47 protein-coding genes and 1 rRNA gene (1 of these 48 only partly in view) are annotated in these 44,817 nt (G+C 44.6%); 29 read left to right on the forward strand and 19 right to left on the reverse strand.

The window, feature by feature from the left end; all coding sequences use genetic code 11:
* On the reverse strand, positions 1-308 hold the start of the coding sequence (locus tag MUY27_RS03525; protein ID WP_245128591.1) for an NADP-dependent isocitrate dehydrogenase. The gene continues 922 nt to the left of window position 1, outside the view; only the first 308 of its 1,230 coding nucleotides appear in the window; the start codon lies at positions 306-308; its stop codon lies beyond the left edge, outside the window.
* Positions 309-520: 212 nt separating this feature from the next.
* On the opposite strand from MUY27_RS03525, the gene MUY27_RS03530 reads away from it, so the two are divergent.
* The 5 genes from MUY27_RS03530 to MUY27_RS03550 all read left to right on the forward strand — a co-directional run bounded on the left by MUY27_RS03530 (position 521) and on the right by MUY27_RS03550 (position 6,014).
* Positions 521-952, forward strand: coding sequence for a hypothetical protein (locus tag MUY27_RS03530; protein ID WP_245128592.1), 432 nt, complete (start codon positions 521-523; stop codon positions 950-952).
* A 168-nt stretch (positions 953-1,120) separates the two neighbouring features.
* The gene (gene namA, locus MUY27_RS03535; RefSeq protein WP_245128593.1) at positions 1,121-2,191 is read left to right on the forward strand and encodes an NADPH dehydrogenase NamA; all 1,071 of its coding nucleotides are present in this window, start codon (positions 1,121-1,123) and stop codon (positions 2,189-2,191) included.
* A 96-nt stretch (positions 2,192-2,287) separates the two neighbouring features.
* Positions 2,288-2,710: an OsmC family peroxiredoxin gene (locus tag MUY27_RS03540; RefSeq protein WP_245128594.1), complete on the forward strand. Its 423-nt coding sequence runs from the start codon at positions 2,288-2,290 to the stop codon at positions 2,708-2,710.
* A 62-nt stretch (positions 2,711-2,772) separates the two neighbouring features.
* Positions 2,773-3,363, forward strand: coding sequence for a DUF4230 domain-containing protein (locus MUY27_RS03545; protein WP_245128595.1), 591 nt, complete (start codon positions 2,773-2,775; stop codon positions 3,361-3,363).
* 179 nt (positions 3,364-3,542) lie between these two features.
* Positions 3,543-6,014 carry a TonB-dependent receptor domain-containing protein gene (locus MUY27_RS03550; RefSeq protein WP_245128596.1) on the forward strand — a complete coding sequence of 824 codons (2,472 nt, stop codon included), beginning with the start codon at positions 3,543-3,545 and terminating at the stop codon, positions 6,012-6,014.
* 256 nt (positions 6,015-6,270) lie between these two features.
* Here MUY27_RS03550 and MUY27_RS03555 read toward each other — a convergent pair whose 3' ends face one another.
* Positions 6,271-6,984 carry a DUF2490 domain-containing protein gene (locus MUY27_RS03555; RefSeq protein WP_245128597.1) on the reverse strand — a complete coding sequence of 238 codons (714 nt, stop codon included), beginning with the start codon at positions 6,982-6,984 and terminating at the stop codon, positions 6,271-6,273.
* A 160-nt stretch (positions 6,985-7,144) separates the two neighbouring features.
* Here MUY27_RS03555 and MUY27_RS03560 point away from each other — a divergent pair, with 160 nt between their 5' ends.
* Together MUY27_RS03560 and MUY27_RS03565 are read left to right on the forward strand one after the other, a co-directional pair.
* On the forward strand, positions 7,145-8,524 hold the full coding sequence (locus MUY27_RS03560) for a M16 family metallopeptidase (RefSeq protein ID WP_245128598.1): 1,380 nt from the start codon (positions 7,145-7,147) through the stop codon (positions 8,522-8,524).
* 11 nt (positions 8,525-8,535) lie between these two features.
* Positions 8,536-9,867 carry a M16 family metallopeptidase gene (locus tag MUY27_RS03565; RefSeq protein WP_245128599.1) on the forward strand — a complete coding sequence of 444 codons (1,332 nt, stop codon included), beginning with the start codon at positions 8,536-8,538 and terminating at the stop codon, positions 9,865-9,867.
* Between the two features lie 52 nt (positions 9,868-9,919).
* On the opposite strand, the gene MUY27_RS03570 is transcribed toward MUY27_RS03565, so the two are convergent.
* Together MUY27_RS03570 and MUY27_RS03575 are read right to left on the reverse strand one after the other, a co-directional pair.
* On the reverse strand, positions 9,920-11,041 hold the full coding sequence (locus MUY27_RS03570; protein ID WP_245128600.1) for an AI-2E family transporter: 1,122 nt from the start codon (positions 11,039-11,041) through the stop codon (positions 9,920-9,922).
* Between the two features lie 204 nt (positions 11,042-11,245).
* Positions 11,246-12,727: a glycine--tRNA ligase gene (locus MUY27_RS03575; RefSeq protein WP_245128601.1), complete on the reverse strand. Its 1,482-nt coding sequence runs from the start codon at positions 12,725-12,727 to the stop codon at positions 11,246-11,248.
* A 153-nt stretch (positions 12,728-12,880) separates the two neighbouring features.
* Between MUY27_RS03575 and MUY27_RS03580 the strand changes: the two genes are divergently transcribed.
* The 10 genes from MUY27_RS03580 to hemH all read left to right on the forward strand — a co-directional run bounded on the left by MUY27_RS03580 (position 12,881) and on the right by hemH (position 21,606).
* Positions 12,881-13,585: an ATP-binding cassette domain-containing protein gene (locus MUY27_RS03580; RefSeq protein WP_245128602.1), complete on the forward strand. Its 705-nt coding sequence runs from the start codon at positions 12,881-12,883 to the stop codon at positions 13,583-13,585.
* 41 nt (positions 13,586-13,626) lie between these two features.
* Positions 13,627-14,166 (forward strand): outer membrane beta-barrel protein, encoded by a 540-nt coding sequence (locus MUY27_RS03585; protein WP_245128603.1) that lies wholly within the window; start codon positions 13,627-13,629, stop codon positions 14,164-14,166.
* 110 nt (positions 14,167-14,276) lie between these two features.
* On the forward strand, positions 14,277-14,801 hold the full coding sequence (locus MUY27_RS03590; RefSeq protein WP_245128604.1) for a hypothetical protein: 525 nt from the start codon (positions 14,277-14,279) through the stop codon (positions 14,799-14,801).
* 82 nt (positions 14,802-14,883) lie between these two features.
* Positions 14,884-16,356 (forward strand): 1-hydroxycarotenoid 3,4-desaturase CrtD, encoded by a 1,473-nt coding sequence (gene crtD, locus MUY27_RS03595; protein ID WP_245128605.1) that lies wholly within the window; start codon positions 14,884-14,886, stop codon positions 16,354-16,356.
* Between the two features lie 153 nt (positions 16,357-16,509).
* The gene (locus MUY27_RS03600) at positions 16,510-17,130 is read left to right on the forward strand and encodes a lysophospholipid acyltransferase family protein (RefSeq protein ID WP_245128606.1); all 621 of its coding nucleotides are present in this window, start codon (positions 16,510-16,512) and stop codon (positions 17,128-17,130) included.
* A gap of 3 nt (positions 17,131-17,133) precedes the next feature.
* Entirely contained in the window at positions 17,134-18,222 is a 1,089-nt protein-coding gene (locus MUY27_RS03605; RefSeq protein WP_245128607.1) for a glycosyltransferase family 2 protein, read from the forward strand.
* On the forward strand, positions 18,201-18,854 hold the full coding sequence (locus MUY27_RS03610; protein ID WP_245128608.1) for a carotenoid biosynthesis protein: 654 nt from the start codon (positions 18,201-18,203) through the stop codon (positions 18,852-18,854). The genes MUY27_RS03605 and MUY27_RS03610 overlap by 22 nt, the downstream gene beginning before the upstream one ends.
* Positions 18,855-18,886: 32 nt before the next feature.
* Positions 18,887-19,738: a 4-hydroxy-3-methylbut-2-enyl diphosphate reductase gene (locus MUY27_RS03615; protein WP_245128609.1), complete on the forward strand. Its 852-nt coding sequence runs from the start codon at positions 18,887-18,889 to the stop codon at positions 19,736-19,738.
* Positions 19,739-19,774: 36 nt separating this feature from the next.
* Entirely contained in the window at positions 19,775-20,485 is a 711-nt protein-coding gene (locus tag MUY27_RS03620; RefSeq protein WP_245128610.1) for a fatty acid desaturase, read from the forward strand.
* A 101-nt stretch (positions 20,486-20,586) separates the two neighbouring features.
* Positions 20,587-21,606, forward strand: a complete 1,020-nt coding sequence (gene hemH / locus MUY27_RS03625) for a ferrochelatase (RefSeq protein ID WP_245128611.1) — start codon at positions 20,587-20,589, stop codon at positions 21,604-21,606.
* Between the two features lie 6 nt (positions 21,607-21,612).
* Here the strand turns inward: hemH and MUY27_RS03630 are convergent, their stop codons facing one another.
* Positions 21,613-22,830, reverse strand: coding sequence for a 3-deoxy-D-manno-octulosonic acid transferase (locus tag MUY27_RS03630; protein WP_245128612.1), 1,218 nt, complete (start codon positions 22,828-22,830; stop codon positions 21,613-21,615).
* Positions 22,831-22,964: 134 nt separating this feature from the next.
* Here MUY27_RS03630 and galE point away from each other — a divergent pair, with 134 nt between their 5' ends.
* The 3 genes from galE to MUY27_RS03645 are packed head-to-tail and all read left to right on the forward strand — an operon-like array spanning position 22,965 to position 25,801.
* Positions 22,965-23,987 (forward strand): UDP-glucose 4-epimerase GalE, encoded by a 1,023-nt coding sequence (gene galE, locus MUY27_RS03635; RefSeq protein WP_245128613.1) that lies wholly within the window; start codon positions 22,965-22,967, stop codon positions 23,985-23,987.
* Positions 23,988-24,002: 15 nt separating this feature from the next.
* On the forward strand, positions 24,003-25,055 hold the full coding sequence (gene rfbB, locus MUY27_RS03640) for a dTDP-glucose 4,6-dehydratase (RefSeq protein ID WP_245128614.1): 1,053 nt from the start codon (positions 24,003-24,005) through the stop codon (positions 25,053-25,055).
* A gap of 2 nt (positions 25,056-25,057) precedes the next feature.
* The gene (locus MUY27_RS03645) at positions 25,058-25,801 is read left to right on the forward strand and encodes a tyrosine-protein phosphatase (protein ID WP_245128615.1); all 744 of its coding nucleotides are present in this window, start codon (positions 25,058-25,060) and stop codon (positions 25,799-25,801) included.
* Here MUY27_RS03645 and MUY27_RS03650 read toward each other — a convergent pair.
* The 4 genes from MUY27_RS03650 to MUY27_RS03665 form a co-directional block, all read right to left on the reverse strand.
* The gene (locus tag MUY27_RS03650) at positions 25,779-26,276 is read right to left on the reverse strand and encodes a hypothetical protein (RefSeq protein ID WP_245128616.1); all 498 of its coding nucleotides are present in this window, start codon (positions 26,274-26,276) and stop codon (positions 25,779-25,781) included. The two genes, MUY27_RS03645 and MUY27_RS03650, sit on opposite strands and share 23 nt — an antisense overlap.
* Positions 26,269-27,510, reverse strand: a complete 1,242-nt coding sequence (locus tag MUY27_RS03655) for an ABC transporter permease (RefSeq protein ID WP_245128617.1) — start codon at positions 27,508-27,510, stop codon at positions 26,269-26,271. Before MUY27_RS03655 ends, MUY27_RS03650 begins: the two co-directional genes overlap by 8 nt.
* A gap of 19 nt (positions 27,511-27,529) precedes the next feature.
* Positions 27,530-28,672 carry a lipase family protein gene (locus MUY27_RS03660; RefSeq protein ID WP_245128618.1) on the reverse strand — a complete coding sequence of 381 codons (1,143 nt, stop codon included), beginning with the start codon at positions 28,670-28,672 and terminating at the stop codon, positions 27,530-27,532.
* Between the two features lie 103 nt (positions 28,673-28,775).
* The gene (locus MUY27_RS03665) at positions 28,776-29,129 is read right to left on the reverse strand and encodes a HesB/IscA family protein (protein WP_245128619.1); all 354 of its coding nucleotides are present in this window, start codon (positions 29,127-29,129) and stop codon (positions 28,776-28,778) included.
* 93 nt (positions 29,130-29,222) lie between these two features.
* On the opposite strand from MUY27_RS03665, the gene MUY27_RS03670 reads away from it, so the two are divergent.
* The 4 genes from MUY27_RS03670 to MUY27_RS03685 all read left to right on the forward strand — a co-directional run bounded on the left by MUY27_RS03670 (position 29,223) and on the right by MUY27_RS03685 (position 33,847).
* Positions 29,223-29,753, forward strand: a complete 531-nt coding sequence (locus MUY27_RS03670) for a DUF7935 family protein (protein WP_245128620.1) — start codon at positions 29,223-29,225, stop codon at positions 29,751-29,753.
* 3 nt (positions 29,754-29,756) lie between these two features.
* Positions 29,757-31,295, forward strand: a complete 1,539-nt coding sequence (locus MUY27_RS03675) for an acyl-CoA mutase large subunit family protein (RefSeq protein ID WP_245128621.1) — start codon at positions 29,757-29,759, stop codon at positions 31,293-31,295.
* A 400-nt stretch (positions 31,296-31,695) separates the two neighbouring features.
* Complete coding sequence (gene dnaA / locus MUY27_RS03680; RefSeq protein WP_245128622.1) at positions 31,696-33,123, forward strand: chromosomal replication initiator protein DnaA; 1,428 nt, start codon at positions 31,696-31,698, stop codon at positions 33,121-33,123.
* Positions 33,124-33,382: 259 nt separating this feature from the next.
* Positions 33,383-33,847, forward strand: a complete 465-nt coding sequence (locus tag MUY27_RS03685) for a nuclear transport factor 2 family protein (RefSeq protein WP_245128623.1) — start codon at positions 33,383-33,385, stop codon at positions 33,845-33,847.
* A 1-nt stretch (position 33,848) separates the two neighbouring features.
* Here the strand turns inward: MUY27_RS03685 and MUY27_RS03690 are convergent, their stop codons facing one another.
* From MUY27_RS03690 to MUY27_RS03715, 6 genes are all read right to left on the reverse strand, one after another.
* Positions 33,849-34,379: a Uma2 family endonuclease gene (locus tag MUY27_RS03690; protein WP_245128624.1), complete on the reverse strand. Its 531-nt coding sequence runs from the start codon at positions 34,377-34,379 to the stop codon at positions 33,849-33,851.
* 43 nt (positions 34,380-34,422) lie between these two features.
* Positions 34,423-34,971, reverse strand: a complete 549-nt coding sequence (locus MUY27_RS03695; protein WP_245128625.1) for an NUDIX hydrolase — start codon at positions 34,969-34,971, stop codon at positions 34,423-34,425.
* A gap of 135 nt (positions 34,972-35,106) precedes the next feature.
* Positions 35,107-35,904, reverse strand: coding sequence for a TPM domain-containing protein (locus MUY27_RS03700; RefSeq protein ID WP_245128626.1), 798 nt, complete (start codon positions 35,902-35,904; stop codon positions 35,107-35,109).
* Between the two features lie 11 nt (positions 35,905-35,915).
* Positions 35,916-36,350 carry a TPM domain-containing protein gene (locus tag MUY27_RS03705; RefSeq protein WP_245128627.1) on the reverse strand — a complete coding sequence of 145 codons (435 nt, stop codon included), beginning with the start codon at positions 36,348-36,350 and terminating at the stop codon, positions 35,916-35,918.
* 99 nt (positions 36,351-36,449) lie between these two features.
* The gene (locus MUY27_RS03710; RefSeq protein ID WP_245128628.1) at positions 36,450-37,028 is read right to left on the reverse strand and encodes a LemA family protein; all 579 of its coding nucleotides are present in this window, start codon (positions 37,026-37,028) and stop codon (positions 36,450-36,452) included.
* Positions 37,029-37,184: 156 nt separating this feature from the next.
* Positions 37,185-37,736, reverse strand: a complete 552-nt coding sequence (locus tag MUY27_RS03715; protein ID WP_245128629.1) for an RNA polymerase sigma factor — start codon at positions 37,734-37,736, stop codon at positions 37,185-37,187.
* Between the two features lie 191 nt (positions 37,737-37,927).
* Between MUY27_RS03715 and MUY27_RS03720 the strand changes: the two genes are divergently transcribed.
* Positions 37,928-39,478, forward strand: coding sequence for an NAD(P)/FAD-dependent oxidoreductase (locus tag MUY27_RS03720; RefSeq protein ID WP_245128630.1), 1,551 nt, complete (start codon positions 37,928-37,930; stop codon positions 39,476-39,478).
* A complete protein-coding gene (locus MUY27_RS03725) occupies positions 39,478-39,963 on the forward strand; it encodes a DinB family protein (protein WP_245128631.1) in 486 nt (161 codons plus the stop codon). Before MUY27_RS03720 ends, MUY27_RS03725 begins: the two co-directional genes overlap by 1 nt.
* On the opposite strand, the gene MUY27_RS03730 is transcribed toward MUY27_RS03725, so the two are convergent.
* The 3 genes from MUY27_RS03730 to MUY27_RS03740 are packed head-to-tail and all read right to left on the reverse strand — an operon-like array spanning position 39,960 to position 41,212.
* Positions 39,960-40,172, reverse strand: a complete 213-nt coding sequence (locus MUY27_RS03730) for a hypothetical protein (protein WP_245128632.1) — start codon at positions 40,170-40,172, stop codon at positions 39,960-39,962. The genes MUY27_RS03725 and MUY27_RS03730 overlap by 4 nt on opposite strands.
* Positions 40,173-40,204: 32 nt before the next feature.
* On the reverse strand, positions 40,205-40,636 hold the full coding sequence (locus tag MUY27_RS03735; protein ID WP_245128633.1) for a hypothetical protein: 432 nt from the start codon (positions 40,634-40,636) through the stop codon (positions 40,205-40,207).
* 18 nt (positions 40,637-40,654) lie between these two features.
* Positions 40,655-41,212 (reverse strand): RNA polymerase sigma factor, encoded by a 558-nt coding sequence (locus MUY27_RS03740; protein WP_245128634.1) that lies wholly within the window; start codon positions 41,210-41,212, stop codon positions 40,655-40,657.
* Positions 41,213-41,389: 177 nt separating this feature from the next.
* Between MUY27_RS03740 and MUY27_RS03745 the strand changes: the two genes are divergently transcribed.
* The gene (locus MUY27_RS03745) at positions 41,390-41,755 is read left to right on the forward strand and encodes a CoA-binding protein (RefSeq protein WP_245128635.1); all 366 of its coding nucleotides are present in this window, start codon (positions 41,390-41,392) and stop codon (positions 41,753-41,755) included.
* A gap of 49 nt (positions 41,756-41,804) precedes the next feature.
* A complete protein-coding gene (locus MUY27_RS03750; protein WP_245128636.1) occupies positions 41,805-42,404 on the forward strand; it encodes a hypothetical protein in 600 nt (199 codons plus the stop codon).
* 11 nt (positions 42,405-42,415) lie between these two features.
* Here MUY27_RS03750 and MUY27_RS03755 read toward each other — a convergent pair whose 3' ends face one another.
* Positions 42,416-43,795 carry a methyltransferase RsmF C-terminal domain-like protein gene (locus MUY27_RS03755; protein WP_245128637.1) on the reverse strand — a complete coding sequence of 460 codons (1,380 nt, stop codon included), beginning with the start codon at positions 43,793-43,795 and terminating at the stop codon, positions 42,416-42,418.
* A gap of 949 nt (positions 43,796-44,744) precedes the next feature.
* On the opposite strand from MUY27_RS03755, the gene MUY27_RS03760 reads away from it, so the two are divergent.
* A 16S ribosomal RNA gene (locus tag MUY27_RS03760) occupies positions 44,745-44,817 on the forward strand; the annotation flags it as partial.

The following is a 44,817-nucleotide window of genomic DNA, read 5'->3' on the forward strand; positions in this document are numbered from 1 at the left end:
AGAATGTTACGGATAGTGCCGTTTGGCGATTTCCACATTTGTTTTAGGTTAAACTCCTTCACGCGCGCTTCGTCCGGGGTGATGGTAGCACATTTAATACCTACACCATATTGTTTGATTGCATTAGCAGCGTCGATAGTAACCTGATCATTAGTTTCATCGCGGTACTCAATACCCAAATCGAAATATTTAATATCTACGTCCAGGTAAGGCAGGATCAGTTTATCTTTAATAAACTTCCAGATTATGCGGGTCATTTCATCGCCGTCCAGTTCTACTACCGGATTTTCTACTTTAATTTTTGACATCTCTTGAGACTGTTTCTGTTAGTGGCCCAAATATATAAATTTGACTTAATCAATCACATCAAAACAGAAATGTGACGAAACTCAGATCCCCCGGTTATTGTCGTCACTTCCTGTCTTTCAGATTATTTGTTAAATTGCTTTACGAACAAGGCGTAAGTGGAAAACACATTGGCCTTTCAATCGTTTTATTTCAATATTAAACCGAATACGCTATGAACGAAGATACCTTTTATCCGGAGTTTGACGATGAGAACCTGGACAGAGATAAAAAAATCAAAGAAGACCTTAACAGCGAAGCTGACGTAGAAGACCTGAAATACGATCCCGAAACTAACAGCTACGAGATTGCAGTTGAAAGCGACGATCCGGATTACGATCCGCCTCAACTGTTTGATACTGCCGCACCAAACGGTAGCGACTTTGACTCGAGCTATGACGAGGCAAACCCCTACGATACGCTGGGCGAGTATGACAAGAACCGTTCGCTCGAAACCGATGTAGATTCACTGGGTATGCATATCGATAACGGCGACATCACCGAGCTCGATCCGATTGATGAAGCACTTTCACATACGCCGGAGGACGATCGCGACGACCTTGACGAGGAAGGTTACCCTAAGAATGATAAAGACTATCTAAAATAAAATTCCAGTACCGGGACATCAGGCAGGCCTTTGAGGGCTTGCCTTTTTTATGGCCTGTAGCAGGGCGATATTTTATTAAGCAAAAGGTAAATCATCAGCCTTTTGACATTTATTTATGACAGCAAAAAAGCGCATATTTATACTACCCGCTATACCTTTGGCAGCACTATGACGAACTTATTTTCACCGATACAAATAAAAAACCTGAACCTGAAAAACAGGATTGTGGTATCGCCGATGTGCGAATATTCTGCTACTGATGGTTTTGCTAATAACTGGCACCTGGTGCATTTGGGCGCCCGGGCAATAGGCGGCGCAGCGCTGATCATTACCGAAGCAATCGCAGTATCGCCTGAAGGACGCATTTCATATTCCGATCTGGGCATCTGGAAAGACGAGCACCTGGATAAACTGAAAGAGATCATTGATTTTGTGCATGAGCAGGGGACGTTGTTTGGTTTTCAACTGGCACATGCGGGGCGCAAGGCCAGCCATGATAAACCCTGGAAGGGTGGTAAGCAGATTCCTGCTGAAGATGAAAATGGATGGCAAACCTTTGGGCCGTCGCCTGTCGCTTTTACCGAAGGTGAAGAACTGCCTGTAGAACTGGATAAGGCCGGTATCCAAAAAGTGCTGGAAGATTTCAAAGCAGCTGCGGTCCGCGCAGACAAAATCGGTGCCGATGTGCTGGAAATTCACGGGGCGCATGGTTACCTGATGCACCAGTTTTATTCACCATTAAGTAATCATCGTACGGATGAATACGGGGGCAGTTTCGAAAACCGCGTGCGCTTCTTGTTAGAGACAGTGGAAGCCGTGCAGGAAGTATGGCCAAAAGAAAAAGCCCTGTTTGTTCGTATATCGGCTACCGACTGGACAGAAGGCGGATGGACAATTGACGACTCCGTTAAACTTGCCGCTTTACTGAAAGCTAAAGGTGTAGACCTGGTGGATACTTCAACCGGCGGCAATGCCTTGGCTCGGATTCCGCTTAAACCAGGGTACCAGGTGGAATTTGCAGAACGTATCAAAAAAGAGGCGGGTATCCTGACGGGTGCCGTAGGACTGATTACCAATGCTGCGCAAGCTGAAGAAATTTTAAGTTCCGGCCAGGCAGACCTGATATTTATGGCCCGTGAATTACTGCGCGACCCGCACTTCCCGCTTCGTGCAGCACACGAACTGGGCGAAAAAATAAAATGGCCATCACAATACGAACGTGCAGAATGGCGCGACTAAGCATTAAAATTTCTTAATCTGACTGCGATGCGAAAGCCAATTTCAAAATCGTATGTTTGAACAACAATAAACTTTAATCATCTAAATACTTGAAGCATGAAACGTACAGCTAACGCCTTTTGGACAGGCACCCTTAAAGAGGGCAGAGGTGAAATAACCACCCAAAGCACCACTTTAAACAAAACTCAGTATTCATTTAAAACCCGTTTTGAATCGGGCGTTGGAACCAATCCCGAAGAATTGGTTGCAGCTGCTCACGCTGGTTGCTTTACCATGGCTGTAGGCGCCGCGCTTTCTCAACAAGGCTTAACTCCGGGCGAGTTGCATACCGAAGCTATCCTTGACCTGGATATGGTAGGTCTAAAAATCGATGGTATCCATCTGGAATTGAAGGCTTCACCAATAGAAGGTGTTTCAGAAGAGCAGTTTAAACAGGTTGCCGAAGGTGCTAAAGCAAACTGCATTATCTCAAAAGCTTTAAGCGTGCCAATTACGCTTAACGTAACTTACGGAGCATAATCCGTTAACCAGATAAATTAAAAGGAGCTGCGAACATTCGCGGCTCTTTTTGTTTTTATAGCATGGCAACCCGTTCGCGTTTCTCTTATAGCTTGATTATCTCCTTGGTGATCATCGGTTTTCTTGTGTTTTTATTCTTCTATGTTAAGCACCAGTTTACTACCGTTCGGACGGAAGTTAAAGAGGATGTAATGGTGCAAAAGATCATTACGATGGGAAAGCTGGAACTGGTGAAATACGCCATGAAGGACGTGATTGAGAAAAAGAACAAACGGACCTTGTTACCGGATGAACGGGTGCTGTTTGTTGCAGTGGGAGAGGTAACCGCTTGTATAGACCTTACCCGTGTGAAGGAACAGGATATTGCCACGAATGCAACGCATGATACTGTAACGGTAAATCTGCCGAAAGCTGAAATTTGTTATGTGCGGTTAGATCACCAGCGTTCTAAGGTGTATGAAGTGACGGGCACTATCTTCCCCGGCAACACCCGCGACATGGTGGAAGATATTTACAAATTAGCCGAAAAGCGTTTGTTAGAAAACGCCCGCGAAATGAACATCACCGGCAAAGCGCAGGAGAATGCCCAGACTATTTTGAAACCGCTGTTAGAAGGTGTATCCGGGAAAGTGGTAGTATTGAAGTTTAAGTAGCAATTAGTAATCTTACTATAGTTCTCTGTACCCCGGTTGGCGGATAGGAAGCTTCTACTTTTGAAGATTTCTTCTGGCAATGAAATTTTTCTTGCGAAGTTATTGCTAAATTAGGAACGCACCTGATGATTGTTTGCCTGAAATTGCTTTGGCTAAAATCATGAAGGGCAATAATTTTAATGAATCTGCCTTTAACAAAAAACTTCCTGAGACTATTTTACCTAACCCTGTTGTTTACCTGTCTTTTTCAGAACGGGTTTGCACAACAACAACAACAACAACAACAACAAGATCAATTTCTATTAAAAGGTATCTTAAAAAGTACGGATCGTACGGATGTCGCAGGGGCAACCGTTATCCTGAAAGACGCACATACGGCCAGGGTGTTAAAGCAAATGGCTACGCAAACAGATGGCGCCTTTTCGTTCAATCTCAATAGTAGCGATTATGTTGTCACCGTAACTTACCTGGGCTCGGTTGTTTATGTCAGCGAACTGGTTAAGCTATCCGGGAATACAGATCTTGGTATCTTAAAAATTAATACCGGTGCGGTAAGTCTTAAAGAGGTGGTGATTAAAAGCACAACTAATAAGCCCGCCATCAAGATCGAGGGTAGAAAGTTAACTTACAATGTGCAGAGCAGCATCACAGCACAGGGTAGCAATGCGTTGGAAGCGTTAAAAAAGGCGCCGGGCGTAATCGTTAGTCAGGATAATTCTATCACGCTGAATGGTGCGAGCGGAGCGATGGTAATGATCAATGGGAAACAGACCTACCTGCAGCCAGAAGATTTAGCGCAGCTATTGAAATCTATGCCATCTTCTGATCTGAAAGCCATCGAAATTATTAAGAACCCATCCGCAGAATATGACGCTGCAGGTACCGGTGGTATTATCAACCTGGTGCTTAAAAAATCAATCGCGGAGGGCTTTAACGGAAGTATCAATGTAGGCGTCGCTTATGGGCACACCTTAAAGCAAAATACCAACCTGGCCTTGAACTACCGGAAAGGCAAACTCAATCTGTTCGGAAATTACAATCATGCCTTCGGGCACTACGCGATGGACTATGATAACGACCGGACTACCAACGGCAAGATCTATCTGAATGCGAATCACGACATAGACAAAAAGCGTTACGTCGGCGCGACGGCCGGGGCTGATTATGCTATTGATTCTACGAAGACTTTAGGCATAGTGGTAAACAGCAACTTCTCAAGCGGTGGCGGTTTAATTACGCCTGTAACAAATATTTATAATCAGTCGACCGGCCAATTGATACAAATACTGCGCAGCCAAAGCAGCTATCCCGAGCAACTCGCCAACCGGTATAATTTTAATTTAAATTACCGTTACAAGGGGCAGAATAATACCGAGCTGAGTGTGGATGCAGATTACGGTATTTTTGATGCTTCCACGCAGAATTTAAGCACGAACAGCTATTATTCTCCTAATAATCAATTCCAGTCTGCCAATAACTTTCTTGTGGCCAACAGCCGGAATATTAAGCTCTACGCTTTAAAAGCAGATTACGGTTTCCGGGTTGGGAAAGGAAAGTTGGCCGTTGGGGGTAAATTCTCAAATGTAAATGCGGGGAATGTATTCGATCAGTATGATGCCAATGGTGCGGTTAATATCTTAAATATCAATTTATCAAACACCTTCAACTACCAGGAACGGGTAAGCGCGGGCTATGTTAAATATGAGGTATCGTTAAGTGATAAATTAAGTTTGGATGCAGGTGTCCGTGCAGAGAATACCCACTCTGATGGCCAACTCGAGCCGCGGCAGGGAAGCACACAGCAGGCGCAGTCAGTGGTCAGAAATTACCTTAATTTATTCCCCACCGCCGCTATTACATACAAAACGGAAAAATCCGGAACGTACAATTTAAGTTTTGCCCGCCGTATCGATCGCCCGGCGTACAACAACCTCAACCCGTTTTCGTACCCGGTTGATGAGCTGTCCTACTGGAAAGGAAATCCTTTCCTTCAGCCGCAATATTCAAATACCATCGCACTCCAGTACAGTTATAAAAAGACGGCCGTTTCTACCAGCTATACGCACACCAGTGACCTGACCGGGACTGTTTTCGAAGTTTTTGGTAACAACCTGGTTAACATGGTACCCCGGAACATCGGGACGCAAAGTAACCTGAACCTAACGGTAAGCCAGCAGTTGAAGCTGGCGGAATGGTGGAACATGAGCCTTACCGCCATGGGTTATCGTCTTCAGAATAATGTTGGTACGCCTACTTATGGCGATTACAAGTTCAGCCGGTTTGCGGGGACGATCAACGTTCAGCAAAGTTTTAACCTGCCGGGAAGTATTACTGCTGAAGCCGCTGCTGTTGTCAATTCTAAAAGCATCGTTGGTTTAAACACCTATGTAAAAGGAAATTCACAGGTGGATGTCGGTTTTCAAAGAAGTTTAATGAGCGATAAGGCTACCTTAAAATTGGCAGTTACAGACCTTTTTTGGGCAAACCGTTATAATACAGATTCGCAGCTGCCCAACCTGTTGCTTCATACCACCTATCGCGGCGAAACGCGGCAGGTGAGGCTTAATTTTACTTATAAGTTTGGTAACACGAAGGTTAAGGCAAAAGAAAGCCGTGAGTCCGGGTTGCAAAACGAGTCGCAAAGGTTGTAAGGATTAAAGAGGAGTTACAGCGAATGCGGTGATTGTAATCTCGGACGTTAGTTTTAGTGAGATCGCCACACTCCTTCGGAGTTCGCGATGACAATATTTTTAATTTTAGCTTATACTCAACAAGCGGCGCATCAGTAGATAAACTTCTCCTTTATCATTGCGAACGCAGTGTAGCAATCCGTAAAGTCGATCATTGGTGATGCTTTGTCTCCCGATCACTATCGGGATCCTCGCTAGGACCTTTCCTATCTGCTGCCTACTTACCAAACCTGGTATAAAGCGCCAACTGGATCACATGGTTCATGGTGTTGGTTTCAACCTGGTTGATGTACTGGTTCAAATATCCGGTTTCTACATCTATCATTTTGCTTAGGCGGTAGCCGACGGATAAATAAGCCCTGTTCTGGTCGAATGTGCTTTTGTTTACCTTATCCTTGTTCTGCACATTCAGAAAAACCTCGTTCTGTAATCCTAAAAATGGTCCTTTAACAAACTCTGGCTTCGGGTTGTTAAAAGGGACAACCGCACGGGCAAAATAGCGGAACCGTTGGGCAAAATAAGCCTCGCTGTTTCCTAACGATCCTACATAACGCTGTTCCAGCCGAAAGCGGTGCATCATTGGCGCTGCTTTAATTTTATGGTTGTAGATAAATTGTTCCCAGGTACGGTGTTCGGTACGGAAGGTGCTTTCCGTCGCAGTTTTTCGGTGTGTGCCTGTAAACAGGTAACCTATGGTGGCAAATTTGTTATTGGCAAAATAATAACTTACCCCTGGCCTTAGCAGCGGATGTTTAAGGTATTTAAACTCATCTGCGCTGCGCATCTGGATATCTAACACGGCACCCCAATGTTGCGAAAACTTCTGATTATGGAACCAGGCTCCCCAGCCCGAAAATTCATTCACCTGCGCAAAGCTGCTTTTAATGCAAAAAAATGCCAGTAGCAGCGCAACCCCTATTCTAAATCTCATGGTATATGTTGTAAAGTTTCGGGCGCAAGGTAATTACATCGGGGCTAAAAGCCCGAATGAAAATTCAATTAGATAAAAAACGCTTTGCCTGTAACTTATACTTACATCTTTATGTCTTATCTTTAAACATTAACTTAATTTAAGCAAAACTAAATTTTTTATGACCCGAACCTTTTTGAAATACCTCGGCGTGTGTGCTGCAGGTATCTTCGGCATGTTCTCGGCACATGCACAGCCCCGCCTACCCGAAGGGTATTTCTGGAAAAAACTACCCAACGGCCTCGAAGTGGTAGTGATTGAAAACAACAAAGTACCGTTAACCACTATCGAGATAGCTGTTAAAAATGGTGCTTATACCGAAGGGCCCGAATACAGCGGCTTATCGCACCTGTTCGAACACATGTTTTTTAAGGCTAACAAAGATTACCCTGACCAGGCTTCATTCCTGAAACGTACGCAGGAACTGGGCGCCATCTGGAACGGCACTACAGATGTGGAACGGGTGAATTACTTTTTCACTTTTGATAAAGACAGCCTGAATGCCGGTTTGAAGTTTATGAACGCCGCCATCCGTTTCCCAATCTATCGCGAAGAGGATATGAAAAAAGAACGCCCCGTAGTTGATGGGGAATTTCAACGGGCAGAAAGCAGCCCCGGGTTTCAGTTATGGTATGACGTGCAGAAACATTTGTGGGGCGACCTGATCACCCGCAAAAACCCGATTGGTATCCACGAGATCATCAACACCGCTACCCCTGAAAAGATGATGATCATTAAAGACAAGTATTACGTGCCCAACAACAGTTTGCTGACTATCTGCGGCGACGTAAAGCATGATAAAGCTTTCGCCATGGCCGAACAGATATTCGGTAGCTGGGCCAGCAGCGGCGTTAACCCGCACGAGAAATATCCTATTCCTCCGTTTAAGCCTTTAGATAAAACCGAGTATTTCGTTAAGGAATCCAGCATCGCGCAAACACCTTACATGATGTTCTCATGGCAGGGACCGGGCTTCGCTACCGACTCGGCCGCTACTGTTGCAGCCGACGTTTACAGCACTATTTTAGGTTTGAACGCTTCGAAACTACAACAGGCGCTGGTAGATAAAGGCTTGGCTACAAGCGCCTCAATCAGCTACGGAACCACCCATTATACCGGCGAGATCGAATTGTTTGTTCAGCCGAACCCTACTAAGCTGAAAGCTTGTTACGAGGAAGTAATGCGCCAGATTGCACAATTTGGTAAAGCCGATTATTATACGGACGAACAGTTGAAAGATGCCAAGGCAATCTTATTGCGTAACAAGTTCCGTTCGCAGGAAAAACCGTCGTCATTACCCAGCCAGGTAAGTTATAACTGGTGCAGTACCTCGCTGGATTACTTTACCGACATGACTGATAATTATCAAAAAGTTACTCGTGCCGATGTGGACAGATACGTTAATAAATACATTGCCGGCAAACCGATGGTAGCCGGAATGATTATTAAACCCGAACTAAGTAAACAAACTGAAGCTGCTTCTTTCTTCGCGGCTAAATAACCTGAACTGACATGAAACGAAAAATATTTATACTGCTCGCGGCAGCCTTTTTATATAATTTTAATGCTGCCTTTGCACAAAAGCCGGCTTATGAAATGACCGTCGACGGCGTAAAAGTAATTGTACAGCCAAGCGGCAACGAAATTGTTGAAATTCAAACGCTGATTAAAGGCGGCGTGCAAAACTACCCGGAAAGTAAGCAAGGGATAGAGGCCCTGGCCATGAATGCCCTTACCGAATGCGGCACGTTAAAGCATGACAAAAATACCTTCAAAAATATACTGGATAAGGTGAGCGCCTATGTGTACGGGCAAACCTTTAAAGATTATTCTGTGGTGCGGATGAACTGTATTAAAACAGACTTTTCAACCGTTTGGCCCCTGTATGTAGAAGCATTAAAAGAGCCGGCGTTTGATGCAAAAGAGTTTGCACGTGTCAAACAGGATGCAATTAATGCCGTAAAAGATGCCGACTCGCGCCCAGACGAAGCCATCAGCAATTACGCCAACAAAGTAGCATTTGCCGGTCGCGATTACGCTAAAAATCCGCAGGGAACACCAGAGATTCTACAGTCGCTTACGTTAGATGAAGTGAAAAACTACTACAAGTCTGTTTTTGTAAAATCGCATTTAACTATAGTGGTAGTGGCAGATATGGACAAGAGCGAGATTGAAACCAAAGTGCGCGGGATGCTGGCCGGTGTAAAGCAAGGTTCGCCTTACCAGTTGAAGAAATCTTTCTTCCGTGTGTATAAAAATACATTCTCTTCAGAACCACGCCAACTGGCTACCAATTACATTGTGGGTATCACCAGCGGACCGATGCCTGGCACGCCGGATTATGATGCTTTCCTGGTAGCTATGCGCATTTTTTATGATCGCCATTTTTTGGAAGTACGTACCAATAACGGGCTTTCTTATGCGCCGGGTGCCTCTTTCAATAATGGCAGTCTATCATATGCTAAGTTTACGGTATCAACCACCCAGCCGGATAAATACATCGCTGTGTTTGATAAATTGGTAGACCAGATTAAAAAGACTGGCTTCACCGCTGATGAGGTAAAGAATATGAAATCAACCTATGTTACCAGCTTTTACTACCGTTTAGAAACTAACGCGGCTCAGGCGGGATCATTTGTGAGCAATGAGGCTATCCACAGTAACTGGCGCCGTTCTTTAACACTGGCAGAAGATGTGAAGAAACTTACAGTAGCGCAGGTGAATGATGCCTTCCGCAAGTACATTGGCAATATGGTTTGGGTATACCAGGGCGATACCAAAAAAGTTAACCCGTTATTATACACCAACGGCACGTTGGGTGTAGATAACCCGGTAAGCCATTAATAATAACTGTAAATTATTCGTAAGGCCCCTCCCTGATCGGGAGGGGCCTTTCTTATTTGGCCACGATAACGGTTTCTTCTCCGCTGTCTTTATTTTTGCTTCTTCTTCGCCTCCAGATCTGGCCCATGTGCCGGGTAGGTACACGGTCGCCTAATAATTTACCCCAGGGCTTCAGGTCTTCTATGCGGTCGAAGATGATCTTCAGCACCGCAACAAAAGGCACTGATAAGAACATGCCCGAAACCCCCCAAAGCGCATTGCCCAGAAATACTACCACAATGGAAATGAGCGCGTTGATCTGTACTTTAAACGATACAAAGCGGGGGAAAATAATGTTGTTATCAATAAACTGGATCACCAGGTAGGCTACAATAATACCCAACTGCGTAGAATACCCATCTTTAGTTACCGTAGCGATCAGGATTGGCAGTGCAATCGCAATAATACCGCCGATGTAAGGTAGCATGTTCAATATCGCGCCGATCACGCCGATCAGGATGCCATATTTCACGCCAAGCAAGATCAGTGCGGTGGCGTTCAGCACCGCTACAATCACCATTTCTACCAGCAGACCTACAATATAGCTTTGCACGGCAGATTTGGTTTCTTTCAGAATTTCTGCTACCTGGGCCGAATTTTCCTCTGAAAAAACTTCATACAAAAAGCTCAAAATCAAGGTTTTGTAAAACAGGAACATAAATACGTAAACGGGTATCAAAAACACTACGCTTAATGTGCCCAGCAGTGTGCCTACCGTACGGCCAACCAGCGCCTGCCCATTACTGAGCTGTTGCTTGACGAATGATACCTGCTTTTGCGTTTCAATACCAAAGTGCGTATACACCCAGCCTTCCAGTTGGGTAACCAACTGCCCTAATTTCTCCTTTAAAACCGGTATGGAAGAACTAAACGCTGCAATTTGCGAAGACAGGAAGTACAGCAAACCGCCAACTGCGAGCAGGAAGATAAGGATCGCAATGAGGATAGAAGCTACCTTGGGTACGCCCAAACTTTGCAGCTTATTACAAAGAGGGTTAAGCAATGTAGCCAGCAAAACAGCGAAACAAAGTGGAACCAGGATATCGCCCAGTTGCTGTAAAATATAAACGGATAGTATAAGCCCGAAAAGCACAACCGTTGCCTTCAGATAAAACGGATATTCTTTAACTAACATGCGGATGGATTACTACTGATAGGAATAAAAATAAGTGAAATATGTTTGCTATGCCAATAAACAAAAAGTCCCGCCGTTGTGGGGGCAGGACTAATAACCTTTAAGTCATCCCGAACTTGTTTCGGGATCTCTGAAATGACATATTATATATGCTGAAAAACCCTTCGACAAGCTCAGGGTGACAATATCAGCTTGACATTGCAACTATCTTAACACATTCCTCCAGCTTACCAGGTCGCCGATGATCTTGTCAAGGCTATCCGCAGGGACACGCTCTTGTGCCATGGTATCGCGGTGGCGGATGGTTACCGTATTATCTTCCAAAGTCTGGTGGTCTACCGTGATACAGAAAGGTGTACCGATGGCATCCTGACGGCGGTAACGTTTACCGATCGCATCTTTCTCTTCGTATTGCAGGTTAAAGTCCACCTTTAGTTTATCCATAATCTCGCGCGCTTTTTCAGGCAGACCGTCTTTTTTGGTCAGCGGGAAAATAGCAGCTTTAACCGGCGCCAGGCAAGGGTGCAGGCGCAATACGGTACGGCTGTCCTGTTTTTCTTCGGTGCTCAGATCTTCTTCCTCAAAAGCATTGATCAGCGTCAGCAGGAACATGCGGTCTAACCCAATAGACGTTTCAATAACGTAAGGGATATAGTTACCGTAAGGTTTATTGGTATCCGGGTCAATTTCCGGGTCGAAATACTGCATTTTCTTACCAGAGTATTCCTGGTGCTGGCTTAAATCGAAATTGGTGCGGCTATGGATACCTTCCACCTCTTTAAAGCCGAATGGGAATTCAAACTCGATGTCATAAGCAGCATCGGCATAATGGGCCAGCTTGGTATGTTCGTGGTAACGGTATTTCTCTGGCGCAGTACCCAAAGCTAAGTGCCATTTTAAACGGGTTTCTTTCCATTTATCAAACCACTCGCGTTGTGTGCCCGGCCGAACAAAGAATTGCATTTCCATTTGTTCGAACTCGCGCATACGGATAATAAACTGACGGGCAATTACCTCATTACGGAAAGCTTTACCAATTTGGGCAATACCGAAAGGGATTTTCATCCGGCCAGATTTCTGCACGTTCAGGTAGTTCACAAAAATACCCTGGGCCGTTTCCGGGCGAAGGTAAATTACATCCGCATCATCCGCTACGGCGCCCATTTGGGTGCTGAACATCAGGTTAAACTGGCGTACTTCGGTCCAGTTGGCAGTACCGCTGATTGGGCAAACGATATTATTCTCGATAATCAGCTCACGCAGGCGGGCCAGGTCGTCGGCCTTTTGAGCTTCATCCAAAGCTAATTGCAACGCTTCTGCCTGGTCTGTTTTACCTTCATTATCATAGGCGGCAATCTTATCTTCAATTAACTGATCGGCGCGGTAACGTTTTTTAGAATCCTTATTGTCGATCATCGGATCGCTGAAACCATCCACGTGGCCGCTTGCTTTCCATATCTTTGGGTGCATGAAAATGGCAGAGTCAATACCAACAATGTTCTCGTTCAATTGAACCATGGCTTTCCACCAGTAAGTTTTGATGTTATTCTTTAATTCAGCCCCGTACTGACCATAATCGTACACGGCGCTTAAGCCATCATAAATCTCACTCGAAGGGAATACAAAACCATACTCTTTAGCATGGGCAATTACACTTTTAAACAGTTCGTCGGTATTTTTACTCATAACGGCGGTAAAGATAGGATTTAGTCAGGAAGTCGGGAAGACCGTAAGTCAGAAAGTCTGCCTGTCGAAAATGAGCAAACATTATTCAATAAAAGTTATTCTTCCGGACTTACTGACTTTCCGACTCACCGACTATTTGCTACTTTTGAAACCATGAGTATCCGGGTAGAAGGTTTAACCAAGGTATACGGCACGCAGAAAGCCGTAGATGGTGTCAGCTTTAGTGCAGGCAAAGGTGTGACAGGTTTTTTAGGGCCTAACGGCGCCGGTAAATCAACTACCATGAAGATACTCACCGGCTTCATTCCGCAAACTTCGGGGACAGCTTCCGTTGCTGGTTTCGATGTAACTGCCCAATCGCTAGAAGTACGTAAGCATATCGGTTACCTGCCAGAGAGCAACCCGCTTTACTTGGACATGTACGTAAAAGAGTCGCTGGCTTTTATTGCCAATATCCATGGCATCCCAAATGCGGATGCAAGGATTGCAGAAGTAATAGAACAAACCGGCCTCGGCCCAGAACAGCATAAGAAAGTCGGCCAGCTTTCAAAAGGCTACCGGCAAAGGGTGGGGCTGGCGCAGGCCATGCTGCATGATCCGGAAGTATTGATACTGGATGAGCCAACTTCCGGCCTGGATCCTAACCAATTAATCGGTATCCGCCAGTTAATAACAGACCTTGGTAAAACCAAAACCATTATCCTCTCTACCCACATTATGCAAGAGGTAGAAGCCGTTTGCAGCCAGGTAATTATTATCAACAAGGGAAAGATAGTTGCCGATGATACCCTTGAGAATTTACGTGCTGAGAATCAGGGGCAAAGCCTGGAAAGTATTTTTATTCGTTTGACGAATTAAACTATAGGTTATATTTGCCGCCAGAATTAACCAAATCTATCATGAAAAAAATCTATCTGTTAGTGATGCTATGCAGTCTGGTAGCATTAAAATCATCAGCACAAACAAAGGGACAACCCACCAGGTTAAGTGTAGGCGCAGAATTTGGCTTACCGGTTGGCAATGCATCCGGTTATTATAGCGTAGGATTAGGCGGTTCGTTGAAAGTAGACATACCAATCGCACCTAAGTTCTTTTTCACAGGCTCAGCGGGCTATACTTCTTACTTAGTAAAGAATAGCGTGAAAGAAACGTTAAAGAGCTGGGGAATTACAAATAATTCTTCTACACCCGTAGTACCGCTGAAAGTTGGTGGAAAATATTTTATTTCACCCTTATTTTATGGTGAAGCACAGGTGGGGGCAGCTATCGAGACTGATAGTGGTGGCAGTACATCGTTTGCCTGGTCGCCCGGGGTTGGCTTCCTGTTGCCTGCCGGTAATGGAGGGGTTGATCTGGGCATCCGCTATGAGGGTTGGTCCCAACATCATTCCACTTTTGGCCAATTTGGCATTCGTGTAGCTTACAGTTTCAATTTGTAAAAGCCCTTAAAAACTAATTCTAAAAGCCTGCAGCCATCCGCTACAGGCTTTTTGTCTTCATGGTACTCTCATAAATAGTAGTTAGTTTAGCTGCCCGAATATTCCTGTTTATGAAAAAACTATCCTTACTGTTTATTTTCTTTCTCGCTGTGACTGTTGTCAAAGCACAGGATCGTTCTGATGATCGCAATGCTTTTGCCATTAGTCCGGCCTTTGAACTTGGCTTACCTAATCAAAGTGTGTACAGTGTTGGCTTGGGCGGCTCGCTCAAAGTGGAGGCACCTGTTATTAAGCATTTCAGTATCACAGCAACTGGTGGTATAAGCAGCTTCCATTATAAAGATGGCCTTTCTGAAGCCCTTGGCAGAAGCCTTGGATCAAACACATTTGTGCCGCTAAAAGGCGGAGTTAAATTTTATGGAGGCCCTGGTTTTTATCTTGAGGCTGAAGCGGGCAATGTTTTTCAGACCACAAACGATAAGCGGAGCTTATTTGCCTATGCCATTGGCCCCGGCTTTGTAGTGCCGGTACATGGCGGAAAAAGCGGCGTTGACGTTGGCTTCCGCTACGAGCGATGGTCGCAGGGCGAGCTGCGGCAAACGGCCTTGCGCATCGGCTATAGGTTTGGCTGGTAAAAGCTGGTTTAATCGGGATAAAGCAAATGTTGGTGGGTACAACTAATTACCATTAAGTTTGTTGTACCTTTAATCTAATCCCATGTCAGAGCCTAAAGCCATTGTTATTGGAGCCGGTATTGCCGGTATTGCCACAGCTATACGGTTAAAGGTGAGAGGTTTTGAGGTGCAGGTATTTGAAGCGAACCATTATCCCGGGGGAAAGTTAAGCGAGTTTGAGCAAGAAGGTTACCGTTTTGATGCAGGCCCCAGCTTGTTCACGATGCCGCAGTATGTCGACGAGCTTTTTTCCTTAGCCGGAAAGAATCCCCGCGATTATTTCAACTATCAGCAACTGGATACCGTTTGCGAATACTTTTATGAAGATGGCAGGCGCTTTACCGCTTGCGCCGATCTTAAAGATTTTGTGAGGCAGGTAAAACTGCAAACCAATGATACAGAACGGGCCGCAACACGTTTTGCGGCAAATAGCCGGCGGATATATCAGATCACCAGCCATGTTTTTCTGGAGAAGTCGCTGCACAGGTTAAGTACTTATCTGAATTTTAAAACGCTATGGTCGCTACTGAAGGTGCTGCGTATAGACCCATTCAGGACGATGCACCGCGCCAACAAATGCTTTTTTAAGGATGTCCATATGACGCAATATGCCGATAGGTATGCCACATATAATGGATCAGATCCTTACCAGGCACCGGCAACCCTAAATGTGATCCCGTACCTGGAGCAGCACTTCGGCGCCTGGTTCCCAAAAGGTGGGATGTATGCCATTACTACCAGCCTGGTAAAACTGGCAGAACAAATTGGTGTAAAGTTTCATTATTCAAGCCCGGTTGACGAAGTGATATTGGACGGTAAAAAAGCTGCCGGGGTAAGGGTGCAGGGTAAATCGATAGCGGCCGATATCGTAGTCTCCAATATGGACGTTTGGTTTACTTATCACCGGTTACTAAAAAATTATCCTGATTTAAAACCGCGTAAAATATTACGACAGGAGCGGAGCAGTTCGGCACTGATATTTTATTTGGGAATAGGCAAGAAGTTTCCTGATCTCGACCTGCACAATATCTTTTTCAGTAAAGATTACAGCGCAGAGTTTAACGCCATCTGGAAGCATAAAACGATCTCTTCAGACCCCACTGTTTATGTGAATATCAGTTCAAAATATAAACCGGACGATGCGCCCGACGGACACGAGAACTGGTTTGTGATGATTAACGTGCCATCTGACGAAGGGCAGGATTGGAATAGACTGATCGCCGATGCAAGAGTCAATATCATCCGGAAGCTATCGCGTATCTTAGGCGAAGACATCGGCAGCCTGGTCACTTGTGAAAGTATCCTGGATCCGCGGAGCATCGAGCAGAAAACTTCCTCTTTCCGCGGCTCGCTTTATGGTACCAGTTCAAACAACCGCTTTGCAGCTTTCCTTCGCCATGCTAACCGTTCGTCAAAAGTGAAAAATTTGTATTTCTGCGGTGGTAGTGTGCATCCAGGAGGGGGGATACCCCTGGCATTGTTGTCTGCCAAAATTGTAAGTGACTGGATACCTTAATAGAAGCAAGAAACCAGAGACAAGAAACCAGAGGCAAGAGACCAGAAAAAAGGAAATAGGACGCAAGACTTGAGAGAAAATTTATGCTCGTTTTAAATATCTGGTTTCTGGCTTCTTGGCTCTTGCATCTTAATTATATAACTTTCCAGCGGCATGATCTATCCTAAAAAGAACCGTTTCATTTTGTGGTTTATGGAAAAATACACAGATTTCGCATTGCAGCAAACTTTCCGGCAGATCAGTTATAATCATCCCGAATTACTGCCCGGCAAATCTGTTTTACTGCTGGCCAACCACTTTAGCTATTGGGACGGCCTTTTGCTGCACCATATCAACAAGCAGGTTTTTAAAAAGAACTTCCATGTAATGATACTGGAAGAGACTGCACAGAAAGAGGTGTTTCTGAAATATGCCGGGGCCTTTACAGTTAACAAAAATTCGCGCGATGTGATAAAATCGTTAGACTATGCGGCAGCGTTATTATCCAATCCCGATAACCTGGTACTGATTTTTCCGCAAGGGGCTTTGCATTCCAACTTTGTAGATGAAGTTGCATTCGAAAAAGGGGTGTTCAAGATCATGGAACGGGCGCAGGATAGTTTTCAGCTGTTATTTGCGGTTACTTTTATCGAGTATTTCCAATACAAGAAACCTTCGGCCTTTGTAAATTTGGCTTCGGCAGCCGAAAAATTTGCCGATATTGCTGCGCTTAAAAACGCATTTCAAAAGCATTACGAAAATGCCAAACTACAGCAAAGTAAAATCGTTGTATAAGAAGTGATCATTCTGCTTTCGGTTATATTCTTTTTCATCATCCTGCGGTTTGCGGTAACCCTTTTTAATTTTATTTCGAACCCCAAATTGCGGCGGGTGGTAAAACATTACGATGATAAAGTTTCCATTCTGATCCCTGCCCGGAACGAAGCCGCCAATATTCTTAACCTCTTAGCATCTATTGCTGAGCAGGACTATCAGCACTACGAAGTGATCATCCTGGATGATGCCTCTACAGATAATACCTTTGAGATATGCCACGAGTTTGCGGAAAAGAACCCGCGTTTCCGGGTGATAAAAGGCGATCCATTACCTGCCGACTGGCTGGGTAAAAACTACGCTTGCCACCAGTTGGCTAAACAAGCTACCGGGAAATATCTGCTATTTCTGGATGCAGATGAGGAGATCGAGAACGGCTTGATCAACAGCGCTGTACACCGTGTTCAAACGCATGGGTTGGCACTGCTCAGCTTGTTTACAGACCAGGTGATGGTAACCTTTGGCGAAAAGCTGGTGGTGCCGTTAATGCACTACATCTTACTGAACCTGCTGCCGTTGAGGTTGATCTATATTTCAAAAATGCCGGCTTTTGCTGCGGCGAGTGGCCAGTTTATGTTTTTTGATGCAGCTATCTATCACCAGTTTCAATGGCACAGTATGGCGCGCAACCGCGTGGTTGAAGATGTAGAGATTATGAAACTGGTAAAGACAGCCGGTTTAAAAGGCGAAGGCTTGCTGGCTAACGGCATGATCAGCTGCCGTATGTACACTAATTATAAAGATGCGATCGATGGCTTCAGCAAAAACTTCCTGGCACCGTTCAACTATAGCATTCCCGGTTTTCTGGTTTACCTGGTACTGCTGATCGGCGGTCCGCTGATTGTTATTTCCACGCTTAACCTGCAACTGATCCTTTTTATGTGCGGCATTATCTTGCTCGGGCGGACGATGATATCATATCTTTCTCACCAGGATGATAAAATAAACATGTTCCTCCACCCCTTGCAGATGATTAGCTTAGCCATTATTGGTTTTTATGCCATTCAGCGTCATTTAACTAAAACTACTACATGGAAAGGCAGGCAGGTTTAAACGTACGGGTTGCCGCGGGCATCATTGTGTTGTTTCACTTAGTGGGGCTGGTTGGCCTGATGGTGCCCCGTTTTCAAGGTTCTTTTCTGCAACTGGTGCCTTTTCATCTGCTGCTGATGTTTGTAGTGGTGATACTGAGCCATCGCCCGATTGACGCTAAAATAATCGGCTTTGCGGCAATAGCCTTTCTGCTTGGTTTTGCGGCAGAATGGATAGGCGTACACAAAGCCTGGATCTTCGGTAATTATGCTTACGGGAAAACACTGGGTACAAAAGTGTTTGATATTCCGCTTACCATCGGTTTAAACTGGTTTGTTTTGGTTTATGCGGCCGGGGTAAGTATGCAGTATCTCGGGTTACAAAACGCATGGCTACGCATCCTGGCAGGCTCGGTATTATTGGTACTGCTGGATGTGTTGATTGAACCTGTGGCCATCTATTTTGATTACTGGCAATGGACGTACCACCATGTGCCGTTTAAGAATTACGTAGGCTGGTTTGCGATGAGTGCGTTGCTTTTATGGATATTCGAGCGGTTTAAGTTTGAAAAGCAAAGCTGGGCTGCTCCTTTGTTACTGGCGGTACAGTTCATATTCTTCGGGCTGCTGGCTAATACTGACATCGCCATGTAAAGCGTTTTATTTTTTTAACGTATTTTTGTGTTATGGGTACGTACAATCTTCAGGTGAGTATTGATCAGGATTCGGGTTTTTGCTTCGGTGTGGTTTATGCCATTGATATGGCAGAGGAAATATTGGAGCAGGATGGCTACCTGTATTGCCTTGGGGATATTGTACATAACGATGAAGAGGTAGAGCGTTTAAAGGCCAAAGGCCTACGCATTATCGACCACGAAGCGCTGAAGACTTTGCATCACGAAAAGGTATTGATCCGCGCCCATGGCGAAGCCCCTGATACTTATCGGACGGCGCTGGAAAATGACATTACCCTGATTGATGCCTCATGTCCGGTGGTATTGAAACTGCAAAACCGTATTAAAACTTCTTACGACGATAACGAGCAGATACTGATCTTTGGAAAGCATGGCCATGCAGAAGTGATCGGCTTGCAAGGGCAAACCAATGGCGATGCCCGTGTATTTATGGATATTGCCGAACTGGACGATGTAGAACTACCGTCAAAGTTTACGCTGTACAGCCAAACCACCAAAAGCACAGAGAAGTTCTACGCCATTAAAGAAGAACTGATGCGCCGAGGGTACGAGGTAAAGGCCAATGACACCATTTGCCGCCAGGTATCTAACCGCGACAAAGACCTGCACAAGTTTGTGGTGCAGTTTGATAAGATTGTGTTTGTGTCGGGTAAGAAATCCTCCAACGGTAAGGTGTTGTATGAAGTTTGCAAGAAGCATAATCCAAATACCTATTTCGTGTCATCTGAAGAAGAGTTGAATCCATCAATGTTCAATCCCGGCGATAAAGTAGGCATTGCAGGTGCAACATCCACGCCGATGTGGCTGATGCAAAAGGTGAAGGCTGCGCTGGAACAATATTAATCGGGAACATTAGCCATAGATACACGTTATTCCCATATGGCAGATCACTCAATTTTAGCTAAGTCTAACCGTGTAGTCTCTGCTTGGGGGCTTGTAGCAGCTTTGACTGTTATCGCCTGCTGGGTAACCTCTACCATATTGCTGATGCAATGGCACATCGATTTTAAGAATCCGCTGCTTTACCTGTTCATCCTGTTGCAAATGCACCTGTATACCGGCTTGTTTATTACCGCGCATGATGCCATGCACGGTACCGTTTCTTATAACCGGAAAGTGAATGATACGATTGGATACGTCACCACTTTTTTGTACGCGGCGTTCTGGTATCCCAAACTGTATAAAAAACATCACCAGCATCATCGGCATGTGCATACCGAAGAAGATCCTGACTATCATCATGGTAATTTTTTTACCTGGTATTTTACCTTCATCCGAAACTACCTTTCTATATGGCAGGTAGTTTTTATGGCCGTGCTGTTTAACGTGCTGAAGCTATGGATACCGCAGCCCAACCTTATCCTGTTCTGGGTGGTGCCATCCTTGCTGAGTACGTTGCAGCTATTTTACTTTGGCACTTATCAGCCGCACAAGGGCGAGCATGATAACGAACATCAATCACGCACACAACCTAAAAATCACATTGTTGCTTTCATCACCTGTTATTTCTTTGGTTATCATTACGAGCATCATGCTTCACCTGGTACACCTTGGTGGCGGTTGTGGCAGAAAAAGAATCAGGATTCATAAGACAAGAAGCGAGATACTTCGCCTTTTTTGCATAGTTGACAGTCGCTTGATATTCTAATTCGATAAGCCCGATAGTTTATGCTATTTTTGTGGGTTATCTTATGGCAAAAAAGGGAATTTTACTGGTTAATTTAGGTACACCAGACAGTCCGCAAACTGCAGACGTACGTAAATATTTAGATGAGTTTTTAATGGACGGAAGGGTGATTGATGTGAATCCCATTCTCCGTACGTTTTTAGTTAAAGGCATTATTGTTCCGTTCCGCAGCCCTAAATCTGCTAAACTTTATAAAGAGATCTGGTCTGACGATAATGGCTCCCCTTTATTGTATTACAGCATCGCGCAGCAAAAATTATTGCAGGAGCGTTTGGGCGATGATTACCAGGTAGAACTGGCCATGCGTTACCAAAGCCCTTCCATTGAAACAGCGTTAGAAAAGCTCAAGGCCAATCTTGTAGAAAGCATTAGGGTAATCCCGCTTTTTCCGCAATATGCTTCAGCAAGTACCGGTTCTGTGATCGAGAAGGTGATGCGTTTGGTAAAAGAATGGCAAACGATTCCGAATATCTCCTTTGTTAATTCGTTCCATAATCATCCTTTAATGATTAAGAATTTTGCCGAGAATAGCCGAAAATACGGAATAGAGAATTATGACCACATCCTGTTTAGCTTTCACGGTTTGCCACAACGCCAACTGATTAAGTGCGACCATACCGGCAACTGGTGCCTTAAACGTGAAGGGTGCTGCGATACTTTAAATGATACCAATAAATTCTGTTATTCGGCCCAATCTTTTGATACGGCGCGTTTAATAGCAGAAGAACTTGGCTTGCCAAAGGAAAGATATTCTGTTTGTTTCCAGTCGCGGTTAGGGAATGATCCCTGGGTGCAACCCTACACCAGCGAAGTAATTGCAAAATTGGCTGCAGAAGGTAAAAAGCGGTTACTGGTATTTTGTCCGGCTTTTGTAGCAGATTGTTTAGAGACGGTCTACGAAGTTTCCGAAGAATACAATACCGAATTTAAACACCTCGGCGGTGAACATGTGCAGTTGGTCGAAAGTTTAAATGACTCACCACTGTTTGTAGAGCTGTTGCAGGAGTTAGCGTTAAAGAATTAACAACGGTTAAAGCTGGATGGCGTTGATGATCTTTTCTGTAGCGCCGGTATTGCTTTCTACGTAAGTCCTGATCTTGCCGGATGCGAACTGGCGGTATTCGCCGTCGCATAAAAGTAAGTCGGCGGCACTATCTAATTCCTGCGTATTGCTGATGTTGATACCCGCCTTCAGTTCAATAATGTCCCGTGCTTCTTTAAAACGCTGGTAGTTAGGTCCGAACATCACCGGTAAGCCAAAAGCGGCCGCCTCGAGCGTATTGTGTATCCCCGCGCCAAACCCCCCGCCGATGTAGGCGACTTCGCCGTACTGATATAATGAGGACAACATGCCAATGTTATCGATAACCAGAACCCTTAGATTTGAGATTTGAGATTGGAGACTTGCGATTTGCGATAGCCGAACAGTGTTGTGCGCGGGCAACAGGTTAACTAAGTTATTGATCTTCTCTTCGCCAATCTCATGCGGGGCGAAGATGAACTTCCAATCCGGATATTTCTCTAACAAAGTCACTAAAAGTTCCTCGTCTTGCGGCCAGGTACTTCCAGCCACTAAAAGTGGCTGCCCATTTTTAAATTCTGCAATTACAGGTAACTCTTTTGGCGATTGTGCATTAGCCCAAACCCTATCGAAGCGCGTATCACCGCTTACAGAGGCGTTATCGATGCCAATTGCTTTCAGTAGCTGTACCGATTGTTCGTCCTGAACAAAAAAACGGGTGACCATTTTCAGCATTTGCCGGTGCAACCCACCGTACCATTTAAAGAACACTTGCTGCGGCCTGAAAATGCTGGACACGATGTAAAGCGGAATGTTCTTCAAGTGCAGCTCATTAAAAAAATGATACCAGTATTCGTACTTGGTAAAAACGGCTATTGCCGGGTTTATGGTTTCAATAAATTTCCTGGCGTTTACAGCAGTATCTAAAGGCAGGTAATAAACGGCATCAGCCAGAGGCGTGTTTTTCCTGATCTCGTAACCCGATGGTGAGAAGAAGGTAACAATAATTGGATGGTTTGGGTAAAGTGTTTTCATCTGCTCCAGAACAGGCCGACCCTGTTCAAATTCGCCAAGTGAAGCAAAGTGAAACCAAATACTGTTTTTAAGGTTTTTAATCTGTTGTTGCCTGCGGCCTCTGATCCATAGCTGCGCTTTGGTTTTAAAAGCAGCGGCAATGTAAATGGCCACCCAATACATACGTATGCCAATATTATATAACAACAACATAAAATGAAATCCTTATCTTCGTCGGTAAAAGTAGGGATTTTGGGCTCAAAATTCATCGTTCGTGTTACAGCGATAGCTCATGCGTGTCCTGTCTGGCAGGCGATAAACAAGTAATTACTTATCATACACTATAAATGAAAAAGATTTTAGTAACCGGGGGATTAGGCTTCATAGGTTCGCATACCGTTGTGGAATTGGTTAATGCTGGCTATGATCCCGTAATTGTGGACGACCTGTCTAATTCTAATGTGAAGATCCTGGATCAGATCACCAAAATTATCGGTGTTAAACCTGCTTTTTACCAGTTGGATCTTTGCGACGAAGCCGGTGTTTACAGCCTTGCTAAAGATGAACCGAATGTGGAGGGGATCATTCACTTTGCTGCTTTTAAAGCCGTGGGCGAATCAGTACAGTTCCCGTTAAAATATTATCGTAATAACTTTTACTCGCTCATCAACCTGTTGAATGCGTATGCCGGTAAGCCGGTAAATTTCGTATTCTCCTCAAGCTGTACCGTGTACGGCCAGCCAGAAAACCTGCCGGTTACAGAAGATGAGCCTGTTAAACCGGCGCAATCACCCTATGGTAATACCAAGCAGATAGCTGAAGAAATGCTGCGCGATCTGATTGCTTCAGGTTCAAACTATAAGATTACCTCATTAAGATATTTTAACCCCGTTGGTGCCCATGAATCTGCGTTGATCGGCGAATTGCCTATCGGTGTGCCGCAAAACCTGGTTCCGTTTATCACGCAAACGGCTATCGGCAAACGCGAGAAACTAACCGTTTTCGGTGATACTTATAACACACCTGATGGTAGCTGTATCCGCGATTATATACATGTGGTAGATTTAGCGAAAGCACACGTTGCTGCCTTAAAGTTAATGGAGAAAGAAGGCTTTAAAGGTTACGATGTGTTTAACCTGGGTACCGGTAAAGGTAACTCTGTATTAGAAGTGATCCATGCGTTTGAAGCTACCACCGGCGTTAAATTGCCTTATGTTATTGGCCCGGCCAGACCAGGAGACGTAGAGCAGGTGTGGGGCGACGTGACAAAATCTGCCGAAGTTTTAGGCTGGAAAGCCGAACTTGGCTTACCAGAAATGATGTCCTCTGCCTGGGCGTGGGAACAGTATATCAACCAAAATCCGTTATAATCCGTACAATAGTACATGAAGAAAATTATCATCACGGGCGGCGCCGGTTTCATCGGTTCTCATGTGGTTCGCCGCTTTGTTAAAAACCATCCGGAATACCAGATTATCAACCTGGATAAATTAACCTATGCAGGTAACCTGGCAAATTTAAGGGATATTGAAAACGAACCGAACTATCGTTTTATTAAAGGCGATATTGTTGATGCGGCGTTCATTCAAAACCTTTTTAATCAGGAACAACCGGATGCGGTTATTCACCTGGCGGCAGAGTCGCACGTAGACCGGTCAATCACTAATCCGCTGGAATTTGTAATGACAAACGTGATTGGTACCGTTAATTTATTAAACGCTGCCCGCAATACCTGGAAAGGCCGTTACGACGAGACACGTTTTTATCACGTGTCAACAGATGAGGTTTACGGTACTTTGGGCGAAACCGGTATGTTTACAGAAACAACCGCTTACGATCCGCATTCACCATATTCGGCTTCAAAAGCAGGGTCGGATCATTTCGTGAGAGCTTATCACGATACTTACGGGTTGAATACCGTTGTTTCTAATTGTTCTAACAACTATGGCTCGTATCATTTCCCCGAGAAACTGATCCCGCTGGCCATTCATAACATCAAGCAAAATAAACCGGTGCCGGTATACGGCAAAGGCGAAAATATCCGCGACTGGTTATGGGTTGAAGACCACGCACGTGCGATTGAGCAAATTTTCCATGAAGCTAAAACTGGCAGCACTTATAATATCGGCGGACATAACGAATGGAAAAACATTGACCTTATTCGTCTGTTATGCAAAATCATGGACGAGAAGCTGGGCCGCGAACCGGGTGAATCTGCAAAGCTGATCACCTTTGTAACGGACCGTGCGGGCCATGATTTAAGGTATGCAATTGATGCTACCAAACTAAAAGAAGAATTAGGCTGGACCCCAAGCATTACTTTTGAAGAAGGTCTGGAGAAAACTGTAGACTGGTACCTGGCTAATGAGGAATGGTTGAATGATGTTACATCGGGCCATTATCAGCAGTACTACCAGGAACAGTATGCTAACCGTTAACTATGTTCGGACTGTTTAAGAAGAAACGTACTGAAGCTGAACCAATAGAATTTAATTACGACCAGGTAATGGTCGACCTGCATTCGCATGTGCTTCCCGGAATAGACGACGGGGCCAAGAATCTGGACGAATCCATGGTGCTGGTGCAAAAAATGGCGGAGTTGGGGATAAAGAAAATTATCGCCACTCCGCATATTATGGTTGATTTTTACCGTAATGATGCTGAAAGCATTCATCTGGCTCTAGAGCAATTGAAAGCCAGGGTAAAAGAAGAAGGCCTTGATATTAAGCTGGAAGCTGCAGCTGAGTACTATTACGACGAAACCTTTGAAGAACGTGTGAAAAGTGGCGAGGTGCTTACCATTGGTCACAATTGTGTTTTGTTCGAACTTTCCTTTGTAGCTAAGCCGCAGCAGATAATTCCTATCATTCAGAAGATGAAAGATAAAGGCTATCACCCTATACTTGCCCATCCGGAGCGTTACCCTTACTATAGCCTGGAAGATTACCAGATGATCAAGGATTGGGGCTGCTGTTTGCAGATCAACACCATTTCTTTAACCGGATATTACGGTAGGCACGCAAAAGAGATTGCAGAAATGCTGATTGATAATAACCTGGTAGATTATATTTCAAGCGATATGCACCACCCTCGCCATGCCGAAGCGCTGGAAAAAGCCCTTCGTATGCCGTACCTGAAAAAACTGATCCAAAGTGGGGTGCTCAAAAATATGGAGTTGCTTTAGCGATTGTTTTTAAAGCTGCATCAACGAAATGTAGTGTACTGTTTTCGTATTTTTCACTAATATTTATTGATTCTAATTTTTTCCGTTGTTTTAAAAGTAAAACCTTTGCTTCATCTAGCATTAAAGTGTCAATGCAAGGGGTATCCCTTGCAAATAGTTCGAAGGCCTCTATACGTGCCTCATAGCCTTGTGTGTATAGCATTTCTGTTATTTTAAGAAAATATGCTGTAGTCTCTAGGCTATATAATGCAAAAACCAGCGTGCCATTATAGTTGTATAGCTTTGGATCTAGAATTTTTTCTATAAAAATTTCAATGGCAGGTTGATACCTTACTTCTGAAAGAATCAGTGCGATTTTATTACGTATAGAGTGGCTTTCTGTTACTTCAAATATTCGTAACAATTCGGCTTTATCCGTTTCGTCCAGATTTTCCGGTTTGATAAGTTCAAAAGCTTTAATTAGTTGATTACTCATACCTTAACGCTTCCACCGGGTCTAACCGCGATGCTTTTTTTGCCGGGTAATAGCCTGACAGCAGGCCAATACCTGTACACATGATCAAAGCTACACCCATCCAAAGCCATGGCACTACAAAATGACCGCTAATCTGGATAGCGATAAGGTTACCGATAGCCATACCTAAAATGATCCCTCCGGCGCAACCGATAATACAGATCACAATGGCTTCTATCAAAAACTGCTTACGGATAATAGATGGCGTAGCGCCGATGGCTTTGCGTACACCAATTTCGCGGGTACGCTCGGTTACCGATACCAGCATAATATTCATCAAACCAATGGCGGCGCCAATAAGGGTAACAATACTGATGGCGAAACCTGCCAGGGTGATTCCGGTTAACTGGCCGGATAGCTGCTGTTGGATAGAGTCACTACGGGTGATCTCAAAGTTATCATCACCGCCGATACGTATACCGCGTACATTCCTGAATAAAGCACTGGCTTCACCGATAGTAGCTTCCAAAGCGGTAGGTGTACTCACCATAACGCCAATGGTATAGGTAGGACTGGTACTGGTGGTGATTTGCTTGGCTTTAAATACCGGGATAATACAAATTTTGTCGCCACCGAAACCGGCGCTCGAGCCTTTAGGTTCACATAAACCAATTACCCGAAACTTATTTGCGCCAATCAGGATGACCTGGTTAATAGGGTTAATATCTTTAAAAAGCTTCGTGCGGATATCGTTACCGATGATTACCACGTTAGAACCGTGCTCCAGTTCAGAATTGGAGAAATTTCTGCCTGTCGCCAACTTGTAACCACGGGTAAGCAGGTAGTTTTCGTCAGCACCGACAATGGTGATGTTCGGGTTAGTTTTTACATCACCGAATTTTACGGTTGATGCACCTGATGCGACCGTACTGATGGCAATTTGCGCCGGAAGTTTAAAGGTTTGCTTAAACCGGACAGCTTCGTCGTAGCGGATAGAGCGGTACATTTTGCGGTGACCGCCATTGCCAAATTGAATGCCCGACCCCCGGTTACGAATGGTGAAGGAATTGGCGCCCATGCTGGAAAAGGCGTCGTTCGTCCATTGCTTTATGCCTTCGATAGCCGTTAAAATACCCACTAACGCCATAATCCCTATGGCGATAATAAGCGCAGTTAGCGAAGTGCGCAGCCTGTTTCCACTAATTGATTGAAGGGCAATAGCCACATTTTCTTTAAAGTTGGTTTGTACAGGCATACACTAAAGCTACAAATATTTACTGCTTAGATGATGCAGCGCTATCTTTTGTTACACCTGTTTCCGCGTTTTGTAAGTAATTGTGTTGGGTAAGCCAGTAGTAGGCGTAAAAAAGGTGGTGAACGAACACGTTCTTTGGGTCGTTTTTAAACAACTGGTTATAAGCATCATCTGGCATCAGTATAACCGGTGTGCCGCAACGTACATAGTCGTTTGTGGTTGCGTATTCAGGTTCTGCAAATTGTGGCAGTTGCTTTTTAATGTATTTATAGATGGTATGGCCCAGGTATTTCTCGCTGTTCTCCTGCGCCCTCATGCCTGGCTTTCTTATCCGGTTATATACATGTTTCAGATACAGCCGGATAAAGAATGATTGTTTAGCCAGCGCCTCATTGATGTTCGAGAATGGATTGAGCGTATTAAAATCATTAATAGTTTGTACAGAAAGCGGTGTTTGGGGCACCCAGTCGTAAGCATTGGTTATCGCGATACCCCAGCCGTTGCGGGTTAAAAATTCATAATCGTAAGCATAGTAAAGGTTCCCTGGCTTCGGCGGTGCACTGCAATAGGTTTTAAAGGTAATATCGGCGGCGATCACTTTAGTTCTTTGCAGGTAATCCAGGTGCGAACGCAGCAGATAAGCAATAGCAGCACCCTGGCTATGCCCTACAATAATGAAGCTCTTGATATGTTTTGTACGGTAGAGTTGTTGAATTTGCGGTACTATAGTTTTAGAAAGATCCGCCATGCCCAGCAACCAGCCGATATGCACCGCAGCACGCGGGTTATCTGCTAAGTGGTATTTGAAATCTGTGGTATCACTGATGTGCAGCTTGCCCTGCGCCGGAACCATAGCCGCATAAAAATTCTCCAGCCAGCTGGTAGCAGAAGAAGTAGTGCCCCTGATGCTGATCGCTGCAATATCCTGCGTTTTGTTCACCCACAAGTCCCACCGGTTTTGCAGCGGGCCCACCGGCGAGCGGTAAATGCGGGTATAATTTAAAGGCAGGGGCGTTTTATCTTTCTTTAAAGCAGTATCGGCCTGCTGCCGCGATAATCTTAATAGTTCGAGGTACTCGTTCGCATCAAAACCGGGTTTTAGTTGCGCTTCTGACGCGGTGCAGAAGAGTAGGGCTATTAATATGATGGCAAGTCGTTTCATTATCAGTATTGTAAGTATCCAAAAAAAAGAATTAACTATCCCTTTAAACAACAACAGCAGCATAGTTTCCTATACTGCTGTCTAAATATCGTGTATATTGTTCTTATACTGAAAAAGAAGTTCCGCAACCGCAGGTGCTTGCTGCGTTAGGGTTATTAAAGGTAAACCCGCGGGCATTCAGTCCGTCTTGCCAGTCAATCTGCATACCAACCAGGTAAAGGCCGTGTGCTTTATGCATAAATACTTTCACACCATCTATCCAATATTCCTGGTCGCCGTCTTTCTTCTGGTCAAAACCTAATATATAATTCATACCGGCACAACCACCGCCTTCAACACCAACACGCAGGCCAAAATCTTCGCCGATCTCTTGCTGGTCTTTCAGTTTCTTGATCTCTTTAACGGCATTCTCTGTAAAAGAAACCGGTGCAGTAATATTCTCAACAGCAGTACTCATCTTTAATTTGAATTATCTAAACAAATATAAGGTAAAATGCAGATTTTTGTCACCCGAACCATTTAAATGACCTTTGCTTAACATTTTTAATTCATGATCACATTAGGTTATATCCTTGATATTATAAAGTTTACGATAGCAGGCACCGGCGTAGTTTGGGTAGCCTTTTATTTATTGAAGCCCTACCTGGAACGGAACGAACGTATCCAGCTTTTAGAGATGAAAAAGGCCACAAGCGCGCAAACACTGCCTTTACGTCTGCAGGCTTATGAGCGGATTATTCTGTTTATTGAGCGTATCAACCCCGCCAGTATGCTGGTGCGGATCAATGCGCCTTCTTTTTCGCGGGATGAATTGCTGAACCTGATCCTGACGGAAATCCGCACGGAGTATCAGCATAATATTACGCAGCAGATCTATGTCAGCAATGAGGCGTGGGCTGTTGTCAAGCAGATTAAGGACGATACACTTGCACTGGTCACCAACGTGCTGAAAAGTATACCCGAGGAAGCTTCAGGCCTTGACGCCAGTAAACTGATGCTGGCGCATATCAGCCAGTTAGAGGATAATCCTTACGATATGGCGGTAGCGTTAATTAAACGCGATCTGGAAAAACTGTTTTAAACTATGGCAGATCAAAAGTTCACTACCTCTGGGATAGAGATCAAAACCGTATACGGTCCGGATGGCGCGGAGCTTCCCGGCGAATTTCCGTATACAAGGGGTATCCAGCCTGATATGTACCGTGGTAAACTATGGACCATGCGCCAATACGCGGGTTTTTCTACCGCAGAAGAATCTAACAAAAGATACCATTACCTGCTTAGCCAGGGTACCATGGGGCTTTCTGTGGCTTTTGACCTGCCGACGCAGATCGGGTACGATTCTGATCACCCGCTCGCAGAAGGCGAGGTAGGGAAGGTGGGGGTGGCTATCGATTCGCTCCGCGATATGGAGATCCTCTTTGATGGTATCCGTTTACAGGATATCACCACCTCCATGACCATCAATGCGACTGCAGGTACATTATTAGCCATGTACATTGCGCTGGCAAAAAAACAGGGTGCAGATCTGAAGCAGATTTCGGGAACCATCCAGAACGATATATTAAAGGAGTACGCTGCACGGGGTACCTATATTTATCCACCGGCCCCTTCCATGCGGCTGATCACCGATATTTTTGAATACTGTAGTAAAGAGGTACCGAAGTGGAATACCATTTCTATATCGGGCTATCACATTCGCGAAGCGGGCTCAACCGCAGTGCAGGAGCTTGCCTTTACCTTGGCCAACGGAAAGGCTTATCTCAAAGCCGCCATGAGCAAGGGTTTAGCTATTGATGTATTTGCCAAACGGCTTTCGTTCTTCTTCAATTGCCACAATAACTTTTTCGAAGAGATAGCCAAATTCAGGGCAGCGCGCCGGATGTGGGCACATATTACTAAGGAGTTGGGGGCAACGGATCCGTCTGCGCAGAAACTGCGGTTCCATACGCAAACCGGTGGGTCTACACTTACAGCCCAGCAGCCACTGAATAATATTGTAAGGGTAAGTAACCAGGCGCTGGCAGCCGTTTTGGGCGGTACACAATCTTTGCATACCAATGGGTACGACGAAGCACTTTCGCTCCCGACTGAAGCCGCTGCTAAGATTGCCCTGCGTACGCAGCAGATCATTGCCTTTGAAAGCGGTGTTACAGACACCGTCGATCCTTTAGCAGGCTCTTACTTCGTAGAGGCTTTGACAGACGAGTTGGAAAAGGCAGCCTGGGCTTATATTGAAAAGATAGATGCCATGGGCGGAGCGGTTAAGGCGATAGAGCAGGATTATATCCAGCAGGAGATTGCTTCATCGGCTTACAGGTATCAGACCGAGATTGAAAAAGGCGAACGGATTATTGTTGGGGTAAATAAATATACCGAAGCAGAGCAGGTAGCTACAGATGTTTTCAGGGTGGATGACAGCATCCGTACCCAGCAGATAGCTAAGCTGAAGCAGCTAAAAGAAGAGCGGGATAATGCCCTGGTAGCGGAAGCGCTGGCAGAATTAAAAGCGGCGGCACAAGGCAACAATAATGTGATGTCGTTCGTATTAAAGGCGGTTGAAAATTATGTAACCCTTGGTGAAATTGCCGATGTATTTCGTGAGGTTTTTGGAGAATATTAACTGTCAGGAAAAGTAAAATTACAGGCCGGGACAACTAAAAAATTACTGCCCAGCCGGTTAGCTGAAAAGGGTGTTTTAACTCGTTTTTTTCTTCGAAAGTTATTAACATTTTGCACTAACATTTGTTAACAAAACGTTTTATCGATGAAGATTAAGGTATTTTCATCAAAGGAAATTATTGTAATAATAATTAAAGTGCAAAAAGTGTCAAAAATTAAAAAACTGCGTTTTTACCCTTGTTAAGGCGGTTTTTATTGTTATTGATAACATAAAAACTATGTTAAGCAAATTTAAATTTTAATTTTTTTATTAGGTTTTTTTTCGAATATTCGATGTTCCGTACAGGGGCCAAAGTGAGTTTATGCTTGAGGTTAGTAATCAATATTTTACCGATAATTATATGGAAAAAACTTGTACAAGTGTTTGGAATAGTTGCCTTCAGATCATTAAAGATAACATCCCGGCCCAGAGTTTTAAAACCTGGTTCGAGCCGATTAAAGCTTTAAGGATAGAAGGAAGTGTTCTGACTATACAGGTACCAAGTTTATTCTTTTACGAGTGGCTTGAGGAACATTATGTAGGCTTGTTGCGCAAGACTATAAAAAAACAATTGGGTGATGAAGGACGTTTAGAATACAATATAGTTGTAGAACAATCGTCTTCTAGTAAGCCGTACACCACTAACATGCCGTCTAACGGTAATGGTGCAGAGGCCAAGAATCAGTCAATGCCGATACCGATCTCTATCAATAAAGATATAAAGAACCCGTTTGTAATACCGGGGCTGAAGAAACTGCACGTAGACCCGCAGTTGAACCAGAATTATACCTTTGAGAATTTTGTAGAGGGCGATTGTAACCGCCTGGCACGTTCTGCAGGCTATGCAGTTGCTGCCAAACCGGGTGGTACTTCATTTAATCCCTTAATGATCTATGGCGGTGTAGGCTTGGGCAAAACCCACCTGGCGCAGGCGATAGGTAACGAGATTAAACGTACACTGCCGGATAAGCTGGTGCTTTACGTATCTTGCGAGAAGTTTACCCAGCAGTTTGTTGATGCGCTGAAGCATAATAACATTAACGACTTTGTGAACTTTTACCAGGCGATTGATGTGCTGATTATGGATGACGTGCACAACTTTGCCGGTAAAGAGAAAACGCAGGATTTCTTCTTCCATATCTTTAACCATCTGCACCAGTCTGGCAAGCAGCTGATCATTACCTCAGACAAAGCGCCTAAAGATCTGGCCGGTTTGGAAGAGCGTTTGCTATCACGTTTCAAATGGGGTTTATCTGCCGATTTACAGATACCTGATCTGGAAACCCGCATGGCGATCCTGAAGAATAAGATCTACCAGGATGGTATCGAGATTTCGAATGATGTGATTGAGTACGTAGCACACAACATTGATAATAACGTACGCGAACTGGAAGGCGCCATGGTTTCCCTGCTTGCGCAGTCTACCCTGAACAGGAAAGAGATAGACCTGAACCTGGCAAAGCAGATGCTGAAGAACTTCGTGAAAAATTCTGCAAAGGAAATTTCGATGGAGTATATCCAGAGCCTGGTGTGCGAATACTTCGAAGTGCCGGTAGAAATGCTGAAATCGCAAACCCGCAAACGCGAAATTGTTCAGGCGCGTCAGATATCTATGTACCTGGCAAAGGCACACACAAAGAGCTCGCTGAAAACCATTGGTCATTTCTTTGGCGGCCGCGACCACTCTACCGTGATCTATGCCTGCCAAACCGTAGAAGACCTGATCGATACGGATAAGAAGTTTAAAGGCTACGTTGCCGATATCCAGAAAAAACTGAAAATGTCTTAATTGATTATAAATCCAACCGAAGCCTTGCGAAAGCAGGGCTTTTTTTATGGTTTCGGCCATCAGCTGCCGGTTGGCTGGCAAAAGCCAGTGCGCCACTGCTGCCACACTCGCCAGATTCGCCGCATTTACCACGTTTACCAGCCTGCCATGGGTTTGCTAACTTTTAAGTCAGGATTACTGCCATTATCCAGGCACCATTATGTCTCACTATTGTTATTCATTTTAAGTAAATTTAACAGGCTTGTTTTATTCTTAATTTATGAAAAATAGTATACTGCTTATTCTCCCGATGATCTTGTTTGCCAAGGTTGGCCTGGCGCAAAGCACTGAACAAGACGGTATCAGGAAAACCATTAACACCTTATTCGACGCGATGAAAAAGGGAGACAGCACTTTACTGCGAACTACTTTTCATAAAAGCGCAGTGTTGCATACTATTTCTGCACAAAAGGATGGTACAGTGCTATTAGGAAACAAAGAGCGGATAGATGATTTTGCTAAAGCGGTAGGTACGCCGCACACCCAGGTTTGGGACGAGCGGATCACTATTACCGACATAAAGATAGATGGCGACTTGGCCAGTGTATGGGTGCCTTACAAATTTTATCTGGGCGGCAACTACAGCCATTGCGGTGTAGATAGTTTTCAGCTAATGAAAACTGCAGACGGCTGGAAGATTATTTACCTGGTGGATACGCGCCGAAAAGATAAGTGCCCGGAGTAGGTTAAAATTCTATTTCGAGAGGAAGAGATTTAACCGAAAGCTTTCCGTTTTGAGTCTCCTGATTTTCCTGATATAAGTTCTCTCTCAATAAGTATTGCCAAACCTGCTTGGTTTCCGGATCTATAATAATATATTCAGCAATGGCATTTTGCTGGTATAACTGAAACTTACGCTGTAGGTCGTGCTCTTTGTTGGTAGAAAGTATTTCGATAACCATATCCGGTGCGCCCATTATCCCTTTTTCAGCAATAAGCGCCTGCTTAGTCTTACTTACAAACAGGATATCAGGCTGTACTACATTCTCGCCATTATTTAGATACACATCGCATGGCGATATAAATATGTCACCTAAACCGCTACTCTCTATAAGAGCTTGTAATTTAATAGCAAGTTTTAGCAAAAGTTTCTGATGTGTGGTTGTAGGTGAGGGCGACATATAAAGTGTATTGTCTATTACTTCACAAGCAGTCCCTTCCGGAAGCATTTCGAACACTTCCATTGCAGTACGTGGTATGTCAAGCAAATTTTTCATTACAACACTAATATACAAATAAGCTAATTAACAGCAGAATTGTTTACAACGCCCTCAAATGCCATAGCGCATAAAACAGCGCGGTTACGTGTAGCGCTTGCGGGATCTGATGGCTGGCGAGCAGTTGTTTAATTTCTTCTATGGTATATTCCTCAATCAGGATTTCCTCGTGTTCATCTAACGATTGTTCTGCTACTTTCTTGCCGCCTGTTGCCAGGAAGTTATAAGTAACGTTGGTAGAGGTAGAGGGATTGGGATAAATGCTGCCCAAGGATTCAAACTTCTCGAATACATAACCGGTTTCTTCCAGCAATTCGCGACGGATGGCGGCTTCCGGTTCTTCACCTTTTTCAATTACACCGCCCGGTATCTCTAAAGATACAATGCCTGCTGCATGGCGGTACTGGCGAACCATCAATACTTTGCCTTCCTCGGTCAGCGCTACAACGCTTGCCCAGTTCGGATATTCCAGTACGTAATAATCGTCTTTAACACGACCATCGGGCAGTTCGCAAACGTCTTTACGCAAGGTAGCCCAGCGGTCTTTAATAAGATATGTTGATGACAGTTTTTTCCAGGTCAGATCTTTCATAGAATTTAGAATACAGAATGTTGAATAACCAATATTAACTAAAGTTCCGTTTAGGGATAATAAAAAATGCTGAATAAGAATAGATGATTAAGTCGATATTCTTTATTCAGCATACCATATTTTTAATGGGCTTATCTACCAGCTGCCGCTGCTGCCACCGCCACCGAAGCTGCCGCCGCCGAAACCGCCGAAGCCACCGCCACCGGAACCACCACCGCCAGAGAATCCGCCCCAGTCGTCGCCACCGCGTCTGCCGCTGCTGCCCAACATATTGCCGGCAAGGAACCACCAGAACGGGCTTGCACCGCCACGGCTGCCAATAATATGGCCACCGCCACCGCCGCCTCTTCTTCGGAAAATGATAATCAGTATCACCACAATAATAATTAGAATAGCGCCACCGCTGCCCTGGCCGCTCTTGCGCTTCTTTTTCTGCGATTGAGGGTCAGCCTTAAATTCGCCTTTGGTAGCTTTAATGATATCGTCCGTGGCCTTATCAAGTCCGCCATAGTAATCACCCTGGCGGAACAGAGGTTTAATATCTTTCTGGATAATTTGCTGGGTAACAATATCCGGCAAGGCGCCTTCAAGTCCGTACCCGGTTTGTATAGTCATCTTACGGTCGTTCAGGGCCACCAATACCAGCACCCCGTTATTTTTACCACTTTGCCCGATTCCCCATTTACGGCCCAGCATGGTACCATACTCATTAATATCATAGTCGCCTACTGATTTGATGATCACTACGGCAATCTGGGTAGAGGAAGAATCGTTAAAGGCGACCAGTTTATTCTCCAACTGCTGCTTATCATTGGCAGATAAGGTATTGGTAAAGTCGGTAACCAGTGTGGTTGACTTTTCGGGGAAATCCTGTGCCTTGCTCATAGAGAAAGCCAGCAGCAGCCCGAAAACCAATAATATTTTTCTAAACATTGTAATTAGGTTTATTCGCCGTCCATAAAGGCAACATCGTCAGAAAGCTCGTTCGTGTCGCCGCTTTGGTGCGGGAAATATTTTTTCAATTGTTCACCTGCCAGGGTACATCCGGTAACGATACCTTCAACCAGGTTGCCCACCTTAAACTCGTTCAGCATGGCTTCTTTGGTGCTGTCCCAGAAATCATCGGGCACCACAGAGTTGATACCTGCATCGCCAATAATGGCAAATTTCCGGTCAACAGTGGCCACGTAAACCAGTACGCCGTTACGTGCTTTGGTTTTTTCCATGTCGAGCTGGTAGAAATATTTAGCCGCACGGTCAAGCACCTCTTCGCTGCAGTTCTTTTCAACGCAGACCCTGATTTCGCCCGAGGTGTTTTTCTCGGCGCGTTCTACAGCTTCGCGTATCAGCTGCTGTTCTTCTTCGGTGAAAATAGACATCTTCTGATTGCACTGATTTTTATGTGATTTCACCGATTGCTAATGATTCAAACCCAATCGGTGTAATCAAAAGTATAATCGGTGAAATCGAAATAATTTTTAGAATTGTACTTTCGGGGCAGCCTGTGCATTAGCATCTGCCTGGAAGTAACCTTTAGGTGTAAAGCCAAACATCTTAGCGGTCAGGTTAGCCGGAAACTCGCGGATCTTGCTGTTATAAGATTGTACGGAGTTGTTAAAGTCCATACGGGCAACGCTGATGCGGTTTTCTGTTCCTTCTAACTGGGCCTGCAGGTTGGTGAAGTTTTCGTTCGCCTTCAGGTTAGGGTAATTTTCTGAAGCTACCAATAAGCGGCCAAGGGCTGTACTTAACTGGCCTTGTGCTTCTTGGTATTTCTGTACGTTTTCTGGTGTAAGTTTGGTAGGGTCTACCTGGATAGAGGTCGCTTTTGCGCGTGCTTCGGTTACTGCTGTCAGTGTGCTTTTTTCAAAATTTGCCACACCTTTTACCGTTGCAACCAGGTTAGGGATCAGGTCTGCACGGCGCTGATACTGGCTTTGTACCGTTCCCCATTTAGCCTTGGTGTCTTCATCCATCTTCACAATGCTATTGTAGCTGCAAGAACTTAAGGACATTACTGCCGCAAAGGCAAATATTACTGTGAATAGTTTTTTCATTTTTAACCGTTTTGTATTTTGTTTAAAGTTAGATACAAATTGTATACCGTTGTTACAACATTTGCACTTACTGCCACTATGGCAAGTTAGCGCAACGATGATGTAAGTTAAATGACGGTAATCACAAATCCAAAACGGTTATGCAGCCTTCAGGTTTTAGTTGGCCCTGAAACCTTCTAATTGCAATACTTTCTTTTTCAGAATTCCACGGGCGCGGTGCAGGGTAGTGCGTGAAAGCAGTTCGGTAATGCCCAGCATGTTACCAATCTCCTGGTGCGAATAACCTTCGATAGCATACAGGTTAAAAACAGAGCGGTAATTACCCGGAAGTTCCTGTATAATATTCATCAGTTCTTTAGCTTCTACCGGGTTGTTTTGTGCGGTGCTAAAGAATGGGGTGCTGTATTCGCCGATTTCTTCGGTTAAAACCATTGGTTTTAATTTGCGGTAACGCGAAATAGCCGTATGCGTCATAATCCTTCTGATCCATCCCTCTATGCTGCCCTCACCACGGAAATTGTGCAGGTTTTTGAAAAGCTTGATAAAGCCTTCCTGTAAAACGTCCTGCGCTTCGTCACGGTCTGAGGTGTAGCGCATACATACCGCTAACATTTTTGGCGCCATTACCTTATATAGTAGGTCCTGCTGCTTACGGTCGTTATTTTTGCAGCCTTCAAAAATTCTGGTTAAGCTTTTTTCGCAGATCATGATAAATGTTGTTTTGTTATGCCACCTATGCCAAAATTTTCGCCAATAAATTAAATTATTGATTATCAGATAATTATTGTAATTTGGAAGAACTAAACTGTTCGTTAGCGAACAGTTTTAGTACCCTTGCGGACACTTTGCCGCTAAATGGTTAATTTTGCAGCATCCGGGATAAAAACCCGGCAAGTATTATGATTAAGGAAGTTGAAATTGTATGCCAGCCAGGGCAGCATCAGGACGAAGATGCGATCAAAGGTTTAGCAGCAGCCGCTGTTAAAACCGCTCCGAAAAATATTACAGCTGTAAAAATTTTAAAACGTTCGATAGATGCACGTGGCCGTAAGGTAGTGTACCGCATGCAGGTAAGGGTTTATATCAACGAGCCTGCGCCGCAGGAACATCACGTGGTGAAATACCCTAATATTAGCTTGGCAAAACCGGTGATTATTGTAGGCGCGGGTCCGGCAGGACTGTTTGCCGCCTTACAGTGTATTAAGCAGGGATTGAAGCCAATTGTGCTCGAACGTGGCAAAGATGTAAAGCAACGCCGCCGGGATCTGGCGAATATCAATAAACAAGGCTTGATTAATCCGGAATCGAATTACTGTTTTGGAGAAGGTGGCGCGGGTACTTATTCTGATGGTAAATTATATACCCGTTCAACCAAGCGTGGAGATGTAAACGAAGCGCTGAAAGTTTTTACAGACCACGGTGCTACGGAAGATATTTTAGTAGATGCAAGGCCGCATATAGGTACCAACAAGCTGCCGCAAATTATCACGGCAATTCGCGAAACCATACAAAATGCTGGCGGTGAAGTTCGGTTTGATACGAAGGTAACGCGACTGATCGTCAGTTTCGATAAGATAAAAGGCGCGGAGCTTGCAGGTGGCGAGAAGGTAATGGCAGATGCACTGATCCTGGCAACCGGCCATTCCGCGCGGGACGTTTTCGAGATGTTGCATCACCAGCATATCCTGATCGAAGCGAAACCATTTGCCCTGGGTGTCCGGATAGAGCATCCGCAGGAAGTGATCGACCAGGCGCAATATAAATGTGCAGACCGCGGGCCGTACCTGCCGCCATCTTATTACAGCCTGGTAGAACAGGTGGATGGCCGGGGCGTATTCTCGTTCTGTATGTGTCCCGGTGGAATTATTGCCCCCTGCGCGACAGACTTTAATGAAATTGTAGTGAATGGCTGGAGCCCTTCTAAACGAAATAATCCTTATGCTAATTCCGGAACTGTAGTGCAGATCAACCTGGAAGATGTCCCCGGAAAGGAAGGCGATCCTTTCCGTTTGCTGAATTTTCAAAAACAGGTGGAGTTAGCGGCTTACCAACATGGCGGCGGTAACCTGGTCGCACCTGCGCAGCGGATGGTCGATTTTGTCGAGGGGAGGGTATCGCGAGACCTTCCAGTAAATTCTTACCTACCGGGAACAAAATCAATCGGCTTAAAAGAAGTGCTGCCCAAGTTTGTACATGATAGCCTGAAGAAAGCGTTGCCGGTATTCGGCAAAAAAATGAAAGGTTACTACACCAATGAGGCGATTTTGGTAGGGGTGGAGTCAAGAACTTCATCACCGGTAAAAATCCCGCGCGATAAAGAAACGTTACAGCATCCGCAAGTCGGTGGGCTGTTTCCTTGCGGCGAAGGTGCAGGCTACGCCGGTGGCATTATTTCTGCTGCGATTGACGGGATCAACTGCGCTGACGCAGCATTTAAATATTTAGGCTAATGGCAACTACAGCAGAAATTTTAGAGCGAAAGTTTGACAACGTATTTCACGGGCAGCCCTGGTATGGCAGAAATATCTTTGACATCATCAGTGATGTAACTTTCGAAACGGCCTACGAAAAGCCGGCAGGTGCAGCCCACACTATTTTAGAGATACTGCTGCACATGCTCAGCTGGACGCAGGAGGTTACTGCACGCTTAGGTGGTAAATTTGCCGGTACACCGGAAGGGGACGACTGGCCCAAAGCCGGTAAGCCCGACGAGGCAAGGCTGCCCCAAGTAATTAATGATCTGAAACTTGCTAATGTAAATTTGGTAAAAGCTATCCACGAGTTGCCGGATGAAAAATGGCAGCAGCTGATCAACGATGAGCGGGATGAAGAACCGGTAGCTACCTATGAAGGCTTAGTGGATGGGTTTATCCAGCACCAGGTTTACCATGCGGGGCAGATCGCAATCTTAAACCGGATGCTGGGCGGACGTTAATCTTCCAGTTCGCGGCATTCAAAACCCGCCCCTTGCAATACATGCTCGATTTGTGAAGGCGATAAATCCGGCGCATCTACCCGCAGTATCCGGTCGCAATCTTCCAGGTCGAAGTTCCACCTTTTGATGTTCTGGTCTTGCAGCAGATTTGCAATACGGCTTACTTCGCGCTGCTCACGAACGCTTGTTCTAAACACCATAATCTCCATAGTTCTCTTATTTTAGCAATTAGCGCTATTGATTACTCAGTTTGTTTTTCCGGCGCCCCTTTTTCTTCGGTGTGTGGTTGTTCCCAATCGAAGTTGTCCCAGCGCCTGCCGCGGAAATCGCACATCCGATCGCGCATTTGTTTTTTAAACTGCTCTTTTTGCTCCGGCGACATATGTTTCAGTTTTTCGGCCATTTTGTGTTTCATCCAGGGCGCCTGTCCGCCGCGCCATCCGCCGCCGCCCGGTTTGCCAAAGCCAAACAGGATTTTGCAAAGCACCAGCAAACCCATGGCCTGCCAGAAGGTAATTGTCGTCAGGTGGAAGATATCCGGCATCAGGTTATTCCACAACAGCATTACTGCAAAACTGAACACAGTTAAAAAAGCAGCAATGCCAACCGGTATCAGGATAAATTTCCATTTACCCATCCGGTGTTTCTTTTCGAAGAATTGATCGTTCATCATGTCTTTATTTTAATGTCTTTAACTTTTAATAATATCATCATACAATTGCTTCAACCGTTCCCGCAGGTGCAGTACGGCGTAGCGTTTCCGCGAAACCAGGGTTTGTATCTTAACCCCCGTCAGTTCTGCCATCTCCTCAAAAGAAAGATGATCCAGTTCGTGCCAGATAAATACCTGTCTTTGTTCTTCAGGCAGTTCTTCAAGTGCGCGGAATAGTTCGTCCCAAAACATGGTTTTCAGGTACTCCGTCTCAGGCGTTCCGCCATCTGTTATCAGGAAATTGTCCAGATCAAGCGAATCTTCTTCTTCATCGCTTCCGCCAAAAAGGTCATCCAGCAAAGTTTCAGAACGTTTCCGGTGCTTGTCTATAATTTTATTCCTGGCAACCCGGTACAGCCATGCACCTGTCTGTTCAACGGGTTCGGCATTTACCACCGCGCTGAACTGGTACCAAACATCCTGCAGAATGTCTTCGGCATCGGCATCATTTTTTACCCGCTTCCGGATGAACGACAACAGATTTTTTCCATACGCCCTGATGGTATCCAGCATATGCGTTGTTTTCTGTTCTGTCATTACTACGGTTGCCAATTTTATGATCGTTTGTTAAGGAAGACGGGCTTGCCTCAAAAACATTTTAAGAAAAGTAAGATTTTTTAAGATAGACTCGCAAAGACAAGATCTGTTACTGGTTTTACTTTTTGAAGACAGCATCTACACATATTCAGCACGATATTTGACTACCTATATATTATGGCAGATAAAAAAACATTGATACTTGGCGCAACGCCTGATCCAAGCCGTTACGCCTACCTGGCAGCTAACCGCTTAACCAATAGCGGCCATACCATTGTTAACGTGGGAATAAAAAAAGGAGAGGTGGCAGGTGTGGAAATAGAGAAGCCGGAAGTAGTTCATGCTGATATTGATACCATTACCCTATATGTCGGCCCTCAAAACCAACCACCCCTGTATGATTATATATTAGCTACTAATCCAAAACGAATTATATTCAACCCCGGGACCGAGAATAGCGAGCTGCGCAAAATGGCCAAAGAACGCGGAATAGAAACGCTTTCTGCCTGTACTTTGGTAATGCTGAGCACGGGAGAGTATTAAAAGCGCATTCGGGCTTTTCCAATAAAGTGGATTTATTTATCTTTAAGGAATGGCACTTATAAGGGCACTTATCACAACAATTCTGTTATTTCTATCTTTAGTTTGCACTGCTCAGATTTCTAAAGCTGGTGATAGTGTGTTCTCGCTTTTAAAAAAGCAAAAGATAGAGATTGACAGGCAACTTTCCCGGAAATCTCCTGATCTTACTGTTTATGTAAAAATTCCGGGCCGGAGTAAGCTAGTTAGGGTCTTCCATGAAAAATGGCCGGAAAATCTTGAGTATACCTACAATGTTTTGAGAGACAAAAGCGGAAGAATTGTTTTGATTTCACAATCGCCATTTAGTGAAAGCGGAGACTGGGATATTACTTATAAGCAATATTTTGACGAACATGGCAATACCTTGGCTTTCGAACGTGTTACCGGTTTTTTTAATAGCGGTTGTACCATGGACGATGATGCCGCTCATGAGGCCATTGTCAATTACTATAACGCCAATTTTAAATCTATCTACAACAGTTACAGCTTAATGGATAGCAAAGGAAAAAAGTTAGTTAAAAGTAAATGCGTCTTTCCTTACAACTTCAAAAATTATAAAATTTACGCTAACCTGGCTGACTGTCTGAAAGCGTATAATATTCCCCTTTAAAATTCCTCCCCTTAGGGGAGGTTAGGAGGGGCAGCCAGTATCCTCATCTCCTTCGGATAATAATTATTAATACGGTTGGGCAATAACTTGGCCCAGCCGAGGGGGTGATGCTCATAAGTCATCAGGCTCCAGCCTTTATAATTGGTCTGAAGATCGACATTATCCCGTCTTAAATAACTAATAGCTTGCTCGCGCGAAAGTTCCGTAGTTAAAAATTCCTGCTGATTAATGATCAGGCTTAACGCCAACTCATGATCGGGTATTAATTCCTTGCCCGCCATTTTGCCGATCCTCACGCCCGACTTCTTAATATATAAGTATTGCTGTAAGGTCAGCATACTGTCTTTATGTACTTCGGGAATTACCAGCCAATCATCGTTTACTTTAAAATAATGGTAATCGTTGGCGTTGATGATATACTTACGTAACGGTTCAATCTCTTTGGTGTTTATCTTCTCAAACTTCCTTTTATAAGAGGGGAGGTTGCCACTATCTTCCCTTTTAATCAGGCAGGCCGCAAATAAACCCTCTCCCTGTACTTTGTCCGGGTAAAAGCGGTAGCCCCAAGCCTTGTGCTGTTCCGATTGCGTTTCGACAATTCCCCATGTTTTATCAACAGGTATTTGTACGGTTTCAAAACCAAAGATTTCGCAAAGCCAGTCGAGCACCTGCTCATTTTCTTCCATAGAATAAGAGCAGGTACTATAGATCAGGTAGCCATCTTCCTTCAAAGCCGGGTAAACATCAGCCAGGATGCGCTCCTGTCGCTGGTGACAAAGATTTACATTCGCTTCGGACCATTCGTTCATCGCGTCCGGGTCTTTCCTGAACATGCCCGAGCCCGAGCAAGGCGCGTCGACCAGTATCACATCGAAAAAGCCAGGTACGCGGGCAAAATCTTTAGCATCGTTATTAGTGACAACGGTATTTGCGTTACCCCATTTCAAAAGGTTGTCGCTTAATACCGGTACACGGGTTTTAATAATTTCGTTGGCCACCAGTAAATCACCCTCTGCGAGAGCAGATGCAAGTAAGGTGCTTTTGCCGCCGGGGGCCGCACAAAGGTCGAGCACTTTGATGCTGTCATCGAAATTCGGTTTGATATATTTAATAATATGATCAATAAACATCGATGAAGCCTCCTGCACATAATAACAACCCGCATGAAACAGTGGATCGAACGTAAAAGAAGGCCGCTCGTTCAGATAAAAACCTTCGTTGCACCAGGGAACCTGCTGCGCTCCGGAGAAAGAAACCTTTTTATTGGGATTGATACGTATGGTAGTTGGTGGGATGGAACTTTGGTGGACTTGAATAAAATCAGTGTGATCAAACCCCGGCGTCTGATCAAGGCTTTCTAAAAAATGCGGCGGAAATTGAGGTTGTTCCATATCAGTTCAAAGGTACGAATTACAGGCGAAGCCATAACAAGTTCCGGATGCCCGGTTTTGATAAGTCAGTTTTGTATTGTGATTGATAGACAGTTAGGCTATTTTTAGCTAAAAAGTGAAAATATTACTTGACGGCTAACACAAATTCTGCTTACATTTGTATCCGCTTTCGACAGAAATGCGGTTGTTATTTGAAGTTTTGAGAAGTGAAAAATTGTTTCAGAAAAGTGAAAAATCACTTGTAGAAACAAAATAAACTTCTCACCTTTGCAACCCGCTTCCGGAGGGAGGATGGGAAAAGTTCTTAAAGGTATAGAAGGAGTGAGTAAAGCAGCTGAAAGGCAGCTTTAGGAGAGTAGGAAAGCTCAGAAAATAATTTGAAATTTCCACTTGACAGATAAGGTAAATTTTCTTACCTTTGCACTCGCAAAAAGGACGAGGGAAACCTGTTCCGGGAGCTAAAGAGACTGAAGAAATAAAAATAAAATTTATTTTGGGAATGTCAAAAAGCTTCTTACCTTTGCAGCCCCGATCGCAACGAAAGGGAAATTGAAATACGAAAGGTTAGCTTAAGGCGTTGAGGGTTAAAGGATAAAAGTTGAAAGTGATTCACTCGCAACTGGTAACTGAAAACCCGAACACCGGAAAGCAAAACATAAAAATGGTCTCTGCGACAGAGACGAATGAAAGTTCTTTTTTTAAGTAATTAACATGTAGCGTAGCGGGAAGGTTATCTCGAAAGAGAGCAACCGACCAACGTCTCAAAGAATTTGAGGACCTAAGGATAGGGATACTGTGTAAAGATACGATGCAGTTTGAAGTTACGAGTTAAAAGTTACGAGTTGCGGGTTCGCTCGCGGCGCGGTACTGGAAACTGACAACTGAAAGCTGTTTATTAATACAGATTTCTATTTTGAGTAATAGGGTCTGGATACAAACAAAACATTTTACAATGGAGAGTTTGATCCTGGCTCAGGATGAACGCTAGCGGCAGGCCTAATACATGCAAGTCGGACGGGATT

Origin of the sequence: Mucilaginibacter straminoryzae (assembly GCF_022953055.1) — a bacterium.
GTDB classification, from domain to species: Bacteria; Bacteroidota; Bacteroidia; order Sphingobacteriales; family Sphingobacteriaceae; genus Mucilaginibacter; species Mucilaginibacter straminoryzae.

What these genes read in the sequence shown, in the direction of transcription:
- rfbB (WP_245128614.1), top strand. Translation starts at nt 24,003, where the DNA reads ATGAAGAAAATTATCATCACGGGCGGCGCCGGTTTCATCGGTTCTCAT.
- MUY27_RS03660 (WP_245128618.1), bottom strand. Translation starts at nt 28,672, where the DNA reads ATGAAACGACTTGCCATCATATTAATAGCCCTACTCTTCTGCACCGCG.
- MUY27_RS03575 (WP_245128601.1), bottom strand. Translation starts at nt 12,727, where the DNA reads ATGAGTAAAAATACCGACGAACTGTTTAAAAGTGTAATTGCCCATGCT.
- MUY27_RS03590 (WP_245128604.1), top strand. Translation starts at nt 14,277, where the DNA reads ATGAAAAAACTATCCTTACTGTTTATTTTCTTTCTCGCTGTGACTGTT.
- MUY27_RS03670 (WP_245128620.1), top strand. Translation starts at nt 29,223, where the DNA reads ATGATCACATTAGGTTATATCCTTGATATTATAAAGTTTACGATAGCA.
- MUY27_RS03705 (WP_245128627.1), bottom strand. Translation starts at nt 36,350, where the DNA reads ATGTCTATTTTCACCGAAGAAGAACAGCAGCTGATACGCGAAGCTGTA.
- hemH (WP_245128611.1), top strand. Translation starts at nt 20,587, where the DNA reads ATGGCAAAAAAGGGAATTTTACTGGTTAATTTAGGTACACCAGACAGT.
- MUY27_RS03630 (WP_245128612.1), bottom strand. Translation starts at nt 22,830, where the DNA reads ATGTTGTTGTTATATAATATTGGCATACGTATGTATTGGGTGGCCATT.
- MUY27_RS03550 (WP_245128596.1), top strand. Translation starts at nt 3,543, where the DNA reads ATGAATCTGCCTTTAACAAAAAACTTCCTGAGACTATTTTACCTAACC.
- MUY27_RS03665 (WP_245128619.1), bottom strand. Translation starts at nt 29,129, where the DNA reads ATGAGTACTGCTGTTGAGAATATTACTGCACCGGTTTCTTTTACAGAG.
- galE (WP_245128613.1), top strand. Translation starts at nt 22,965, where the DNA reads ATGAAAAAGATTTTAGTAACCGGGGGATTAGGCTTCATAGGTTCGCAT.
- MUY27_RS03750 (WP_245128636.1), top strand. Translation starts at nt 41,805, where the DNA reads ATGGCACTTATAAGGGCACTTATCACAACAATTCTGTTATTTCTATCT.
- MUY27_RS03740 (WP_245128634.1), bottom strand. Translation starts at nt 41,212, where the DNA reads ATGACAGAACAGAAAACAACGCATATGCTGGATACCATCAGGGCGTAT.
- MUY27_RS03675 (WP_245128621.1), top strand. Translation starts at nt 29,757, where the DNA reads ATGGCAGATCAAAAGTTCACTACCTCTGGGATAGAGATCAAAACCGTA.
- MUY27_RS03690 (WP_245128624.1), bottom strand. Translation starts at nt 34,379, where the DNA reads ATGAAAAATTTGCTTGACATACCACGTACTGCAATGGAAGTGTTCGAA.
- MUY27_RS03685 (WP_245128623.1), top strand. Translation starts at nt 33,383, where the DNA reads ATGAAAAATAGTATACTGCTTATTCTCCCGATGATCTTGTTTGCCAAG.
- MUY27_RS03615 (WP_245128609.1), top strand. Translation starts at nt 18,887, where the DNA reads ATGGGTACGTACAATCTTCAGGTGAGTATTGATCAGGATTCGGGTTTT.
- MUY27_RS03540 (WP_245128594.1), top strand. Translation starts at nt 2,288, where the DNA reads ATGAAACGTACAGCTAACGCCTTTTGGACAGGCACCCTTAAAGAGGGC.
- MUY27_RS03700 (WP_245128626.1), bottom strand. Translation starts at nt 35,904, where the DNA reads ATGTTTAGAAAAATATTATTGGTTTTCGGGCTGCTGCTGGCTTTCTCT.
- MUY27_RS03745 (WP_245128635.1), top strand. Translation starts at nt 41,390, where the DNA reads ATGGCAGATAAAAAAACATTGATACTTGGCGCAACGCCTGATCCAAGC.
- MUY27_RS03755 (WP_245128637.1), bottom strand. Translation starts at nt 43,795, where the DNA reads ATGGAACAACCTCAATTTCCGCCGCATTTTTTAGAAAGCCTTGATCAG.
- MUY27_RS03555 (WP_245128597.1), bottom strand. Translation starts at nt 6,984, where the DNA reads ATGAGATTTAGAATAGGGGTTGCGCTGCTACTGGCATTTTTTTGCATT.
- MUY27_RS03530 (WP_245128592.1), top strand. Translation starts at nt 521, where the DNA reads ATGAACGAAGATACCTTTTATCCGGAGTTTGACGATGAGAACCTGGAC.
- MUY27_RS03645 (WP_245128615.1), top strand. Translation starts at nt 25,058, where the DNA reads ATGTTCGGACTGTTTAAGAAGAAACGTACTGAAGCTGAACCAATAGAA.
- MUY27_RS03600 (WP_245128606.1), top strand. Translation starts at nt 16,510, where the DNA reads ATGATCTATCCTAAAAAGAACCGTTTCATTTTGTGGTTTATGGAAAAA.
- MUY27_RS03735 (WP_245128633.1), bottom strand. Translation starts at nt 40,636, where the DNA reads ATGATGAACGATCAATTCTTCGAAAAGAAACACCGGATGGGTAAATGG.
- MUY27_RS03545 (WP_245128595.1), top strand. Translation starts at nt 2,773, where the DNA reads ATGGCAACCCGTTCGCGTTTCTCTTATAGCTTGATTATCTCCTTGGTG.
- MUY27_RS03560 (WP_245128598.1), top strand. Translation starts at nt 7,145, where the DNA reads ATGACCCGAACCTTTTTGAAATACCTCGGCGTGTGTGCTGCAGGTATC.
- MUY27_RS03570 (WP_245128600.1), bottom strand. Translation starts at nt 11,041, where the DNA reads ATGTTAGTTAAAGAATATCCGTTTTATCTGAAGGCAACGGTTGTGCTT.
- MUY27_RS03710 (WP_245128628.1), bottom strand. Translation starts at nt 37,028, where the DNA reads ATGAAAAAACTATTCACAGTAATATTTGCCTTTGCGGCAGTAATGTCC.
- MUY27_RS03695 (WP_245128625.1), bottom strand. Translation starts at nt 34,971, where the DNA reads ATGAAAGATCTGACCTGGAAAAAACTGTCATCAACATATCTTATTAAA.
- MUY27_RS03565 (WP_245128599.1), top strand. Translation starts at nt 8,536, where the DNA reads ATGAAACGAAAAATATTTATACTGCTCGCGGCAGCCTTTTTATATAAT.
- crtD (WP_245128605.1), top strand. Translation starts at nt 14,884, where the DNA reads ATGTCAGAGCCTAAAGCCATTGTTATTGGAGCCGGTATTGCCGGTATT.
- MUY27_RS03585 (WP_245128603.1), top strand. Translation starts at nt 13,627, where the DNA reads ATGAAAAAAATCTATCTGTTAGTGATGCTATGCAGTCTGGTAGCATTA.
- MUY27_RS03580 (WP_245128602.1), top strand. Translation starts at nt 12,881, where the DNA reads ATGAGTATCCGGGTAGAAGGTTTAACCAAGGTATACGGCACGCAGAAA.
- MUY27_RS03725 (WP_245128631.1), top strand. Translation starts at nt 39,478, where the DNA reads ATGGCAACTACAGCAGAAATTTTAGAGCGAAAGTTTGACAACGTATTT.
- MUY27_RS03720 (WP_245128630.1), top strand. Translation starts at nt 37,928, where the DNA reads ATGATTAAGGAAGTTGAAATTGTATGCCAGCCAGGGCAGCATCAGGAC.
- MUY27_RS03610 (WP_245128608.1), top strand. Translation starts at nt 18,201, where the DNA reads ATGGAAAGGCAGGCAGGTTTAAACGTACGGGTTGCCGCGGGCATCATT.
- MUY27_RS03655 (WP_245128617.1), bottom strand. Translation starts at nt 27,510, where the DNA reads ATGCCTGTACAAACCAACTTTAAAGAAAATGTGGCTATTGCCCTTCAA.
- namA (WP_245128593.1), top strand. Translation starts at nt 1,121, where the DNA reads ATGACGAACTTATTTTCACCGATACAAATAAAAAACCTGAACCTGAAA.
- MUY27_RS03620 (WP_245128610.1), top strand. Translation starts at nt 19,775, where the DNA reads ATGGCAGATCACTCAATTTTAGCTAAGTCTAACCGTGTAGTCTCTGCT.
- dnaA (WP_245128622.1), top strand. Translation starts at nt 31,696, where the DNA reads ATGGAAAAAACTTGTACAAGTGTTTGGAATAGTTGCCTTCAGATCATT.
- MUY27_RS03650 (WP_245128616.1), bottom strand. Translation starts at nt 26,276, where the DNA reads ATGAGTAATCAACTAATTAAAGCTTTTGAACTTATCAAACCGGAAAAT.
- MUY27_RS03715 (WP_245128629.1), bottom strand. Translation starts at nt 37,736, where the DNA reads ATGATCTGCGAAAAAAGCTTAACCAGAATTTTTGAAGGCTGCAAAAAT.
- MUY27_RS03730 (WP_245128632.1), bottom strand. Translation starts at nt 40,172, where the DNA reads ATGGAGATTATGGTGTTTAGAACAAGCGTTCGTGAGCAGCGCGAAGTA.